This window comes from Holzapfeliella sp. JNUCC 80 (genome assembly GCF_053667655.1).
In genome coordinates this window covers 519,043-576,713 of the sequence record NZ_CM132205.1, presented here as the reverse complement: position 1 = coordinate 576,713, position 57,671 = coordinate 519,043, and the positions used below count along the sequence as shown (strand labels likewise).

Here is a 57,671-nt window from a genome sequence, read left to right as displayed (position 1 = left end):
AGATAGTAATTACGTTTTACTAACGCCTCACCGTTTTCTCTGATAGTAAAGGTAATTGGTGCTTTGTTATCAATTAGCTCCAGTATCACTGTTTCAAATTGAGAGTCAGAATGAGTGATACTTGATTTCAAAACACCTTTGTTATTTTGGTTTAAGTACAAAGCTCGTTTTGAATTCTTATCATTATAATCAGTCTTATATGAAATTTTGTAAATGTTTTTTCCTTGATCATCTTGACTAACACCATGTGTCAGAATAGTTATTTTTGCTTTTTGAGGAATTGTAATCTCATCTTTTGTAAGGTAATCCTGATTATCCAGTATCCTATCTGCTGTTTCAGCATCAGATTGCTGACTATTATTATTTGTGGAAAACCCCATTAAAAGTAACAAACTAGCTATAGCTATTACGGCACTTATTTTTTTCATTTATACTCTCCAAATAGTAATCTTATAGTTAACGTTATCACAGTTAACCTAATAAACGCAAAAAAAATAACCTTTCACATTTAAGTGAAAGGTTATTTTTAACTTTATTTAGCTAATTGTTCAGTTAACTGAGGAACAACTTGTTTTTTACGAGAAACAACACCTGGTAAGTCAGCATGGTTGTTTTCAAGTGAAACATTGAAAGCAGTTTCAAATTTAGCAGCTGCATCATCATCACCTAAAACAATGGCAATTGAATTACTGTTCAAAATATCTGTCACAATTGTAACAAATAATTGATAGTTGTTATCTGCAATTTCTTTTTGCATACTTTCTTCCAAAGCAGCGCTTCTTTGCATAACATTATCTAAATCTACAGCATTAATTTGCGCAATACGCACACTATTTGAACCCATTTCAAAACTTTTGGCATCAATGTCAATTAATTCTGCTTCTGATTTATCAGATAAATCAGCACCAGCCTTCAACATATCTAATCCATATGATTCGATATCTACACCAGCGATACCTGCTAAATCTTTAGCAGCTTCTTCATCAGTTGGTGTTGTTGTTGGAGATTTAAATAATAATGTATCTGAAATAATAGCTGAAAGCATCATACCAGCAATTCCTTTTGGAATTTCAATGTTGCTTTCTTGATACATCTTCCAAAGAACTGTACTTGCTGCACCTAATGGTTCAGCACGGTAAAACAACGGATCAGCAGTGTGAAAATCACTGATACGGTGGTGATCCACAACGTGTGAAATTTTGACATCTTCAATATCAGAAACACTTTGACCAAATTCATTGTGGTCAACTAACATAACTGAATCAACTTCAGAACCTGCAGTTTCGATTACTCGAGGTGCTGTTAAACCGAATTGGTTTAAAGCAAATGCAGTTTCTTTACTTACTTCTCCTAAGGCAACTGCTTCTGTATCAAAACCTTTTTGGTTAGCAAGGTATGATAAAGACATTGCAGCTCCAATAGCATCTGTATCTGGGTTTTGGTGTCCAAAAACAAGTTCTTTACTCATAATACAATCTCTCCTATTTGTTACTTTTTATACTTCTCTTCTAATCTACTAAAATATGACTGATTTGCCAAGAATTTCTCAAAAGAATCAATAAAGTTTTTAATTCGGGGAATTTGGTACTTTTCATTACGAAAAACGATTGAAGTTTCCACTTTTAAATCATTTCCCAATGAATAATGATTCATTTCATTATTAGGATGTGTCATACAGACTGATTTAGGAACAAATGTATCATAGTTAGTTTTTTCAGCAAACTGCATCAACTGTGAAGGACTTGAAAAGTAAATATCACTTTCAGGCTTAACAAGATTATTCATACGATACTGAACAGCTAATTTTTTAGCAAAGTAAGCATCGTTAGGATATTGAACTAATGGGTGACCTAAAGTGTCTGCCATTGTAATATTACCATTTGAATCTTGCGCATCTGATAAATTGTGATGTGATAAGTAAATCAATTCATCTTCATAAAGTGTTTTGACATTGTAAGACTGCCAATGACTAACGTTTTCACTAATCAATGGCAAAATCACGATATCTACTTCGTTCTTATCAAGACGATTCCATAGTTCACGTCGACTTGAATTCCAAATGTTCAACTTCAAATCGGGGTATTGTTTACTAAATTTAATAATGAAATCTTCAAAAATACTAGATTCTAAAGATTCTAATATGCCAACTGAAATTGTTCCGATTTTTGAATCACTATTCTGTTGAATTTCATCGACAGCAGTATTAACGGTATTAAACAAATCATTAGCAACCGTTTGCATACGTGTCCCTGCATCGGTTAGATAAAGTTTTTTACCAATTTGACCAAATAGTGGCGCACCAACTGCACGTTCGATTTTCTTTATTTGTTGTGTCAATGCAGGTTGTGTAATTCCAAGAATTTGTGAAGCTTGTGTATAACTCATGGAATCAATCAACTGCAAGAAGTATTTTAATGACTTTGCTGAAAGAACAGCATCTGTTTTTGTTTTCAATGGGTGATCCCCCTTCTTATATCTCTCACCCATATCATAACTATAATGTCATGATTCAACAAATATAAAGTCTTGGATTAATACTTTTTTAATAAAACCATTTAATTAATTTAATTTATTAAAACAAAGTTGGTTCATCAATTCGGCTATTGTTATCGTTTAATTCCGCTAATAAGCTTAAACTTTCAGGAGTCCCTTGCTCTTTCGTATCTAGAATGAATGACCCATTTGAATAACGATCACTAATCGGATAATTCTCTGTCAATAGTTCAATCGTTTCTTGTTGATCGGTTAAAACATTGAGTTTAGCTTCTCCATTAAATAAAACAGTTGAAACAACACGATGTGGTTTAGACTTCAATTCTCTTAAAATCAAAATACCGCGTTTAGCACGAGAGAACTTTTGAATTTCATCTAATCGTAATTGCTTGTAAGCCCCACGTTGAGTCACCACACCCATTTTTGTATTTTGACTATCTGAATTAATTAACTTAACGTCACTAACGAAGTCTTTATCTTTCAAGTTAATTGATTTAACACCTACTGCTTTAGGTCCTACAGTTGGGACTTCATTCAAATCATATCTAAGCGCATAAGCGTGACTAGTGATAATCAAGACATCTTTGTTATCTGCATTATCAACATAATCTACAGAAACAAGCGTTGCATCCCCTTGCTTCAACTTCATCACAGTCGCTGCATGACTACGGTAAGTACGACCCGGTTTAATGTCTTCTAACTTAACTTGCTTAATATAACCGTTATCCGTGGCTAATACAAATTGACCATCTTGATTTAAATCATTAAATGAGAAGACTTGGCTAAAGTACTCATCTTCTTCTAGTCTAAGGTCTTGAGAGATATGATGACCTGTGTCTTTCCACCTCATATCTTCAATTTCATGAACTGGACGATAAACAACATGTCCCTTATTTGTAAAGATAAATACATGATCCAACGTTGATAGCGTCTCATTAAAAATCTGACTATCTTCTTCTTTTAAACCATTTTCTGCTTCTGAAGAAGATTGGTAAGAACGAAGTGAAGAACGTTTCATGTATCCATTACGTGAGATTAACACACGTGTATTTTCTTCAGCAATCAAAGCTGTTTGATCAATTTCAATCTTTTCAACTTTTGCTTCAATTTTAGACAGTCTCTTAGATGGGAATTCTTTTTGTACAGCCAATAATTGATCTTTAATCACTTGGTATAAACTTGATTGATTGTTAATAATATCATTAAAACGGTCAATTTGAGCTGAAAGTGATTGGTTCTCATCTTCTAAGGCATTAACGTCTGTATTAGATAAACGATAAAGAGGTAAAGAAACAATCGCTTCTGCTTGATTATCTGTAAATTGGAACTGTTTAACCAAGTTAGCCTTAGCTTCTTTTTTATCATTACTTGCTCTAATGGTCTTAATCACATCATTTAGAATAGATAACCCTTTAATTAATCCGACAACGATATGCTGACGCTTCTTCGCTTTTTCTAAATCAAACTTAGTACGACGTAAGACGACTTCTTGTTCATGATCTAAGTAAGATGACAAGATAGTCTTCAATCCAACTTGCTCAGGGCGCATCTTATTAATTGCGACCATATTGAAGTTATAAGAGACTTGCAGGTCTGTGTTCTTGAACAAGTAATTCAAAATCACATGTGGATCAACTTGTTTCTTAAGTTCAACAACAATTCTTAATCCTGAGCGGTCAGACTCATCACGAACTTCGCTGATACCCTCTACCTTTTTGTTAATACGAACCTCGTCCATCTTCTTAACCAGATTAGCTTTGTTCACGTCATAAGGAATCTCTGAGATAACAATTTGCTGACGATGACCTTTTAGTTCTTGGATATCAGTTTTTGAACGCACCATGATTTTACCTTTACCGGTTTCATAGGCTTGCTTAATTCCGTCAACACCTTGAATGATACCACCAGTTGGAAAATCTGGTCCTTTAACGTATTTCATTAACTCATCTACTGTGGCATCTGGGTTATCTAGCAAGTAGATAGTCGCATTGACCACTTCGGTTAAATTGTGCGTTGGAATATCGGTTGCATAACCTGCTGAAATACCAGTAGCACCATTAACCAGCAAATTAGGAAAACGCGCAGGTAATACCGTAGGTTCATTTTCAGTATCATCAAAGTTCAAGACCATATCAACAGTATCTTTATCAATATCAGCTAATAAGGCATTGGCAATTTTACTCAAACGAGCTTCGGTATAACGCATTGCAGCTGGTGGATCACCGTCAAGTGACCCATTGTTTCCGTGCATTTGGATTAAGGGCTCACGTAGTTTCCAGTCTTGGGAAAGTCTAACCATTGCTTCGTAAATCGAACTATCGCCGTGAGGGTGAAAGTTCCCCATAACATTACCAACAGATTTAGCTGATTTTCTAAATCCTTTGTCATAAGTATTATGGTCTAAATTCATCGCATATAGAATACGACGCTGTACGGGTTTTAATCCGTCTCGAATATCGGGAAGTGCACGCTCTTGGATAATATATTTAGAGTATCTTCCAAAACGTTCTCCCATAATCTGTTCAAGAGACATCTCTTGAATTCGTTCCGTTTGTTTGGGCATGATTAAAAAATCGTCCTTTCAACTGAGTTTAGTCGCGGGTTATTTCTAAGATTGACCCTTCTTCTTCTAACGTAAACTTAACGTTTTGTTCAATCCAGGCTCTTCTAGCGCTAACTTTGTCACCCATTAAAGTTGTGACACGTTTTTCAGCAATTGCGGCATCATCCATTGTGACACGAATAAGTGTTCGACTACTTGGATCCATGGTTGTTTCCCATAACTGGTCAGCATTCATCTCACCAAGTCCTTTAAATCGTTGCAACTGGTAGTTCTTACCGTATTGAGCCACTAACTTATCAAGTTCTTCATCTGTCCAAGCATAATCGATTGCTGATTTCTTTTGTACTTTGTAAAGTGGTGGCAAAGCAATATAAACTTTCCCTGCTTCAATCAGCGGTCTCATATAGCGATAGAAGAAAGTCAACAGTAACACTTGAATATGGGCACCATCGGTATCGGCATCGGTCATGATAATAACTTTGTCGTAATGCGCGTCATCCAAATTAAAATCAGCACCGATTCCAGCACCAATCGTGTAAATCATGGTGTTAATTTCTTCATTTTTGAAGATATCTTGTAGCTTAGCTTTTTGAGTGTTCAGTACCTTACCTCTAAGTGGCAAAATAGCTTGAAATTTACGGTCACGTCCTTGTTTTGCAGAACCTCCGGCTGAATCCCCCTCAACTAAGTAAAGTTCATTCTTCTTAGCATTACGAGACTGTGCAGGTGTCAACTTACCAGATAACAGTCCATCATTTTTCTTACGTTTTTTGCCGTTTCTTGAATCATTACGGGCTTTTCTGGCAGCAATACGGGCATCCCTAGCTCGGATAGCTTTTTTTACAAGCTCTTGGGCAAAATCACCGTTTTCCATCAAGTAAAATGATAGTTGTTCAGACACTAGCGCATCAACAGCACCTCGTGCTTGCGAAGTTCCTAATTTACCCTTAGTCTGTCCTTCAAATTGTAGCAATTCTTCAGGGATGCGAACCGAAATAATCGCACTTAGTCCTTCACGATAATCTGACCCTTCTAAGTTCTTGTCTTTTTCTTTTAAAAGACCGACTTTTCGAGCGTAATCATTGAACGCCTTAGTAAATCCTGAACGTGCACCACCTTCATGAGTTCCACCATCAATTGTTCGCACATTATTAACGAATGATAATAGGTTTTCTGAATAACCATCGTTATACTGTCCGGCAAATTCAATCTCAATATCATTTTTAGTTCCTTCAAAATAAAAGATGTCTCCCATTGTGGTTTTTTCTTCATTCAAGTAAGACACAAATGATTTAATCCCATCTTCAAAGTGGAATGAGACATGTTCATTATCTCCTAAGTGGTCAGCTAAAGTGATTTTAAGTCCTTTTAGTAAAAATGCAGATTCACGTAAGCGCTCCTTTAAAGTATTAAAATTAAACTTAGTTGTTTGGAAGATGCTTTTGTCTGGTTTAAATGTAATCGTTGTTCCGGTTTTTCTTGAAATGTGTCCTTTGTTTTGCAAACCTTCTGCTGTTGGATGTCCACCATCTTCAAAACGTTCGGTATAAAGTGTATTGTCACGGACAACTTCAACTTCCATATAAGAGGACAAGGCATTCACAACAGATGACCCTACCCCATGAAGTCCACCAGATGTTTTGTAGTTATTTTGGGTAAATTTACCCCCTGCATGTAAAACAGTTAGAATAACTTCGATTGTGGGTTTGCCACTTGCATGCATCCCTGTTGGCATCCCACGACCAAAGTCTGCCACACTAAGACTGCCGTCTTCATTGATGGTCACGTTAATTTCATTTCCATATCCAGCTAGTGCTTCATCAATTGCGTTATCAATAATTTCATACGCTAAGTGATGTAATCCTTTAGAATCAGTCGATCCTATATACATACCAGGTCTTTTACGAACAGCTTCAAGACCCTGCAGTATCTGTATTGATGAATCGTCATATTGTTTACTCAAGTTATGATTCCTCCATTTTTGTCAATTTCTAATTTATGTCTTCTCTAAAATCGTGTAAAATGTTCTATATACCAATTTAGGGAGGTCCATTTGTTATTTTAAACATTTTAGTGTTAGGCGTTTTAGCCTATATCATCGGATCATTTCCGACGGGTGTTATCATTGGAAAAGTCTTTTTCCAAAAAGATATCCGTGATTATGGAAGTGGTAATACCGGGACAACTAATACATTTCGTGTTCTTGGCTTTGTTCCAGGAACAGTTGTATTAGTGATTGATATCTTAAAAGGGACTTTGGCTGGATTGCTTCCTGTCTTATTTTATCAAAATACACATTTTTTTGTATTATTATTTGGCGTAATCGCTGTAATCGGACATTGCTTCTCCGTCTTTCTAAAATTTAAAGGTGGGAAAGCCGTAGCTACTAGTGCCGGAATTGCGTTAGCTTATGATTGGCATTTCTTCTTGCTATCAGCTGTGATTTTTGCAGTTATCTTATGGTTAACAAGTACCGTTTCATTAACTAGTATCATTTCTTTTCCGCTGTTTACACTAGAAGCTATTTTATTCAATGATTGGCTTTTGGCTACAATTGCCGCATTGATTACAGCATTTGTCATCTATCGACATAAAGCGAATATTCAACGACTGCTGAACGGTACTGAAGAACCACTTCATTTTGGTCTTCGCTATAAGCTCAGCATTAAAAAAAGTCACAAATAAAAAACTAGGATAATTATCCTAGTTTTTTTTATAAAATAAATTTAGTCAAATCTTTGTTAGTTAAAATATCTGCTAATTTATTTTCCACATATGCTTGTGTGATTTGAATCTCACCCATTTGCATATCTGGACCTTCAAATAATAATTCTTCTAGAAGTTTTTCAAGAATAGTTGCCAATCTTCTAGCTCCGATATTATCTGTTCCCTGATTAACATCATAGGCAATTTCTGCAATCTTTTCAATAGCTTCTTTTGTAAATGATAGTTTAATATCGTCAGCATTTAGCAAGGCAATATATTGTTTAATCAACGAGTTTGAAGGATCTGTTAGAATTTTGACGAAATCTTCTCGTGTTAACGCATTAAGTTCTACACGAATTGGGAAACGACCTTGTAATTCGGGAATCAAATCACTTGGTTTTGATTCAGCAAACGCACCAGCTGCAATGAATAAAATGTGGTTCGTGTCAACTGGACCGTATTTGGTGTTAACCGTGTTACCTTCAACAATTGGTAAGATATCACGTTGCACACCTTCACGAGAAACTTCTCCAGATTGTTTCTTTTGACCTGAAGTTACTTTATCAATCTCATCAATAAAGATAATACCGTTTTCTTGTGTACGTTCGATAGCACGTTGATAAATTGAATCATAGTCTACTAATTTCTTAGCTTGTTCTTGAATTAATAATTCACGCGCTTCTTTAACTTGAAGAGTACGTTTGATTTTTTTCTTTGGACGAAGTGAGCTCATCATATCACTCATATCCATGCCCATTTGTCCCATCATGTCATTCATTGGATTAACTTTCTTTTGTTCGTCCAATTTGATTGTCACGTAATCGTGTTCAAGCAATCCTTTGTCTAACTTTTCTTTTAAAGATAAACGTTTGTTACGTGTTGCATCGTCCACTTCTTCTTGGTCTTCATCTTCTTGATCAAAACTTGGCATGTCGCCACCGCCACCATTGAACATTCCGAATAAATCTTGCATGTTCATTTGGTTATTTTTTTCTTTTTTCTTACCTGGTGCAAGTGCTTTAACTAAAATTTTGTCTACTTCTTTAAGTGCATCAGCACGAACAGACTCAAGTTGTTTCTTTTCTTCCATCTGAACAGCATTTTCAACTAAGTCACGTACCATTGATTCAACGTCACGACCAACGTAACCAACTTCAGTAAATTTTGTTGCTTCAACTTTAATGAAGGGGGCTTCTACTATCTTAGCTAAACGACGTGCAATTTCAGTTTTACCAACCCCTGTTGGTCCTGCCATTAGTAGGTTTTTAGGGGTGATTTCTTGTTGCAGTTCACCGTCAAGTTGCATACGGCGATAACGGTTGTATAGTGCAATACTAATCGCACGTTTTGCTGAGTCTTGTCCAATTACATAATTATCTAAAATAGAAACTATTTTCTTTGGTGTTTGAACTGTCATTTAGCAATCTCTCCTATAAACTATCTGTTAAAATATTGTGGTTTGTATAAACATCAATATCAGCTGCGATATTGATTGCTTCTTTTGCGATTTCTTCAGCTGTCATTTCACTACTGTGACGAGTCATTGCAACTGCAGCTGCTTGGGCAAAGTTACCACCTGAACCAATAGCAACAACGGCTTCATCTGGTTCAATCACTTCACCATTACCTGAAATCATTAATAAGTCATTTTTATCAAAAGCAATTAATAACGCTTCTAATTTTTGTAAGGTAGGGTCTTTACGCCAGTCTTGTGCAAGTTCAACGGCGGCACGTTTTAAATCGCCACCAAAACTTTCTAATTTTTTTTCCAACCAGTCTTGTAAAGTAATCGCATCGGCTACACCACCAGCAAATCCAACAACAACTTGATTGTTGTAGATACGTCTGATTTTGTGTGCTGATTTCTTGGTGATAAATTTTTCACCCATTGTAATTTGTCCATCACCTGCAATAGCAGTTTGGTTATTATGTTTTACGGCACTAATTGTTGTCATTAGATGCACCATCCTTTGCTTGATTTCTTTGGAAAAACTTCTGATAGTCCTTTTGTAAATGATCCATTGTGACATGCGTATAAATTTGCGTCGTCGACAGTGATGCATGTCCGAGTAACTCTTGAACTGTCCTCAAATCTGCACCATGGTTTAATAAATGCGTCGCAAAAGTATGTCTTAACATATGGGGATGCATATCAGAAGTTAGTGCTGTTTTATTAATTAGCTCTGATAGGATATATCTTATACCTCGAGATGTCAATTTCTTCCCGTATTGATTAATAAAAACATAAGAATGTGTTTGATGGTATTTAGTCATCAAGTCCCGTCTAGCTTCGTGAAAATAATCTTCCAAAGCGTTTTTGGCATGAAAGCCAAATGGGACATACCGATCTTTATTTCCTTTACCATGAACTAATATAACACGCATATCAAAGTCTATTTGTGACGTGGTCAACTCACTCACTTCACTCACACGCATCCCTGTAGCATAGAACAATTCTATCAAAGCTGCATTACGCTGTCCAAGTGGTGTGGTTTTATCTAGTGAATCAAATAAAACTGCCATTTCATTTTCGTAGAAAAATCGTGGCAGTTTTTTTTCGTTTGAACGTAGTGTAATCGTTTCGAACGGATTTGCCTCAACAACTTTGTAGCGAATTAAATAATAATAAAACGAGCGTAATGATGAAATGCGACGAGCTATTGTTTTTCGCTGGTAACCTGCATCAGACATATCAGCTAGAAAAATCTCAGCATCGCGCAATCGAACAGCCTCATACCCTTCAAAACCGCCATTGTTCTCCAAAAAAGTCGTAAAGTTCTTTAAATCTTCTTCGTAAGCATCAATGGTATGTTCAGAGTAGTGGCGCTCATTTCTTAAATAATTAAAGTATCGTGTTGACCAATCCATTTAAAAACCTCTTATTTTTGTGCTTCTTCTTCATAGTCCCCATTAGGACAAACAACTTGTGTCCCACCCTTAATTTTCTTTTCAACTAAGAAGTGTTGATCGACTGGACAAAGTCTTGTTAATGGTTTATCCCATGACACAAACTCACATTCAGGGTAACGTGAACAACCATAAAAAATACGGTTACGTTTTGACTTGCGTTCAATGACTTGTCCTTTGCCACAAGTTGGGCACGGAACACCAATTTCTTTAACAATCGCTTGAGTGTTACGGCAATCTGGGAAACGTAAGCAAGCATAAAACTTCCCATAACGTCCCATTTTAATTACCATTGGTGCTCCACAAATTTCACAATCAAATCCTGCAGGTTCATCTTTGATTTGGATTTTTTCAATCTTTTCATCGGCGTTAATTAGTTCTTTTTCAAATGGGCGATAGTAACGGTCAATAACATCGGTCCATTGTTCTTTTCGCTCTGCAATTTCATCTAAGTCAGACTCTAATTGCGCAGTAAAATCAATATTAACGATGTCTGGGAAGAATGTTTCAATTAAATCATCAACAATTTCACCCAATTCTGTTGGTTCAAACGCACGACCATTTAATTTAACGTAGTAACGTTTTTGAATAGTGTCGATAGTTGGTGCATAAGTGGACGGACGTCCTACACCATTTTCCTCAAGAACTTTAACCAATGTCGCTTCACTATAACGTGCAGGTGGTTGTGTAAAGTGCTGACTTGGGTTGATTGCGTTTAATTTAACTTGTTCACCTTCTTTTAAAACAGGTAACTTCGTATTTTTCTTGTCAGTATCTGTTTTATAGACTTTGGTAAACCCTTCAAATTTCATCTGAGAACCATTTGCTCTAAAAGCAACCCCGTTTTGTGTTAAATCTGCACGAACAGTATCAAAAACAGCTGGTGTCATTTGACTCGCCACAAAACGCGACCAAATCAATTGATACAATCTAAATTGATCACGAGAAAGCACTTCTTTCAGGCTTTCTGGTGTACGCATAACTGATGTTGGACGGATAGCTTCGTGGGCGTCTTGACTGTTTTCTTGTTGTTTTGCCTTCTTAGGATTGTGAGAAGCGTATTCTTCACCGAATTCATCGTGAATAAATGTTCCAGCTTCGTGTTTAGCTAAAGTTGAAATACGAGTTGAATCAGTTCTCATATAAGTGATTAACCCAACAGTACCTTCTTTTTTACCTAAGTGAATTCCTTCATATAATTGCTGCGCAATCATCATTGTCTTTCGTGTTTTAAAGTTTAAACGCTTGTTGGCTTCTTGTTGCAAAACACTAGTTGTAAAAGGTGCTTGTGCATTTCTTTTACGTTCTTTTTTAACAACTTCTTGAATATCGAACAGTTGTTCTTTATCCACTTTTTTCAAGATTTCTTGTACATCTTTTTCATTTGACAATTCTTTTTTCTTGCCATCTAAAGCTTGGAAAGACGCATCAAACTTAGATTTTCCTTTGGTAAATGTTGATTCAATTTTCCAATATTCTTGTGGATCAAATTGCTGAATTTGCTTTTCTCGATCAATGACAAGTTTCAAGGCAATTGATTGCACTCGTCCAGCACTCAATCCTTTTTTAACCTTACGCCATAAAATCGGACTGATTGAATAACCCACTAGTCTGTCTAAAATACGACGAGCTTGTTGTGAGTTCACAAGGTCCATATTAATTGCTCTAGGTTCTTTGAAGGCATTCTTAACAGCATCTTTTGTAATCTCGTTGAAAACAACACGGTTCTTTTCTGTTGGATCTAATTTCAAAATATGAGCTAAGTGAAAAGCGATGGCTTCCCCTTCACGGTCCGGGTCGGCTGCCAAATAAATATTTTTAGCCTTTGAAGCAGCTTGTTTCAATTTTTTGATTGTATCGCCTTTACCTCTGATGGAAATATACTTTGGTTCATAATTATTGTCGACATCAATCCCCATTTGTGATTTCGGTAAATCTCGAATATGTCCCAGACTGGCAATGACTTTATAATTGCGACCCAAATACTTCTCAATTGTCTTTGCTTTTGCTGGTGACTCAACAATTACTAAGTTTTTCTTAGGCATGATAAGCCCCTTCCTATGCGTTCAGTGAAAATCGTAACTAGCATATTCTACAAAAAACCGAATGTCAAATAATTTTTAATACTAGCATTAGCAAAGCTGGCCCATATTTGAAAATAATAACGGTGTCGCACCACTTTCAATCAACTCATTTGTCCCTTGTGAAAGCTTGCTAGTAATTGGTCCCGGAATGGCAAAAACATTGCGGTTTTCTTGCAAGGCTAAATTAGCTGTAATTAAAGAACCGCTTTTTTGTCTGGCTTCTGAAATAATGATATTTTGGCAAAGTCCCGCAATAATTCGATTGCGCTCTGGGAACCGATATCGAGTCGGTGGCGTATCAGGTAAATATTCAGAAACGAGTAAACCAGACTGCTTAATTTCATCAAATAATCCTTCATGGGATTTTGGATAGCAATGTCTTAACCCATGTCCAAGTACGGCAATCGTCTTGCCACTTTGCGTTAATGTTTGTCGATGGCAAAAGCCATCTACCCCTTTAGCTAAACCACTACAAGTTGTTTGGTTTTGTTTAACTAAGTGTGCGATAACCGGACTAAGGCAGTCTTCACTATACTGCGAAGAAAATCTCGCACCAACAATCGAAGTTATTGGTGTTTTCAAAAGACGTTTATCGCCCTTTAAAAACAATAATACCGGTGGATGGTACACTTCTGCTAACTGGTCAGGGTAATCTTCGTCAAGTAGACTGATAACGTCACAAAAGCGCAGTACCTGCGTCACTTGATAATCTAGGTGACTTGAGTACAAAAGCTTAAGTAATTTTTGCTTGATTAATTGAATCTCTAAGGTTTGGTCGAGTAGTTCGACAAACTCGGTTTTAGATGTACATTCGGTAAGTAGGGATGCCACTAGTAGATTCTGTTTGTAAGTAAATTGTTTTGAAAGTTGCATTTTTAATAAATATAGGGTTTTATTCATTTAACTAATCCTCCTATTTATTAAAATACGCAAATTATAGATATTCCATGACAGGTGAAAAAGTTTTTCGATGGATAGGTGTTGCTCCTAGTTGTTTTAGCCCAGTAAGATGTTTTTGTGTACCGTATCCAGCGTTGTGTGAGAAATCATATCCTGGATAAGCCTGGTCATAAGTTATCATGAGGCGATCACGAATCACTTTAGCTACAATGCTGGCAGCCGCAATTGAGTTACTCTTAGCATCACCTTTAATCAACTTAGTTTGTGGAATATCCACTGGAATAACCATCGCATCAACTAATAGATGATCCGGCGCTTGTTGCAAGTTTAAAACAGCGTCTTTCATAGCTAACCGTGTGGCTTGATAAATATTGACTTCATCAATCACTTTTTCGCTTTTAATACCAATACTGACATCAATTGCTTGATCTAAAATCTGATAAAACAATGATTCTCTTTTTTCAAGGCTAAGTTGCTTTGAGTCGTTGACTTCAATTACGTTAAAATCATGTGGCAAAATAACAGCTGCACAAACAACAGGTCCTGCAAGAGGCCCTCTTCCGACCTCATCAACACCTGCTACTTGTCTCGCATTACCTTGCCAAAGTTGTCTTTCATAGTTAAATCGTTCGTCAAAAGCTTGCTTGAGCTGTTGCTGTTTTAACAGGCGATTTTGGTAGGACTTTAGCGCTTGCTGAACACCTTTTCTAGTATCTTGTGCTAGCTCTTTTAGAACTGCTGGTTCCACTTCATCAGTTTTCAACAGTTGCTTAATTTCACTAATTGTCATGATCAACCTCTTTTAAGAAATCAAAGGTGATTTGACCTAGTTTTAGTTTACGAACTTGTTGAATAAAATGGTAACTATAGCGGTCATAGTCGTCTCTGAATCCAAATTTTTGAGTCATTGTCATCAATAATTCTGGTAAATTATCATCGAATTCAATCGTATTAAGGTATTTATCCAACTGTTTAGGATAAAACGCATGTAAGTAATCTAATAAAAATAGCGCAACATCATCAAATTGGAAAACAGTTTCCTTGATAGAACCAATTGCAGCCAGTTTCATTCCTACCTCTGGATCTTCAAATTTAGGCCACAAGATACCTGGTGTATCTAACAATTCAATTTGCTGGTTAACCTTTAACCAGTTTTGATTTTTAGTAACGCCGGGTTTATTTCCAACAACTGCCACGTTTTTACCCACTAAACGATTTAAAATGGTGGATTTACCGCAGTTTGGAATTCCGACACAGATAGCACGAATTACCGGGTTTACAACACCCTTTTGAGTTAATTTTTCGATTTTTGAAGCACTAGCTTGCTTGATTGCTTTTAACAATTCAGGTAATTTACTGTTGTGTTTTGAATCTAATGATACAACGACTGTTGTGTCATTTTCGTAATAATTTTTCCATCTTTTAGTTAATTTAGGGTCTGCTAAATCACTTTTATTTAAAACTATTACTTTAGGCTTGTTCTCTGTTAATTTTGCAACGACTGGGTTGCGAGATGATTCAGGAACACGTGCATCTAAGACCTCAATAACAACATCTACTAAGCTTAGACGCTCTTCAATTTGGTTCTTGGCTTTGTTCATATGTCCTGGATACCAGTTAATTTTTTGCATGAATAATACCTCCAAAAATAATTAAAGGTGATGCATTATGCATCACCTTTTTGTTTTATACATTTCCCATTTGGCTGAGATAGTTTTGAAAAGCCTCATCAAAGACACTCATTTCTAAAACGTAATCCCCGCTGAGTTCCAAGTAATCTGAAAGCTCATCATAATCTTCAGATAATTTAGGAAAATCATGATCTAAGAATGCGTTTTGTGCAAATTGTGCAATAGGATCATGAGAGCCTGGATGACGCTGTGTCATTAAATATTGATAAAAACTTTGTCGCATAAATTAGCCTTCTTAATCTTCAGTATAGTAGATAATAGCGAATGCACCAAGACCTGTGTGTGTTGCCACAACAGGTGTTGTTTCATATGACAGAACGGGAACATCGGGTTTGATTTCATGCATTTGATCTTTTAGCTCGTCCATTTGATCTTTGATGTCAACGTATGAAATACCGATACTTTTAACATTTTCGTTCTTAATTTTTTCTAAGCGGTCATTAATGAATTGTTTAACAACTTTCTGTCCACGTCCGCGACCAACGATGTCTAAATTACTGTCTTTCACTTCTAAAACAGCTTTAATATTTAGCATTGTGGCAATACGTCCTGTCACTTTACCTAGACGACCACCTTTGATAAGGTTATCCAAGTTAACAACCACTAGTTGTAATTGTGTATTTTGTCTAACCTTGTCAATAATAGCTAGTGTTTCATCAAGTGATTTACCGGCTTCAATTGCTTCAGCAGCTTCAAGAACCTGAAAGGCTAAAGCACGATCGATAAAAGTACTATCTACAACATGAATTTTGTCAGGGTTAACCATTTCAGCAGCTTGACGAGCAGAATCTACGGTTCCACTTAAACTTTTGGTCATCGTTAACACTAACAGTTCACTACCGTCTGCCATCAGTTCTTCAAAAACCTCTGCGAACTGCCCAATAGGGGGTTGACTTGTTTTTGGCAAATCTTCACTTTCTTTCATTTTTTGAACGAAAGTTTCACGGTCAATATCAACACCATCAACGTAACTTTGACCATCGATTGTAATGGTTAATGGGACAACTGTAATATTATGCTTTTTTATTTCTTCATCTGTTAATTGGACAGATGAGTCAGTAACTATTTTTATTTTTGACACAATCTATTCTCCTAAATATATAAATTATAGATAATGAATTACTAATGTGATACGATAATATTAGTATTTTACTGTGTTAAGTATAACAGAAAATAAAAATTCTTTTTAGTTTTAAGGTGAAAAAATATGGAATTAAAAAAACTATTTCAAAAACCAGAACACGTTTCAAAGAGTTATAACATTCTCAATGAAGTCTTTGGTGCTGTAACTCATGGAATTGGTGTTCTGCTGTCAATTGCCGGTTTGGTCCTTTTGATTATTAAAGCCGCACAAACAGGAGACCCACTGCGCATTGTCTCGTTCATTGTTTATGGTTGCTCTCTGTTAACTTTATATCTTTGCTCTACCCTTTATCATTCACTATCTTTCACAAGAGCAAGACATGTTTTTAGAATATTTGATCATAGTGCAATCTTCATTCTAATTGCTGGTTCTTACACGCCATATACATTAGTAGCTATTGGTGGCGCTAAAGGATGGTGGATGTTTGGAGCAGTTTGGTTCCTTGCTATTTTTGGAATCATCTACAAAATTTTTAATTTATCAAAACATAAAATCATTGATGTTTTACTATACATCGGATTAGGTTGGGTTGTTTTACTTAGTGGTAGCGACCTTTACTATCGATTAGGAACAACTGGTTTCTGGTTATTACTATTAGGTGGAATCACCTATACAGTAGGTGCTTTAATCTATAGTATGAGAGGCATTCCTTTCATCCATGTTATCTGGCATGTATTCGTCATGATTGCTTCAATTTTGATGTATTTTTCAATTTTATTTTATGTCTAAAACAAAAAGGCAAGTTACATTCGTAACTTGCCTTTTTTATTATCTTCGTGATCTAATGGTTGGTGCTTTATAACTTTTAGGATTACTTTTATAGCTTTTAGTTGGCTGTTTATAGCTCTTCGTATCTGTCTTATATGATTTAGATGAAGTGCTACTCTTCGATTTTTGAGCTGTTTCTTGTTTACTATTCTTAATAATTTTTTCACTAAAATTCTTGCTATTTGACTGTTTTGCGCGATTAGTATTAGTGGTCGTATTTTGATTGTATCTGGGATAGTTGACGGAATTATGATTCGTATTGAAGCGATTAGACATCAGTGAGCTGATAAGCATGTAATTTAGTATAGTTGAACCAAATGAAGACTGATGGGGCTGCTGAAAAGACATATTGTTTCCATATGAAGGCTGCGTCCCGCTTGTTGTATTACTAACAACATCTTGATGATCCAGCTCAGCGGAATCTAAATCGACGCCTGTAGTACTTTGAGGTGAACTAGCTTGCTGCTGACTATAATTGCCGCCGAACAGATTATATAGTGCTGCTCCAGCTAAAATAACAACAATAAAAATACCTACAGTTTTTAATTTTTTCATGATTAACTCCTCAATATAAAGTAGCTTCAATTTTACCACACAAAAAGAAGAAGTATAGTAATCTATACTTCTTCTTTTATATCTTCATCTGTATACACAAAGGTGATACTTGCCTTTGATTGCACCGTTTTTTCATCACTTATAACCGTGGTTTGAGAATCTTTTTGTACTTTATTTAATAATTCCTGTTTTTCTAAGCGTAATCTTTTCTTTTCTTGATTTCGTTTAGATTTATCCGGTATTTTATTAATTCTGGTTAACTCGTCTTCAAACTCCGGCTGCGGCTTTTTTTTCTTTTTCTTTTTTTGATTCATAGCATAGACATTTTGAACTTCCTGGTTATATTGGTTAATGCAAATAGCAAACAAGGCTAAGCATGCTCCTAAAACAACAATTAGACCTTTCACTTTCCTATCCCCTAAAATCCTCACTACTATACTCCCCTATATATTATTTATAAGAAGTATGATAACAGAAATAAGCAAGATAAACCATTATAATTTTAAATAAATTTAATAAATGGTTTTTGGTCTAGTTTATAAAATATATGTTCTTTAAACTAGACTTAATCGTAAAACAACAGTAGATACAACGCTAAACCTTAAACATTAACGCCGAAAGCTCCTACAAAAGATAAAATAATACAAACAATAAAGGCAGTATTATGTATTATCCTCTCTCTTTTTTATTCAATTAAAACAGGTACCTCTAATTATTACATCAAACTTAACTATACTACCCTACAAAAAAGGTTCTAAAATCAACTGATTTTAGAACCTTTTTATTATTTTCTTTTATAAATTAAATAATTATGTGGATATTCATTCTTATCATCCACAGGACCTTCTTCTTTTGAGATTAACTCATAATCTGAATAATCAATTTCAGGCATATGGGCATCACCTTCAAAAGTATGATGAATCTGTGTTAAGTAAAGTAGATCAACATCATCAAGTAATTGACGATAAACTTGAGTTCCACCAATTATAAACACAATATCTTCAGACATGCCACGCAAACTGCGTAACAATTCATCTTTATCATTAAAAACTTCAACACCTTCGTGAGACCAATTTTTATCTCGAGTCAAGACGATATTTTTTCTGGCTGGTAAAGGTTGAATATTCAAGCTATCAAAAGTGCGGCGTCCCATTACAACAGGATGCCCTTTAGTTGTATCCTTAAAAAACTTTAAATCCGCTGGCAAGAACCAAGGGATATTCCCGTCTTTTCCAATCAGATGATTTTGATCTTCAGCCCAAATAAATGCTAGTTTTGACATAATATTATACCGCCACAGGTGCTTTAATCGCACCTTGTGGTTCATATCCTTTCAACTTAATATCTTCTACTTCAACATCAAAAATACTTTTGCCATTCAAATCAAGTTCCAATTGAGGACCTTCATTTGGCGTGCGACTCAATTGTGTTTCAATTTGGTTGAAATGGTTTTGATAAATATGTGCATCCCCAAACGTATGCACGAATTCACCAACTTCAAGACCTGTTTCGTGTGCAATTAAATGCGTTAAAAGTGCGTAACTCGCAATATTGAACGGCACACCTAAAAAGATATCACCACTACGTTGGTAAAGCTGACAAGACAACTTTCCTTCACGTACATAAAATTGGAACAAGGTATGACAAGGTGGTAATGCCATACTTGGCACGTCCTCAGGATTCCAGGCACTAACAATCAAACGTCTAGAGTTAGGATTTGATTTGATTTGTGCAATTACATCTTTAATCTGGTCAATAAAACCACCTTCTCTAGTTTGCCATTTACGCCATTGTTTACCGTAAACGTCACCTAGATTACCGTATTTTGCAGCAAAATCGTCATCTTCTAAAATACGATCTGTGAATTTTTTCTTTTCTGCTTGATAAACTTCGGCAAATTCTGCATCTTCTTGTGAACGAAGACCGAAATCAGTCATATCTGGTCCTGTATAGTCATCACTTTTGACATAACTTTCAAAAGCCCACTCATCCCAAATATGATTATTATATTTCAATAGATATTGAATGTTAGTGTCCCCTTTTAAAAACCATAGCAATTCACTTTTGATTAGTTTAAAAGGGACACGCTTTGTTGTTAGAATTGGGAAATTTTCAGTCAAGTCAAAACGCATTTGATAGCCAAAAATACTCTTTGTTCCTGTTTTGGTACGGTCATCTTTAAAATGACCCGTTTCCATTACATGTTTTGCAAAATCTAGATATTGTTGTTCGTTTTTATTCATGGAAATCTCCCAATTCAATATAATTTTTGATAGCTTTTAAATCATTTTCTAATTCATGATTCAAAATAGCCTCTTCAACCTCATACAAAATTTGACCAATAGCAGGACCTGGTCTTAATCCTAAGTCTTTAATCAAAATTTTGCCATCAATGGCTAATTCATCACGTGATTTAATCAATAATTGCTCATAACGGTCAACTAATAAAGTGGCATTGACTTCTTCACCAAACATTCGCATTAAATCAATTGTCTGTAATAAAGTTGTTAGTCCATAGTGATAAAGTTGACGGTTAGTTGGTTCTTTCACCATCATGATGTCAAACAGCTCAACAACAGCCAATACTTCTTCTTTCACCTTATTAGAGTTCTTCCACTGTACTAAGAACTTTCTGATTTTTGCCAAAGGTAATTGACAAGAAACCGCAATCATAGACCAAAAAACAACTTCATTAGCTGGTAAGAAGTTAATGCCTAATAAGCGTCTTAGTTCAGCTTCATAGACATTAAGCACAGGAACTTGTTCAAATAATTTGAAGTCGATAAAACTTGCAAATCCTTTTTTGAATCCCTGTCCTAGTCCAAGTTTTAAGAATTCATCACGAACACGTTCGACTGCAATTTTAGATAACAGTTCATGATGTTCAATAATGGCTTCTTTAGTCTTTTGTTCAATACCAAAATCCAACTGGCTTTGGAAACGAACCGCACGCATCATTCTTAAAGCATCTTCATGAAAACGTTCACTTGGATTACCAACAGCTTTAATCACTTGATTATCTAAGTCGTTTAACCCACCAAATAAATCAACAATTTCACCAGTTTCATCCATTGCTAGTGCATTAATTGTAAAATCTCTTCGTTTTAAGTCTTCAGTCAAGCTTTTAACAAACGTCACTTTATCAGGACGTCTAAAATCTTGATATTCAGATTCTGTTCTGAATGTTGTCACTTCATAAGTTTGCTTATTTTCAATAACAGTCACGGTACCATGTTCTATCCCAGTATCAACTGTCTTTTTGAAAGTTTGCTTAATCTCTTCAGGATAAGCACTTGTTGCAATGTCAATATCATTAATTGGGCGGTTGATTAGCAAGTCACGAACTGACCCACCAACAAAATACGCCTCAAACCCATTATCTCTTAAAGCTTTTAAAATCGGGGCAGCTTCTTCAAATAATTCAGGTAATTTTTCTACTCGCATAATCGTCGTCACCTCTTACGTTGATAGATTTATATTATCAAAACTGGTATGCTTTTCAAAGAGCCGATTCTTTATTAGGGGGGAATTTTATGAAAAGAATAAATCTCTATCGTACGTTGGTTGACCTGTTCATGATTACTTTGGGAACATTTACATATGCTTTTGGAATAGTTGCGATTAACATTCAAAACAACTTAGCTGAAGGTGGTTTAACTGGGATTACGTTGATTATTCGCTATTGGTTGCATGTTGACCCTGCCTATTCAACAATTATCTTGAATATTCCAATTTTGATATTGGGTTACTACTTCCTAGGTAAAAAAGCTATTTTTTATACCTTATGGGGAACAGCATCCCTTTCAGCAGGACTTTGGGTCTGGCAAAGAACTTCTCTTGCCACCGCCATTAACCTTGATCACGACTTATTTATCTCAGCTCTTTTAGCTGGACTTTTTGCAGGGGTTGGGCTTGGTATCACCTTCAAGTTCGGTGGAACTAGTGGTGGTGTCGACATCCTAGGTAAAATCCTTGAAATCAAAAAAGGGATTTCCATGGGTAAATCACTACTACTATTTGACTTATTTGTACTTTTAGCTTCACTCAGTTACCTAGATGTCAAACACATGATGTACACACTTCTTGTTTCGTTTGTCTTCTCAAAAGTTGTGAACTTCGTACAAGATAGTTCCTATAATGCCAAGGGAACTTTTATTGTCTCCGAGCATTATACAGAAGTAGCTGAAGCTATTAAATATAATTTGGATCGTGGTGTGACATTTATGGATGCTGAAGGTGGCTATAAAAATCACAAAAAGAAAGTCATCTACTGTATTGTTCGACCAAATGAACTACACAATTTGAAAACGGTTGTTCATGAAGTCGATGAAGCAGCTTTTGTTTCAATATTTGATGTTAATGAAACCATCGGAAATGGCTTTTCTTATCAGCCACTAAAGAAAAAACGCTTTTTTAAAAAAGCAAATTAAGAAGTCTTAGAGGCTTCTTTTTTTAGTTAAGTATTAAATTAATTATCAAAACATGCTAGCATTAGATTAGATGTAGTGAAGGAGTACTTACATATGAAAGATAGCCCTAAAATTATTAAAATTTCTACACTTAGCACCCTAATTTTGCTAGTAACTTATTTGATACTGAGCTTTTTTGATTGGCACAACCCAACAGCTGACACTGTAATTGGTCTACTCTTTGGTTTTCTCTTTCTTTTTAATCTAGTTCTTTTTATTAGACAAATTAGAAACAATCAAGAATAGACTCTTTATATAGCAAAAGCACATAGTACTTTAAAGTACTATGTGCTTTTTGATTGCTATTAACTTCTCATTTCACCCCACCATTTTGGTAATAATTCCGCTAATTTAATAGTTTCTCTCGTATCATAATCAACCATAATTCCTGTTTCAGCGTTTTCCTTATTTAACTGCATCAAAAATTCACGACATGCTCCACATGGCATCCCACCTACACCTGAAGGTGCCTCATCTCGAAAAGCAATAATTCGCTTAATCTTTGTCTGTTTACTAAATTGGTACATATTAAAAGCTGCTGCACGTTCAGCACAAAGATGAAAGACACCCGCTGCTGCCTCAAAACAGTAACCAGTATAAATTTCGCCATCCTCAGCTTCTAAAGCACAAACAACATGTTCAGCGTAGACAAACGGTGAAACATCATGTGGATTGTACAATCCTTTCGCACTATCAAATAGTCTTTCCCAAATATCCATACAAAAATACCCCCTTATATTTCCTAATAGTATAACAAATAGACAAGTGCTTGATACCTTTTAATCGACCCTTTATTACAGAAGCTTACATGCTATTTTGCAGGAAGTTTTAGAATATAGTATAATATTTGATTAAAGTAATATTATATTTTTTATTTTAATATAATTTGAAAGGATCACTGTAATTAATGACAGAATATTTAATCAAACCATTTAGCGGACAAAGCTTTAAAATTAAAACTGGAGAAACTTTAACTATAATTGACGTAGAAGGTGGACAAGTTGCCGACTTCTTTGCTGAAAAATCGTCAGATAAAAATGAGTTTTTATCTTCTGCCGTAACCATCGATTGTAATGAATCAGTTAAATTAAATGTTAAAGATACGATATACTCGAATGTTTATAATCCGATGTTCACAATTTTAGAAGATGAAGTAGGCGAACATGACTTATTGTTCCCTTGCTGTAGACCAGAAATGTATGATTTTCTTTATGAAAACGGCGATAATCACCCTAATTGTTTTGATAATATCAATCACAGTCTTAGAGAATACAGACCTATTATTAATCCAATCAATATATTTATGAACACAAAAATTGATTCCAACGGAAAAATTACAATTAACACTCCTCTTTCTAAAGCTGGTAGTAAGATTGTTTTAGAAGCAAAAATGGATATGACAGTTGCCGTTGCATCTTGTAGTGTATCTGAAGCAGATACTAATGGCACAAAAAATACTCCTATCAAAGTAATTATTGACTAGTAAAAAAGACTGCTAATAAAAATGGCAGTCTTTTTGTCTATGATTTAAGATTGTTTTCAAAAAATGTTTGAAATTTTTCAAATGGGATAAAATCAATCTGATCATACAAATCAGTGTGAGTAGCGTTAGGTATAATTACTAGTTTTTTTGGTTCATTCAATTTATTAAAAGCTTCTTCTGCCATATAGCGTGAATGCGCGTTTTCCCCAGTTACAATTAAAACAGGACGAGGAGAAATCGTATCAATTTTTTGTTGTAGTTGAAAGTTATAATAACCCCATGGACTTATGGCGTTCCATGCACCATTTGAATTGACAGAACGGTCATGAAATGCACGTTTTTTGTAGTAATTAACGAATTCTACTGCGACAGAGTCCATATCACTTGAAACTTCATCGGGTAAAATGTTATCTAATTCAACTGGATTGTTTTTTTCATCAAACGGTAATTCATGTAACCCCGCTATTTCTTTATGACTTTCTGCTATTTCCCATCTTTTTTCACCAAGATAATCTCTTTCAAGGTCTCTTTGAGTGCTTGTTTTGGAATTGTTAAGTCCCTTCCACATCGAGTCTGACATGTCGTACATAACACTAGTTGCAACAGCTTTAATTCTTTTATCAATAGCTGCTGCAGTCAATACGTGACTTCCTAAACCACAAATACCGATTGCACCGATACCTTGACGGTTCACAAATTTTTGGATGCCGAGAAAATCAACAGCAGCTGAAAAGTCCTCCACAAATATATCCGGAGATGCCATGTTTCGAATAATTCCTGAACTTTCTCCAGTTGTTGATTGATCAAACGCTAGTGTAATAAATCCACGCTCAGCCAGACTTTGCGCGTATAAGCCACTCGCCTGTTCTTTCACGGCACCAAACGGTCCAGATATGATAATAGCACTATACTTTTGAGAATCGTCAAATCCCGCAGGCATATAGAGATGCCCAGCTATTGTGAAACCATATTTATTCATGAAAGTCACATTTTGAACATCAATCTCAGGATTGATAGGAAAAATTCTGCTATCGTTTGCCAGTTTTGTCATAGTTAAACCCCTCTTTATTTAAATCTTCTTTGACAGTTAAAAACGTTTACAATATGATGTTAATACCTAAACATGACTTCAGGTCAAGATTAAGATGGAGGTTTTTTATGTACACTATAGGAGAGGTTTCAAAGCTATTTGGTATCCCTATTTCAACTTTACGTTTTTATGATAAAGAAGGACTTTTTCCTTATATTCAAAGGGTTTCGGGCATTCGTCGATTTTCTGAAACTGAGTTAGAAACGTTGCGTGTTATTAATTGTTTAAAGAGATCTGGATTAGAAATAAAAGATATTAATCAATTTATGAAGTGGTGTGAACAGGGAAATGATACGCTTTTGAATCGCAAACAACTTTTTGAGAAGCAAAAAAAAGCTGTTGAAGAAGAGCTAGCAAAGTTAACCGAAGTTTATAACATGATTCAATTTAAGTGCTGGTATTATGGTGAAGCGTTGAAATACAATAACGAAGATCTTGTTTCTGCCAAAATCCCCCATGATTTACCCGAAAATGTTAAAACTTTTTATGATATATCCCATATTAAAAGGACACAAAAAAAGGAGCTCAATGAGCTCCTTTTGCGTTTGTTACTATTTTTGGATGTTAACTGCTTGAGGACCGCGGTCACTTTGTTCGATATCGAAAGTAACTTTTTGTCCTTCGTCTAAAGTTTTGAATCCATCTGATTGAATAGCTGAGAAGTGAGCAAACACATCTTCACCATTTTCTTGAGTGATAAAACCAAAACCTTTGTCTGCGTTAAACCATTTAACTGTTCCGTTAACCATATATAATTTCCTCCTGTTGCATAATTTAATATGCGTTTTGTTGCAATGAATATTTGATAGGCAAAAGCAAGAATTATACATGTATATAATGTTACAGTTTACGTTTCAAAATCAATTACTTAATTAGTATAACACGGGAATTATACTAATGCTACCCTTTTTTATTAATTTAGTATTTATAAATCCAAAAATCTCCTATTAGTTGCACTATTTTGGCTCAAGGACTACGATAATATTAATTAATAATAGGAGGTATTGATATGAAAGCACTGGGTTATATTTTATCATTAATTTTTTTAGGGGTTTCGCTTTTTCTATGGTTTAGAGGCGCTGATGGCAGTGGCTTAGCTAATACTATGCAAGTCAAACTAGTTTCTTTAACGATATGGATTGCTTTTTCTTTAATTGTTCTAGCAATTTACCTCGTAACTTATCATTTTGTCCGTCGTCGTTCTTAATTAGTCCATCAAAGAAGCTCTTTTCTCTAAAAAATAGAAAAGGACTTTTTATTTTGTGTCCTATCTGGCACCTGATTAACACTGATAATATATTTAATTGCAATAAATTGTTCTAACTGTTTTGTTTTTAAAGTCAAAATTCCAGATTCAACCGCTTTTATTTCACCAACAAAGTAAGATTTTAATGTGGTAATACTACATTGTTTGCCTATCATGTCTTCTAATACTTTATCCACTAGTCACGCCTCCTTTTTATCTTTCCTCCACTCAAACTCCCCTAAATCTTATCAAAATAAAAAAGCCTTAACAACAATCGTTAAGGCTTTTAGTCATTTAATGTAAAACCATTTCTTGGGCAACTTCAAGACCTGATAAGTTGCTCTTATAGTAAGTTGGCCAATTATCCATTTCTTCAAGTAGTTTTTGTTGGCTTTCACCACCAAAGAAAATGTGGAAGTGTTCGGTCTGCTGTGGCGCAATACCATGATCACTAAACTGAACATACTTAAAGCGTCCAGCATTTGGATCATCTGTTGTAAACGTAAAGCGAACGCCACGATTTCCCTTTTTGTAATTCAAAATTTGGTATCCATCGTAATGATAACGATATTTATAATGATTATTACCGACTATAAACTCGATGGTATCAGCATCTATCACTAATTGGTCAACATCTGTTTTGTAGCCAATGTCATAATAATTCTTGTAATCTTCAGCCGTCATCGTTTGACTTGCTTTTGCTTTATAATCAAATACTGGATTAAGCGTGCCATCTTTTAAGTATGGATAAACGGATTGAAAATCACCCGCATAATCACTTAAATTTCGATTTTTAACAGCTTCATCTTTAAAGTATCCTTGTGCAACAGTCTGTTTGGATTCTATTGGATTTTCAGATGGAATAGCTTGACCATCAGTTGCTGTCGTTTTTTGAAGAGCTGCTAAATTTTCTTTCATCAGTGTTAAGTAATCTTTTGAACTTGCTTGTTCTAATGGGTTGAGGAATTCAACTTGAACACCCGCTTCACGATTCACTGTATTTTTGAAATCTTCCGTTGTGTCTTGGTCAAAATAGATATAAGGAATATGATTTGCAGAAACATAGTTTTTCAACTCAGCTAATCGACTAGTTGATGGCTTAACATCCGGATAGATATCTGTAAGCTTAACTTGAGTTAACCCATAATCAAGCGCTAAGTAAGTAAAGCTGTCATTTTGTGTAACAAAACTTTTCTGCCCAGCTTCTTTGAATGCCTTAGTATAATCAGCATCTAATTGGGTCAATTGTGTAATATATTTAGAAGCATTTTCTTCAAAGATTTGTGCTTTTTCTGGATAATACACAATCAACTGATTTTTGATTGTGTTAACTTCTGTAATCGCTCTTTGTGGTGATAAATATGTTCTGGCATCAAGTGCGTGCGCATGGTTATGTTCATCTTCTCCATGACTGTGACTATGATCATGCGTTTCACTTGTGCTGGCTAATAAAATAGCATCTTTTGTTCCTGAAACTAACCTAGGTGCTTGATTTCCCCAGTCTTTTTGAGCTTGAGTAAGCCATTCTTCTGATCCTTCACTTTGATAAACCAAAACATCGGACTGTTTTGCTTTCTCTTTATCTTGTTCAGTTAGCTCTGTTGACAATAGACTTACTTCTGCTTCATCGCCTACGATATTCTTCGTAAACTCAGATACTGGATACATCGTCGTTGCAATTTGTATTTTATCTTGATGATACTTTTCTCTTTCTGTAAGGTAGGCCCCAAATATTAGTAAAGCTACTAAACTAATAATTAATATATGTATTTTTTTCATTAATACTCTCTTTCCCATCTTTTTTTGTAGTAGTTTTCAAAGGTCAATTCACCCTGTCTAAATGATAATTATTATCATTTAGACATTAATCATAGCACATTCTTACTTTTTGTCAATATAAACAAAAAAATCCCTTTAATATAAAGGGATTTTTCTTATCTATCTTGTAAATCGTCCAACTCATTTTGCATTTGCAAATCATCAGGATTAACTTTTAAATATTGTTGCATTAATAATACTTGTAGTTCTTGATCTGCCATTTCTCTAGCAAAATTAATCATTTGTTTCAAGAAATCATTGTCTGTTGAAAAAGCACGATAAGCTAATAAGTATTGCGCTTTTGCTTGTTCAAACTGGTCGGTTTCTTGATAAGCTCTAGCAAGATCCCAATTCATTTGAGGTGTTAATTGATCTTCATCAAGCTGTGTCAAAAACTCGATTTCAGCTTGATAGCGATGTTGTCTCAAGTAAGTTTGACTCAATCCTGCTTTTAAAACTTGGCTCTCTTCGTTAATGGTAAGCCCTTTTTCAAAGATTTTCTGTGCTGTTTCATACTGTTTGAGATAAAGTGCCGATTCTCCAGCAATTTGATATAGAGCCTCATCAAATTCAGTATATGAAAGCCCTGCTTGAGCAGTGTTGAGTGCTTCTTCATTTTTACCAAGATGTTGTTGTGCCATTGCTAAGGGTGCATAGGCGCTGATATAGTCGGGCATTTCATCAACAACGGCCATTAGATACGATTCAGCTTGTTTATCATCATTAACTTGTAGTGATAATAGCCCTAATTGGTAATTAACCTCGGTATCTTTTTCTAAATCATTTAAATCTTTCAATTCGTTTAGAGCTTCTTCATAATCACCCATTTTAGCTAGGGCTAACCCTAAGCGTTTTTGAATATTGGTGTTTGCAACATAGTCTTCTCCACCATCAAGCAGTAAGCTGTAGTACTCTGAAGCTGGTTGAAATTGGCCCATAGAGTAATACAGTTCAGCTAAACCAAAGATGATAACGGGCTCTTCTGGGTCAATTTGATGCGCTTCTTTCAATTTTTGCTCTGCTGCCTCAAACACACCCTCTGTTTGATAATAGTCCGCTAAGACAAGCAATGTTTGTAAGTAAGCATCTGATTCTTCTTTAATATCGTATAAGTAACTTAAGCCTTCTGTTTCCTTATTTTCATTGAGTAATAATTCTCCTAAGAAGACTTTGAAAATGTCTTCACTTGGATGTTGCTTAATCAAAAAGCGATAAACTTGCTGACTTTGATCAGTAAATCCCATTGCATATAATTCTTCTGCCAAACTACTTAAAGTTTCACTATCATCTTCTTTGAAAGCGTGCTTCAAGTTAGTTTGCGCTTCTTCTAGGTTATTCTCGCTTAGATTTTGTAAAACTTGTTCTGAATATGACATTTTGTGTCCTCCTTTTTAATGGAAAAACAAAAAGAGGGATACTTAAAAGTATTCCCTCTTTTTTTAGTTAAATAATGTCTTATTTAACAGCATCCTTTAAAGCTTTACCTGGTTTGAATGCAGGTACTTTGCTTTCTGGAATTGTAATTTCTTCACCTGTTTGAGGGTTGCGACCCTTACGTGCAGAGCGAGTACGAACTTCGAAAGTTCCAAAGCCAATCAATTGAACTTTTTCTTCTTTAGAAAGGTCTTCTACGATTGAGTTGAAAACTGCGTCAACAGCTGTTGTAGCTTCTTTTTTAGTAATGTTAGCTTTTTCTGCAACACTTGAAATTAATTCAGCCTTATTTGCCATCTTAGATTTCACCTCCTAAATAATTGGAATATGTATTATATACCCAATGATATAATTTTTAACAACACTTGTTAAAAATTGGAAACAATGAAGACTACCACTCACCATTCCTAACCTTAAAATTATCATAGAAAAGGCTTGGCGACAAGGTTTTTTTGAAATTTATTTCCTTGCACGAGCAATAATATGAATTGGTGAACCTTCAAAATCAAAAGTTTTTCTTAATTGATTGATTAAGAAACGTTTATATGAAAAATGCAGTAATTCAGGATCATTAACAAAGATCACAAAAGTTGGTGGGTTAGCTGAAACTTGTGTCATGTAGTAGACTCTTAAACGTTTTCCTTTAACTAAAGGTGTTGGTGTTAAGCGAGTTGCATCCAATAATACGTCGTTTAGGACAGCTGATTGAATACGTTGACTGTGGTTAACACTAACACGTTTAATTAAGTCTGGTAAATTAGATAGACGTTGTCTTGTTTTGGCTGAAACAAACACAATCGGTGCATAATCTAAATATTGGAATTGTTGACGGATTTTGTCTTCAAATTTCTTCATGGTATCTGTATCTTTTTCAACAGTATCCCATTTGTTTACAACAAAAATGACACCACGGCCGGCTTCGTGAGCATATCCAGCAACGTGCTTATCTTGTTCAATAATTCCACGACTAGCGTCAAGAACGACTAGAACAACTTGAGAACGGTCAATCGCACTCATCGCACGCATAACAGAATATTTCTCAGTTGATTCATAAACACGTCCACGTTTACGCATACCAGCTGTATCAACCATCGTAAACTCTTGACCAGATTCATCAACGAACTTGGTATCAATAGCGTCACGAGTGGTTCCTTCAACATCAGAAACAATCACACGATCTTCACCTAGCATTGCATTAACTAGAGAAGATTTACCAACATTAGGACGTCCAATCAAACTAAAACGAATACTTTTATCTTCTTCTTGGTCTTCATCTTTTGGTAATTTTTTGACAACTTCATCTAGTAAGTCACCTAAACCAGTTCCTTGCGAACCAGAGATAGGATAAGGATCACCTAATCCTAAACTATAAAAGTCGTAGATGTCTTGTCTTTGTTCTGGGTTATCTGCTTTATTAATTGCTAAGATTACAGGCTTATCTGCTCTGTATAAAATTTGGGCAATTGTTTCGTCATCATGAGTTAAATGAGTTTTGACATCAGCGATGAAGATGATAACATCTGCTTCTTCAATCGCAATCTCTGCTTGAGCTCTAATTTCTTGTTGAAACATACCTGGTCCTAGCTCAATCCCACCTGTATCAATTAAGTTAAAGTGGTGACCAAGCCATTGACCATGGGCATAAATTCTATCACGAGTCACACCTGGTGTGTCTTCTACGATAGAAATTCTTTCGTTAACGATTCGGTTAAAAATCGTTGACTTTCCAACATTAGGACGACCAACAATTGCAACAGTTGGTGTAGCCATATTTTTTCTCCTTTTTTCATAAAAAAAGCTGACTCACTGTCAGCCTTTTTTAGAATGATTAATTTTAGTTATTTTTTAGTTCGTCACCAATGATATCTCCGATTGAGAAGCTGTCATCGTTATCCATGTAATCTGCTTCATTTTGAGCTGATTCGTGGTTTTGAGATGCTTCGTTTGAATCGTCTGACTTCATTGATAGTGAAATACGTTGGCTATCTTTATCAATTGATAGTACGCGTACTGCAACTTGGTCGTTAACTGAAAGAACGTCACTTGGAACACGTACGTGATCGTTTGAAATTTCAGAAACGTGTACTAAACCTTGAACACCTGATGCGATTTCAACAAATGCACCGAAGTCAGTTAATGATTTAACTGTACCTTCTACAACATCACCTGCTACAAGATCTGAAGTTGCTTGTTCAAATGGTGAAGGTTGTGTTTGTTTAATTGATAACGCAATTCTTTGGTTTTCACTGTCTACTTCTAGAACTTTAACTTTAACATCTTGTTCTGGAGATAAAACATCAGAAGGTTTTTCAACACGTTTGTATGAAATTTCTGAAATGTGTACTAAACCAGTTACGCCACCTAAGTCAACAAATGCACCGAATTTAGTTAAGTGTGCAACTTTACCTTCTACAACATCACCAGGCATAATTTTTTCTGAGATGTTTTCAAATGCTGCTTCACGTTTTTCGGTTACAAAGTCTTTACGTGATAAGATAAGACGGTTTTGTGATGGGTCAATTTCAGTAATCTTGAATTCTAATGTTTGACCAACATATGGTTTCAAGTTTGATACGTAGTGATCACTAATTAGTGAAGCTGGTAAGAATCCGCGTGCACCAACATCAACAAGAAGTCCACCACGAACAGCTCCTGTAATTTTACCTTCAACACTTTTATCTGCTTCAAAGTCTTTTTGTAATTGTTCAAATGCTTTTCTAGCAGCTAAACGAGTTACGCTGAAGATGAATTCTCCGTTTTCTTTATCGCCACCAGCACGTCTTAGTACTAATGCTTCAAAGTGATCGCCAGCTTTTGCTAAGTCTTTTAAGTTAGCACTACGATCTGCAGTGAATTCGCGTTTTGGAATAACACCTTCAACACCAGCGTTATCAACACCTACTACAAGTTGTCCATCTTCTACAACAAGTACTTCAACGCCAACGACGTCTCCAATGTTAACACCTGTCAATTCATCTAAAATATCTTTCATCATGATTTCGTTATTATCAGCCATAAATAAAAATTCCTCCCACTTTCTCAACTCTATTTTAGAGTAAAACCTAGTAAATGACTAGCTTTTTTTACCTTTTTCTATAATTTTTTTTAATTCATCAACAACTTCGTCTATAGATAAACTTGTTGTATCTAATTCAATAGCATCCGCAGCTTTAACTAAGGGTGATATTGCACGATGCTGGTCTTTATAATCTCTACTTTTAATGTCTTCTTCGATCTGACTTAGCGAAATTTTTTCACCACTTTGTTGATAATCCAACAGTCTTCTTTGTGCACGTTCTTTTACGCTTGCTAATAAGAAAACTTTGACTTCGGCATCGGGTAAAACAGTTGTTCCAATGTCTCGGCCATCCATTACCACATCATGTTTCCCAGCGATTCGTCTTTGTTCAGCAACTAAGAATTCTCTAACCTGTTTGATTGAAGCAACATCGGAGACTGAATTAGTCACCTCAACGCTTCTAATTGCTTGACTTCTATCTACACCATTAATTAAAATGTGCTGTTGATCATTAATGCTCTCAAAAGTCAGGTTAATATTCTTTAGTTTTTGTGATAGTAACTCTTCGTTAGTTAAGTCAATATCATCTTTAAGAAATTCAAGTGTGACGCCTCGATACATAGCACCTGTGTCTAAATACATATAATTCAAATCGTGTGCTAATTTTTTTGCAACCGTACTTTTACCAGCAGATGCTGGTCCATCAATTGCGATTTGCATTTAAACTCACCTACTATTTAATTTTTAAGTTCATACCAGGTTGCAATACAGCCTCTGTTGTCAAGTTGTTTAACTTAACCAGTTGATCAACAGTAATACCTTGTTTTTTAGCAATCAAGTATAAGCTATCACCATTTTTAACAGTGTAAGTCTGTGCCTGCACTGTTTCTTGTGTTGATTGGCCTTGAGCTTGATTAGTTGTGGTAGACTGTTGTGCCTGTTGTTGAGTCGTGTTTTGATCTGTAGTAGTTTGTGATGAACTTGTCGCCTGACTTGTCACCGCTTCACTAGACTGTTTTTCTTCGACGCTACTACTTGAAGAAGCAACTGAAGACTCAGAACTAGAACTACTACTTGATTCACTACTTTGACTCTGAGAACTTGAAGACATAACCTCAGATGAACTGTCAGAGCTCGAACTAATACTAGGCTCACTACTTCCACCGTTGAATCGTGTCCATATAAAAATTATTATAACGATCATTACAATAATTCCTAAAAGCCATAGAAACCAACGTGGCTTTTTACTTTGTGGATGTCTTGATTTCATCCTAGAAAGAGATTGCCTTGAATCGGTACGTTTATCTTCCATAAAAAAACCCCCATGCTGTCTATAATTTTATCATAAACATGGGGGTATTTGATATATTATTTATTAGAAACTTCTAACATTCTTTTTAATTTTGTAATGACTAAGCGATAAACGACTACAGAGGTTATTGTTAGAATGATTCCTTTTACTAAATTAAACGGCACAATCACTGTTACTACATAGTTAATCAATGATGTTCCTAAGTTGAAGTTAAGCAAGTTAATGTAAAGTGGTGTAAATATAAACAGGTTCCCTAAAGCTAGTAAAACAGTTAAGGAAACAACTGAAAGTGTTCCGCTCTTAACCCAATTCCATACCGTATCTTTCTTCAAAGTCCCAATTAGTGGCAATGTAAAGGCAAGTGATGCTACAAGTGACGAACTCATTCCAATCAATGATACGACATTTCCACCGAATAAAACAAAATTCAAGAATACTTTTATTAGTGCCGTCAAAATAGCACCCATTGGTCCAAATAAGCCACCACCAATAACTACCATAATATCACTGAAATCAAACTTTAAATAAGGAAACATGGGAATTATCGGGAATTCAAACTGCATCAAAACTAATGACACAGCACCAAATAACGCTAAAATAATGACCTTTTGTAACGACTTTTCTTTAAACATAAAACAATTCTCCTAAAAAAATATATTTTAGAAAAATAAAAAAATCTATTGCTTCAATATTCAACAACAGATTTTTTAGACGCACAAAAAAATCTGCCTTCTTCCATCTAGACTATAACTATCGGTTTCGTAATTTCAACGAATCAGCCAACTTAAAAAAGTTAGGTCGCGGACTTTGACCGCCGGTCGGGAATTACACCCTGCCCTGAAGACAACAATTTAATTATTTAACTAGTGTCACTATTTTACTATAAGTTTCTTAAGTTGTGCAACCTCTTGACGAGATAGTTCACGATATTTACCTGAAACTAGACCTGTTAAGTCTAAAAACGCATACTGTTCACGGCTTAGCTTATCTACAGGATGCCCAACTGCTTTGAACATGTTCTTCACTTGATGGTTTCGACCTTCATGAATAGTTAGACGAACAATACTTGTTTTCTTCTTAGAATCAGAAGAAATCACCTTTACCTTAGCAGGAGAGGTTTTGCGTCCATCAATCACAATCCCTTTTTGAAGCTGTTTTATTTCGTCTTTCTTCAAAAAGCCAGCAACTTTAGCTACATAAACTTTATCAACCTTGTTTTTAGGATGCATTAATCCATTAGCTAAATCACCATCATCAGTCATCAAAATCAAACCTGAAGTATCATAGTCTAAACGTCCTACTGGATACAAACGATAGTCAAAATCTTCAAAGAAAGAGGTCACTGTCTTTCTGTCTTTTTCATCTTTAGCAGAAGAAATAACACCTCTTGGTTTATAGAACAAAAAGGTATGTGACTTAGTTTGTTTTTCAATGGGAACCCCATCTACTTCAACAATATCTTGAAAAGAAACCTTAGTTCCCAGTTCCTTTACGACTTGATGGTTCACACGAACACGACCATCAATAATCAATTGTTCTGCTTTTCTTCTGGATGTTACACCAGCATTTGCAATCACTTTTTGTAATCTTTCCATTATGATTCACTCACCTCTTCTTCATTGATACTTTGTGTATCAATTAAACTTTCTGTCTTAAATTCTTCTATTTTTGGCATTTCATCTATTGATTCGAATCCAAAATATTGTAAAAAATAGTCTGTTGTCACAAATAGTTTGGGACGTCCAGGAACATCTTTTTTACCATTTTCGGCAATTAGGCCGCGTGCATTAAGCGTTTGAATTGCTGCTTGACTTGCAACCCCTCTAATTTCATCAATTTCTACACGAGTAATAGGTTGTTGATAGCAAATAATAGCTAAAACCTCTAGTGCTGCCTGGCTTAGATGGACTTGCATATCTTTTTTATAGTACTTTTTCAGCACAGATTCTGCTATTGCTTTAGTGACAAGCTTATAGGTTTGATTCACTTTAATCAGCTGTAATCCACGTTTGCTATCTTGTTCAAGTAGTTCTTGATAATCCTTAATGACTGACTCTAGTTCTTCAGCTGTTAGATTAAGTAGTTCTTGTAGACTTTTATCATCAATGCCTTGATCACCGGCCACGAACAAAACAGCTTCTAACTCAGCATGGTGCATCTAGATACTCCTTTCTGAAATGACAAAATCATCATTTTGATTTGCCTGTAGTACCTTGATTTTTTGGTTTTTACTTAACTCTAAAATTGCTAAAAACAGTGCAACTAAATGAGAAACCGTCTTGATTTTTGCTTCATGAACAAAATAAAAAAAGGAAAATGAAGAAGACTTCTTAAATTGATTCATGACCAAGTTAACCTGATCTTTAACATCATACTTATCAGGCTTGATTTTAGTTAAAGTCAATTTTTCGCTTTTAACTTTTTTTAGAAGTACAGAAAAAATATCTGCTAACTTTTGCGGTTTAACTTCTCCATCTTCAAGTTCTTTGGGATATTCATCAGGAACAACCGAAACTTCTTTTGATAAAGCAATCGGTTGATTTTCAAGTGCATCCCCTAAGTAGTGTGCCGCCTTTTGATAAATTTCATATGTTAAAAGTTGATCAACTAATTCTTGCCGAGGGTCTGCAACTTCGATGGTACTTTGATCTTCAAAATCATTTTGAGGTAACAAAACATCGGACTTTATTTTGAGTAACGTAGACGCCATAATAAAGTATTCTCCAGCTACTTCAAGCTGTAGTTGTTGCATTTTTTCGAGATAATTCAAATATTGCTTAGTAATTTCAGCAATTGGAATGTCATAGATATCAAGCTCTTGTGATTTTATTAAGTGCAAAAGCAAGTCCAAAGGACCTTCAAAATTTGGCAAAGTTACTTGTAATTTATTCGTCATGTTTTGAACGACTCTCTTCAAAGTTTTGGATTAATTTAGCATTTTCAGGAGTCCCAATGATTAAATCTTTGGGATAGGTATACTGTAATTCACTTAGCATATCGTTGATGTAAGGTGTATAGCGATAATTAGGCGATAATGAAACATACCGCACCATCACAAATCCTGCGCCTTCTTGAACACCTAAAACACCAATAAAGTCATTCGTCTTTTCTTTGTATAGATAAAGCACAAACTCACTTTTACTTTGATATAGCTTCATTTCTTCTTTTAAATTTTCAACAGACTTCAAATCATCTAAATAAGACAAAAAGCCCATCGCTATTTTTTCATAATCATTTTTGTATTTAATTAACACGTTAAGGTTCACCTACATTTTATTAAGATCTTGGGAAAGATTTTTGATAAATCTTTGCAATTCTAGCCTTAGAGATATGTGTATAAATCTGTGTCGTTGAAATATCACTGTGTCCGAGTAATTCTTGGACAATTCTCAAGTCTGCGCCATTTTCTAACAAGTGTGTTGCAAAAGAGTGTCTCAAAGTATGTGGTGTGACATCTTTATCGATTCCTACCATTGCAACGTACTTTTTAATCATCTTCCAAACGGTCTGTCTAGAAATTTTGGTTCCGCGATGATTCAAAAACAGTGCCCTTGTTTTGACACTTGATTTTGCTAATAAAAATTGACGTGAATGATTAATATAGTCTTTAATCCAAGAAATTGCAACATCACTAATTGGAACTAAACGTTCTTTATTACCTTTTCCGACAATTCGAATTAATTTAAGCTCTAAGTGCAGATCATTCATCGTTAAGTTAACAATTTCGCTAACACGTAGACCTGTTGCATACATCACTTCAAAAATTGTTCGATCGCGTAAACCTAAGATTTGTTTTGTATCTGGTGATGCTAATAATGCATCAACTTCTTTCACCGAAAGCGAAACAGGTAGATGCTGATGTTTCTTAGGTGAAGAAACATTTTGCATTGGATCAGCTTGAACATAGCGATGTTTAAACAGCCACTGATAAAACTTTCTAAGTGCAGAGATATAGCGCATCATAGTAGTTGATGATTTTTTTTGGTGATGTTGCTCACTAAGAAAATCATCAATTTTGAACGTATCAATATTAAAATCAGCTATTTTTTGTTTGACAAGAAAATCAATGAACGTCTTAATATCACGTCGATATGCTTGAACAGTATTGAATGACAATCCCCGTTCGATTCTAACAAACCGGAGATAGTCATCGAGTAAATCAGTCATTTGTTGCTGGTTCATCTTCATTTAACCTTATTTCGCCTTTTTCTTTATCTTGCGTAATTAGATTTTGCTTCATTAAGTTACCCAGTGCACGCTTGAAACTAGCTTTACTAATTCCAAATTGACTTTTAATTTGCTCAGCATCACTTTTATCGTAAAAAGGCAATGTGTGCGTTTTATTACGTTTTAGCATCATAACTATCATTTGAGCATCATCATCAATTACTTCAAATGCTCGAGGCATTAAACTCAAGTTCAAACGACCATGCTGGCCATTACCAATCACTCGGGCTTTTACTTTTTCACCAAGTCGTAGTGCTTCACCATACATTTCGGTGTGGTGAATAAACCCTAAGTAATATTCTTCAGTCACAATGAATGCACCAATTTGTTTGGTTGCATAAACCGTTCCTTCTAGTTCTGTATTCTTCAAGTCTCTAGGATAGCGAACACTTAATTGATCCATGACTTCTTCATCAGCTAGTTTCCCCCAGATACGGTCTTTGTGATCAATCTCTAAACGAATCATGACGCGATCATCTACTTTAGGCCATTTAAATGAATCTAGTGGTAAGTCATCTAATGAAATTACGATATCTTTGTCCTTTAAGCCAATATCAACGAAAACACCTAGTTCTCTTCTAACTTCTTTGATAGTACCGTATCCATAAACATCTACCATTGCTTCTGGATAGAATTGTGTCATCTTTAATTGTTTATGTTGATTTTCATAAGCGAATCCAATAATTTGATCCCCTTTATCTTTGATATCAATGTCTTGAATATCGTTTTTGCCAAGGTAAAAAGTCTGACCATCTACCTGTGCAAAAAACGCATCCTTATTCATATCTGTTATTGTTGCTTCAATAACTTTTCCTAATTTATCTTGTAACATATTTTCATCCTTAATTTTGTATAAATTGGTTGATGACCATCAAAATAACATAGGTCATTCCTGATGCAATAACTGGACCTGCTGCAATACCTTTTAAGAAAACCACACCAAAAATGGTTCCAAAAACTAAAGCAACTGTTATTTCTGGACTCTGAGCAAGTAACCCAACACCTTTAGCAGACAAAATGGCAACTAATATTCCACAAGCAACCGCTATATATCCAGAAGGTGTTTTGAAGGCTTCAAGCAAATCTTTAAAAGTAATTCGCCCGGTCGCAATCGGTACTAGAATTGCCATTGAGATAATCGTGATACCGACATTCATTCCTTTAGCTTCAACATAACTGAGTACTTTTGTTGAATAAGGGACAAGTTTGAATAACATGACCGCTAAAGTTGCAACAATCAGCGAAGTATTTTTTCCAAAAATGGAAACTGCCAAAATTAGGGCAAGAAAAATCCAGCTTTCCAAAATCCCACTCCTTTATTTACTTACTAGTACTCTTTAGTATACGTGATAACAAGGCTTTAAACAAATGAAAAAGCCAATCCATATGGATTGGCTTTTTAACTTATCTTAAGCTAATAAAGAAGTATTAAACTTAAAGAATGAATTAAGCTTCAACAACGCTTACTGTGTTACCTGAGATAACAACAACTTTGTCTCCGCTTGCTACTACATCGTTATCTTTAGCAGCTTTAACTGCATCGTCGAATGCTTTGTCTTCTGTTGTAAGAACTGGAAGAACACCCCAAACAACTGTTAGAGAACGTTGTGTGTTTTCGCTAAATGTTGAAGCAACGATTTTAGCGTTTGGACGGAATTTAGATACTAAGTTAGCTGTGTGGCCTGATTTTGTTGAAACCACGATAGCTTTAGCACCTAATGATTCAGATGTACGAACAGCTGCTGCTGCAAGAGCTTCTGTTTCTGATTGAGCTGGGTAATCAGCTAATCTAGCTTTTGATAGAGTGTTGTTTGCGTACATTGATTCTTCACTACGTAGGTCGATAGCAGCCATAGCTGAAACAGCTTCAACAGGGTATTCACCGTTTGCTGATTCACCTGAAAGCATTGTACCATCTGTACCATCTAAAACAGCGTTAGCAACGTCAGAAACTTCAGCACGTGTAGGACGTGGGTTTTCTTGCATTGAGTCAACCATTTGTGTAGCTGTGATAACTGGTTTACCTAAAGCGTTACATTTTTGGATAAGTGATTTTTGAACGAATGGTACGTTTTGGAATGGAATTTCAACACCCATGTCACCACGAGCAATCATAAGACCATCTGAAACTTCAAGAATTTCATCGATGTTGTCGATACCTTCTTGTGATTCGATCTTAGGAATGATGTGAACGTGTTCGTTACCTGTTTCTTCAAGAATTGCACGAATATCTAAAACGTCTTGAGCTTTACGTACGAATGAAGCAGCGATGAAGTTAATGTTTTGTGTTAAACCAAAACGGATGTCGTCTGCATCTTTTTCTGTAATACCTGGAAGGCGAATTTCAACACCTGGTGCGTTAACACCTTTTTTAGAACCGATTTTACCAGTGTTTTGAACTTCAACAACAAGTTCTTTGTTAGCTTCGTCTTTTTCAGTGATTAATAGGTCAACTAAACCATCATCGATTAAAACGTGTCCGCCAACGTGTGTATCGTCGAATAAACCTGGGTATGTAACAGCGATTTTATCAGGGTTACCTACTAAAGTAGCATCCATTGAAACGCGCATTGTTTTACCTTTTTCAGCGATGAATTTTCCGCCTTCTTGGTCTGTTGTACGCATTTCAGCACCTTTAGTATCTAAAAGAATACCTACTAATTTACCAGTTTTCTTTTCTGCTTCGTGAACCATTTGAATACGTTCTTGGTGTTCTGCGTGGTCACCGTGTGAAAAGTTGAAACGGAAAACGTTAGCACCTGATTCGATTAATTTTGCGATTGTGTCAACATTATTACTTGCAGGTCCTAATGTACTTACAATTTTTGTTTGTTTCATAGTAATAGTCCTCTTCCTTGTTTGTTATTTTGCTAATGATTTGTTCAAATCATATAGTGATAAATCCGCATGATGTTTTTCATCGAATAAATCTAAGATTGAGTGATGTGTAATTTGATTATTTTCCATACCAACGGCTAATCCACCTTGGCCATCCAATAATAAATCAACAGCATAAGCTCCCATTTTACTTGCTAAAACACGATCTCTGGCTGTTGGAACACCACCACGTTGCATGTGTCCTAAAGTATTAGCACGGGCATCAAAATCACCATGTTTCTTAAGCTCAGCTAAGAAATCTTCTGATGACATCACACCTTCAGCTAGTACGATAATACCGTGCTTCTTGCCGTTTTCGAATCCTTTTTTAAGATCTTCAGCAATTTGCTTGATGTCGTAATCCTTTTCAGGAACAACAATAGCTTCAGCACCAGCAGCAACACCTGACCATAATGCAAGGTCTCCGGCGTCGCGACCCATCACTTCAACAACGAATACACGTTGATGACTTGACGCTGTGTCTCGAATTTTATCCAATGCATCAACAGCTGTTGTTAAAGCTGTATCGAAACCAATAGTGAAATCTGTGTAAGGGATATCATTATCAATTGTACCTGGTAAACCAACTGCATTATAACCATGTTCAGTTAGTCTTAAAGCACCGTGATAAGATCCGTCTCCACCGATAACAACTAATGCGTCGATACCGAATTTTTTAAGCTGTTCAATACCTTTAAGTTGCCCTTCTACCTGAGCAAACTCTGGATATCTTGCAGAGTATAAAAAGGTTCCGCCTGTATTAATACGATCTGCTACTGTTTCAGAAGTCATTTGGAAAATGTCTCCTGCAACAAGTCCTGCAAAACCGTAGTTAATTCCAAACACTTCAAGTCCAGCATCCATTGCTTTACGAGCAACGGAACGAACTGCTGCATTCATGCCTGGGGCATCGCCACCGCTTGTTAAAATCCCAATGCGTTTCATGAATTCACCTCAAACCTTCTTCATAAATTTGCTTATCAGAACCATTATTATAGTAACATTTTTTTATTATGATGTCTTTAACTTTGTCTGATTTTTACAGTTTAATTCTTATTTTTTGTCCTGTTGTGCCCTGTCATTAGGCTTATTTATCATAATTTTTTTAACATTTTCTAAGATTAATTGCATTTGTGAAATATCGTAACGATCTGGCTGGGTTTTTACTCTCAATAAGTAGACGCCAGATTCTGCCATCAGATCTTGATACTCTTGCCACTTCTGTGGAAACACTGTCACAGAAAATGGTTGATGTAATTCAACAAAGTGTAGAAACGCCATCTCAGCACCAGCTTTAGTTTTAATAACCTTAATGTCCGTTAATTGTCCAACAAGATTTACCGTTTCGTTCATTTGAATATCTTGAAAAGATTTAGCACCTCGTTGATTAAAATACTTAATCACTTCTTCAATAGGATTTTTACTAATCGTTGTACCAAGTACAGACTCTTCTTGAATCAATTTTTCTTGTTGAGTATAATCCGAAACATTTGGCAATTTAGGTAACAAAACATCTAACAACGACAAATTATTACCTGATAGCTTCAAACTTTCGAGCAATTCTGGTAATTTAGCTAATATTTTACGTCTATTTGGCTCTAATGAATCAAAAAATCCCGCGTATGCCAGATTTGTAATGAGCTCTGGTTTTAAAAACGGTTTAGGTAGTCGTCTTAAAAAGTCAATAACATCGTGATAGTTCTTGCTTTCACGTTCTTCTAAAATAGACTTGATAAAATCACGACGCATCCCTTTAATCGCACGTAATCCAAAGTAAATTTGGTTATTTTTAAATCTAAATTCACCCACACTTTGATTGATATCGGGGCCATTTATTTTAACGCCTGCTTGACGAGCTAAACGTAAATAAGTAACTAGTTTTTCTTTGTCATTTATATGGCTATTTAGCAAACTAGCATAAAAAGCTTGAGGATAGTGTGTCTTTAAATAAGCTAACCAATACGCCACTTTACTATAAGCTACCGCATGAGAACGGTTAAATCCGTAATTGGCAAAAGCTTCAATGTAAGAATAAACCTTATGTGCGATTTCACTAGAATGTCCCTTAGCCATGCTTCCTGTAATGAACGCTTTCTTCATTTCGGTTAATTTTTCAGTATTTTTCTTAGAAATAGCTCGACGTAACATATCAGCTTGTCCCAATGTAAAACCCGCAAGTGCTTGTGCGGCCTGCATAACTTGTTCTTGGTAAACCAAAATACCATAAGTCGGTTCCAAAATTTGTTTCAAACTGTCATCTGGGTAATCTATTGGCAATTCGTGATGCTTTCGTTTAATAAAAGTCTCGATATTTTGCATTGGACCAGGACGATACAAAGCATTGGTACTGACAATATCTTCAAAACTGTCAGGCTTAAGTTGTTTAAGTACACGGCGAATACCTGTTGACTCAAATTGAAAAATACCGTCTGTATCACCTCTTTGAAAAGTCTCAAAAGTCTTCTTATCAGTCAATGGAATACGATCTAAGTCAATAGAGATATTCTCAGACTGTAGATTAGCAATAATTTGACTTAAAATAGTTAAGTTTTGCAAGCCTAAAAAGTCCATCTTCAAAAGCCCTAACGATTCACAATAGCCCATGGTTTGCTGCGTAATCGGGATATTAGCAGACCCCTTTTGTAAGCCAACTTTTTCTGAAAGCGCTTCTTTTGAAATGATAACTCCAGCAGCATGCGTTGAAATATGACGTGGTAAACCTTCAAGTTGCGTTACAGTTGTTTCAATTAGTTGATTCAAGGGACTTTCACCTAATTTTTTTACGAGTTCGGGGTTTTCTTGCTTTGCTTCTGCAAAAGTTTGATGAGCTGTTTTTGAAATCAGTTTGGACCATTTATTTGCTTCTAACTGACTGAAGCCTAAAACTTTTAGCGTATCTTTCATCGCTTGTTTTACACCAAATGTCCCAAAAGTCATAATCTGAGCTACATGATCAAATCCATATTTTTGATAAACATAGTTAATCACTTCGTCACGTTTGATGTCAGGAATATCCAAATCAATATCGGGCATATTCTGACGTTCGGGATTTAAAAATCGTTCAAAAAGTAAATTATAAGCAATCGGATCAACATCTGTAATCTTCAAACTGTAGGCTACAAGTGACCCCGCTGCAGATCCTCGACCAGGACTAGTCAAAATATCATGTGTTAACGCGTAGCGAATAACATCCCAAACAATTAAAAAGTAATCGCTAAATCCCATTTGTTCAATTACATTTAACTCGTAAGCCAGACGTTCAGCGTAAGCCTTAGGTAGTTGCTCAGTGTTAAAACGCTGCTTTAAGCCATACAGCGTAAGATGTTTTAAATAATCGGTTGATGTTTCATATTTTGTTTGTTTGAATTTTGGTAACTTCACACTCGAAAAGTCGATTGTGACCTGACACGTTTCACTGATTAGCGCTGTATTCTCAAGTGCCTCTTCATAACCAAAATTACGATACCTCTCTGCGACTCGTTGACTTTCATCTAAAAACAAGTTCCCCGTCTTTTGTTCATCAATAACGTCCTTATCAATTAAGCTACCTGCATCAACTGCCTGCAACACGCTCTGCGTAAAAGCATCTTCAGATTTTAGATATTGAACATCTTCCAAAGCTACTGAACTTAAGCGATATTGTTTAGACCAATCTAAAACTTTTTGATTATAAACGGCTTCACTATCCACTGCCTGTATACCGAAGTAAAGAGCCGAAGTTTCAGGAATCAAATCTTGTAGTTGCCTAATTCCTTGATCAATTAAAGAGGGATTGTTTTGAACTAGATAAGCTAGCTCGCTGTATTTAGGCGGAATAATAATAACAAGTTCGTCTAAATGCTTGGATACATCAGCTAATGAAAACGCAGCTTCATTTAGTTGCTTTAAGGAAGATAATTTCAAAATGTTTTGATAGCCTTTATTATTTTTAGCAATTAAAACAACCCTGAAAATTTCTTGAGCTTGGATATTTCCTCGGACTTCTAATTGCATCCCCAAAAGCGGATGAATACCAGCCTGTTTTGCAGCTTGATAAAAGTCAATTAATCCATAAGTGACATTGATATCTGTCAAAGCAAGACTTTGATAGCCTTTGACTTTAGCAGCATTCACCAAATCTTGAACTTTGGTTGGACTTTGCAAAAGACTATAGCTACTAATGGTTTGTAAATTTGTAAACATTTGACCAAGCTCCTTTATTTTAAATTTAGTATAACAAATTTTAGACTTGTCTTATAAATGATTTATCTTTAAAATGATGTTGAATTACACGACTGAAAGAAGGGAAAACTATGAAATATATCGTTGTGATGTTTTGGTCAATCGTTTTTTCAATGGTGACTGGTTACCTTGCAGGTTCATTGACTCAAACTTCTTTTGAACCAATGCAATCCTTAATTATGGGAATTGTAATGGCTGTTTTACTTAGTGTAACAATTACTATTGCAGAGCGCCAAAATAAAAAAGCTTAACTTTGATGAGTTAAGCTTTTTTTATTTTGTATTCGAAATGCTTAGGTACCTCAATAGGTGCATTTTCTTTAATATATTGCGCGATTAACTCGGCCATGTCTGTTGATACTTCATAACTAATATTATCAGCACCATAGTGAGGATAGTTTCCTCCCCCAACAGCTCGATACTGACTTAATGCTACTTTGAATTTGTCAGTCGCAGCTACTGGTTGTTTTTGATAAGTCAGACTTGATACACGTTGCCCATATGGTTTAGTGATATCAAATGTATAATCTAAAGGATAAAACATATCGTAATTATATAATTGGGGTTTTGGCACACAGAAGGCAGGATTGATTTTGATTTCATTTTGATCATCTAAATCAAAAAATGTTGCCGCATGCTCTAAAACATCTTTTAATTGTTCCCCTGTCAATTCAATCACAGCTAATGTGTTAGGAAACGGATAGTTACTCAAGATATCCCTCATAGTTACTGATTCGGGTAGGCCTTTAGCCTGGTCGTTTAAGATTGCTGTAGCTGACAAATCAGCTTTTGTTGCACTCAATTGAATATGATTAATCAAGTCAATATAATGACTACCCTCAATACGTGAGACCAGTGGATCACTTATTGTGAAGTCTCCTGTGACTTGTCCTAATTTTTGGTCTAAAAAGTCCTCAGTTTCTTGATGTAACGGATCAATTAAAGTTGTCACTTCTTTTGATTCAGAAAATGGCTTTGTTGGAACCAACTCAGCTGTTTTATCGCTAATCTTAACTCCAGATTGATCTTTATCAAAAGTTAATTCAACTTTCCCATAAAATTGTCCGCGGTAACCTGGTTGGATGACAGCGACACCATTTACAATTTCGGCTATTTGACGGTGCTGGTGTCCGGTTAATAAGACATCAATGCCTGGAATCTCAGTCAAAATACGATAGCCTTCATTCTCGCCCGTTAACGCTTCTGTAGGTTCACCAGTCGTAAGGTCTCGCTCAAAACCACCGTGATAGCAAACAACTACAATATCAGCCTCTTGTTTTATAACAGGCACCCATTTTTTAGCCATTTTATAAGCCGATTCAAAATGTAATCCTGCTATTTTTTGAGGCTGTTCCCAATTTGGAATATAAGCTGTTGTAAGTCCTAATAGACCAATTTTCATACCTGATTGCTCGTAAATATGATAAGGCTTGCCAAACGCCGATTGATCGGTATTTTCAGCTAGAATATTAGCGTTTAGAACTTGACTATCTTGATTAATAAATTGTTTAAGGTAATCAAAGCCATAATTAAACTCGTGATTACCCACAATAGTAGCATCAAAGCCAATTGTATTAAAAACATTATTGAATCGCTGAATATTTGATTTAGCATGATTTTTATTAAGATAAGTAGCTAAAGCTGAACCTTGAATGAAATCACCATTATTGATTTTTAGTAAACAATTAAAGTCCCCTGTTGTTTCTTCTTTCTTAAAAGCCGTGGCAAGTTTTGAAACACCAAAATCCCCAGTAATATCGCGATTTTGATAAGTTGTGGGTCTAATGAATCCGTGAGAATCACTAGTTAGTAGTAATTTTAATTTCAAAATATACCTCCAAATATGAATACTATTTATTAACACTATTCATTTAACCATAAAAAAATAAAACCAGTTAGTAAATAACTGATTTTATTAAAAACTTAACGCATATAAAAAAGACACTAAATTAGTGTCTTATTTTTCTTCGTTAGATTTTACAACTTGTTGTCCCTTGTAATATCCTTTAGGGGATACACGGTGACTTAAACGGTATTCGCCGTTTACTGCATCGTAATGCATGTTAGGAACACTCAATTTGATGTGTCCACGACGTTGACGTTTCTTTTGTTTAGAAGTTCTACGTGCTGGTACAGCCATTCAAAACACTCCTTACTTAAAAATAATATTTAATTGATGGTTATTCATCACGCTAAAAAAGCTTTAAGCTTTAATAACTCACAGAATACATCATACTATCTATTCTAGATATTATCAAGTCATTTATGATTTGTAAATCTAAATTATTTAGTTTTTTTAGTTTCTTTTTTAGAATTTGCTTTTTTTGTTGATTTTAATTCACTAGCTTGTGTCTTAACTTCATCTTTTAAAGACTTAACTTCTTTAGAATTAGTTTTTTGTGTGTTTAATGTTACCAGCATACCCAACACTGCTCCAATAATTAAAATCACGACAATTAGCAAGATAAGTGGGACGCTAATAGAAGTAATCCCAAAATTAACATTTACTGAATGAACATTTGCTAAAGCAAATAAGACAACCACTAATAATAATACTAACCCAATAATAAATTGTTTTTGATTCTTCATTTTTTATCCCCCCATTTCATAATAATATAATCACCAATTGTTGGAAATAGCAAGTAAAATTTGAATGCTATATTTAATGAAAATGGTAAAGTTAAATCTTTTTTTGAATCTTCAAAGTGACTCACAACTTTTTGAGCTAGTTCATCGGGTTTTAGCATAAAACTACCCACATTTTCAACATAGTGGCCATCTTTATCGGCAACATTGAAAAAATTGGTTGAAACAGGCCCAGGATTAACCGTCATTACTTTAACATTAAATGGTGCTAGTTCTAAACGTAAAACATTTGAAAATTGAATAACGGCCGCTTTTGTAGCTGAATACGCAGCTGCTTTAGGTGTTGGGATTTTGCCAGCAACAGATCCTAAATTAATAATCTTACCAGATTCTGCTTCCATCATGTCACGACCGATTAAACGCGTAAAATACATTAACCCTAAAACATTAAGATCAAACATGTCATTTGCGGTTGTCATTGACATTTCAAAGAATGGATCAAAGTTACCAAATCCAGCAGCATTTACAAGATAATCAAAATGATCAATTTTTGACTTCATTTTGTTATAAACTTGTTCAATCATCTCTGGTTGGCTCATGTCAGCAGCAATCAAAATAACATCAACGTCAGACACCTGTTTAATTCGTGCTTGAACATGTTGTAACTTTTCGATATTGCGAGCAATTAATACAACCGTTGATTGCTTCTTTGCTGCTTCAATTGCAATTTCAGCACCAATACCACTTGATGCTCCTGTGATAACTGTTATTTTATTTTCTAGATTTACATTTTTCATCGTAACTACCTCTTCATTGGTACATCAATAATGTCGAAATCTTTCACTACTTTTGTATTCTTAAAGACTTTTTTAGCTTCTTTTTCTAGTTCATATGAATAGCTGCCATTATAACGAGCAGAAATATGAGTTAACAGTAATTTTTTAACATTTGCCTGTTTTGCAATATTAGCTGCTTGAACATTGGTTGAATGATAATAGTCATAGGCAAGCTTACCTTCAGACTTTCCAAAAGTACTTTCATGAACCATTACATCTGCATTTTGAGCAAGCGCTGTACTTTGAGGTGTTTTACGCGTATCGCCAAAGATAGAAACAATTCTACCTGGATGATCAGGCCCCAAGAAGTCTTTTCCTTGAAGGACTGTCCCGTCTTCAAGGGTGACCTCTTCTCCACGTTTAAGCTTACCATAAATCGGACCAGACTTAATACTGTAAGCCTTAAGCTTATCAACTAACAGCTCTCCTGCTCTTGGTTTTTCTTCTACACGATAACCAAAACTAGTAATACGGTGTTCTAGCTTTTCGCAAGTTACTTTAAAACCATGATCATCAAAAACTAAACCTGATTCAGTAATTGGAACATAATTAATTTTATATCCTAAATGAGTATCTGAAACGGATAGAGCTGTTTTGACAAATTTTTCAACTTTTGGAGGTCCATAGATAGTCAACGGACCATCTCCTCCTTGAAATGATCGAGAAGATAACAAACCTGGCAATCCAAATAAGTGATCTCCATGCAAGTGAGTTAAGAATATTTTTGTGATTTTACGCGGTTTAATGGTTGTTGATAATATTTGATGTTGCGTTGCTTCTCCCACATCAAAAAGCCAAACTTCATTAAGCTCGTCTAATAGTTTTAATGCAATACTTGTTACGTTTCTTGACTTAGCAGGTACACCCGCACCTGTTCCTAGAAATTCTAACTCCATTCATCGATCACTCACCTTTTAAATTAATACTTTCAAGAATAGTCTTTGCAATATATGTTGCATAATATTTTGCACCCTCTGGATTAGGGTGAATTTGGTCTTCATAAAACCAATCATCGTGACCTTTTGAGTAATTGTACCAATCAATTACTTTAAAGTTTTGATGCTCTGTTGCAGCTTGTTGTACAACTTGATTTACACTGTTTTGCCACTGACGGCTTGGAACATGTGTATTAATCCAAAAAATCGTGTGACCTGCGCCTATTTGGCTAATCAATTGGTTCAAATTATCACTTGAAAAAGGACCATTTGTTCCTAATCCAATTAAGACAATATTATTCAAGGCCTTTTCTTGTTGATATTGCGCGACAATGTCAAAACTTTGAATCATTTGTCTTGAAATTGTTGCATCAACAATCATTTGTGGAAACAATGTTTTCAAAATATTAGATGATCCTGCCATAACAGAATCTCCTATACCCGATATTGGTAAAAACTGCATCAATTGTAGTTGTGATTGTGTCAGACCATAATTTTGATAATCCGCATTTACGGGGCCGTTCTTTTCATTTTGCTTAGCTTGAGCAATCACAGCCTGGAAAGGTGAAACTTTTTTAGCCTCTGCTTCAGCAGCTTGTTGTTGTCTGCTTTGAGCTTGAGCAATCAATTCCTTATTTTCAGATTGATTCTTTTCACCGTTTGAAGCAATTGTTTTAGCAAGTTGACTGTCTTTTGCATCGGCAGCTTTGACAAATGGTGATGTTACAACTGCACCTATGAATAATCCAAGTATAACAGCAGATAATCCCCATTTAACTTGTAATTTAACGCCTAAAGATTTAAACGACTTCACTTGGCTAATTAAGCCCTTAATCGTTAGCTTATGAGCTTGTTTTTCAATTAATTGATAAGATATCTCTGAAACCGCTAAAATTAACATCACTTCTATTGCAGGATACAAAATAGGATGATCTGCAATATTTCTAAAGCGATTTTCAAAGAAAATCATAATTGGAAATTGATATAAGTAAATGCCATAGCTTCTAGTTCCTAAGTAACTAAAGACTGGATTTGTTAGCAATCGATTAAACATAGCTGCAGGATGAACAATCACAGCCACAAGCAGCGTTGTGAAAAGTGAAAATATAGCCATACCGCCTAAATACGTAAACCCTTGTTGAGGATTCATAATAGGCAAAAAACTCATCATAAGAATAATCAGCAAACTCACACCGCCGACAGAATTCAGCACAGTAGAAGTGAGTTTTTGAACATTTTGAGTGAGTTTTTCTCTAGGCCAAATCATACCTAAAAGTGATCCCATCATTAAGGCAAAAAGTCTGGTGTCCGTTCCATAATAAATTCGGCTAGTATCAATACCTGGACGATATAAGCCCGCCATCAGTCCAATCGAAACAATTGTTAAAACAATCGCTACAATAATTGGATAGCGCTTTTTCTTTGAAAAATAATAACAAGCAGCCAGTACTAACGGCCAAATAATATAATATTGCCATTCAATAGATAAAGTCCACAAATGAATAAATGGTGACTCATTTTGCGCAAAACGTTCAAAATAAGACTGGCCATTAAAAATCTGCCAGAAATTATAAACGCCGACTAAATTTGTGACAACTATTTGATAAAGCTGTGCTAATAAATTACGTTGAAAAAGCAAAATATATGTACTTGTTAGTGCCAAAACACTAACGAGTTGTGGATATATTCGTTTTACTCTTTTAATGTAAAAATCACGAAAACTAAATGTATTACTTTCCATGTTTTTAATCAGGTGACTTGTAATAAAGTATCCTGACAAAACAAAGAACACCAATACCCCCAAATAACCGCCAATAAATTGGTTAGGATTAATATGGTATAAAATCACTCCAATAACAGCAAGTGCTCTCAACCCATCAATCCCGGTTAAATAACGTTTCTTTTTTTTTCCCTTTTTCATTTAGTGCTACCCCTTTTGTCCTACTCAACAAATTCAAATGAGAAATCACCAATGAAGACATCGTCACCGTTCTTGGCACCGGCTTCACGTAATGCATCGTCAATACCAAACGAACGTAATTGTCTTGCAAAACGCATAATACCATCGTTGTGTGTCAAGTTAGACATTTGAAGCAGTCTTTCAACTTTTTCACCTTTAACAACGTACATACCAGCATTTTCTTTTTCAATGTAGAAGTCATCTTGTTTGTCTTCTGCCTTGAAGTCGTAATTTTGATGTTTAACATCTTCTGCTTCAGCATCTACAGACTTGATTTCTTTTGGTAATGTTTCTAGCACATCCGCTGTCTTTTGAAGTAATGCTTTAACACCTTGGTGTGTCACTGATGAGATCTCAAAAATTTCAGGTGCAGTTTCAAATTCAGCTTTAAATTCAGCTAGTCTATCTTCTGCACCCGGCACGTCCATCTTAGTTGCCACGATAATTTCCGGTGTTTGCATCAAATTGTCATCATATGTTTTTAGTTCTTTACGGATAGTTTGATAGTCTTCATAAGGTTCACGACCATTATTAGGATCCATATCAATTAAATGTAAAATAACTTTGGTACGTTCAATGTGTCGCAAGAACTGAATCCCTAATCCGACACCTAATGAAGCACCTTCAATAAGGCCAGGTAAATCAGCCATAGCAAAATCTTGACCACTATCTAGTTGAACCATTCCTAGGTTAGGAACTAGCGTTGTAAAATGATAAGCTGCAATTTTAGGCTTTGCAGATGTTGCAACTGAAAGTAGTGTTGATTTCCCTACAGATGGGAATCCTACTAATCCAACATCAGCAATCACTTTAAGTTCTAGCCTTAATTTACGAAATTGGCCTGGTTCACCATTTTCAGCTACTTCTGGTGCTGAATTTTTAGCTGACTTAAAGTGAATGTTTCCACGGCCTCCACGGCCTCCTTTTGCTACAACTAATTCTTCACCATCATGTGTTAAATCACCAATTACTTCATTGGTTTCATCATCATATACGGTTGTTCCAGCTGGAACCGCAATTATTGAGTCCTCAGCCTGACGACCGTACATTGATTTATTCATACCATTTTCGCCGCTTTTAGCTTTAAATTTACGACGGAATTTAAAATCCATTAATGTTCTAAGTCCTGGATCGACTTTAAAAATGATACTACCACCGCGGCCACCATCGCCTCCGGCTGGTCCCCCCATAGGGACATATTTTTCACGGCGGAAACTTATCGCTCCGTCTCCACCTTTTCCTGCTTGCACTTCCACTCGGGTATAATCAACAAACATTGTATTCCTCCTTACGAGTATTTCTGACTCTAACTATCATACCATGATTGTATTTGCTTATGATATTGATTTTAAAAATAAAATGTATAATAACCTTAATCTAAGACGTTTTTTGAACCGATAACGATAGGCTAAGTGTTTGAGCCTGTTTTTTGTTTAATCCCGCTTCTTGTAACTCTAAAACGGAAGCTTGCTTAATTTTGGTTAATGAGCCAAAATGTCGCATTAGCTTTTGTCTAGTTTTAGGCCCGATACCTGGAACAGTTTCAAGTTGAGAGGACAATGAATTTTTACTTCGTTTTTGACGATGAAAGTTAATGGCAAAACGGTGAACCTCATCTTGAATTCTTTGCAGTAAGTAAAAGCCTTGTGAATTGCGTTTTAAACTCACTACTTGTAAAGGATCGCCAAAAATCAACTCTGAAGTTTTATGTTTGTCGTTTTTAACCATACCAGCAACAGGAATCGCTAAACCGAGTTCATTTCTCAAAACATCTTTTGCAGCATTAACTTCAATATCGCCACCATCCATTAAAATCAGGTCGGGTAATGATTGTTTTTCTTTTAACAAGCGTTCATAACGTCTGCGAATAACTTCTCGTGTATTCGCTGCTTCGTCTGCCCCATTTTGATGTTCAAATCTACCAGATAGCTTATATTTTCGATAGTTGTGAGTATTCTTTTTTCCATCTTTAAATTGCACCATTGCTGAAACAGGATCTGTTCCCTGAATGTGTGAATGGTCAAATGACTCAATGATTGCGCCGTATGGCAAATTCAAAGCTGTAAAAATTTCACGTTGTGCACCAATTGTCTTTCTCTCATCTAATTCAATCAGCTTGAACTTCTCTTCTAAAACGATTTGACTATTTTTCTTAGCCAAGTCTAACAATTCTTTTTTAGTCCCTCGTTTTGGCGAAACCACTTTTGCACCAATCAAATCGCTTAGGAAGTCTGTATCTAGTTCTGACGGCACAACAATTTCTTGTGGTAACAGCTGATTTTCCTGCTTATAAAATTGCAAAATAAAAGTTGTCATTTCATCAACAACATCATCAGTTAGTGTAAACAACTTCTTTTCACGTTTTAAAAGACGAGATTGGCGAATGAAGAAAATTTGAACTGACACCCATCCTTTATCAACATAAAAATTGATAATATCTCGTGTTGTTTTATCAGTTGTAATAATTTTTTGTTTCTCAACTGTCGCTTCAATGTAGTGAATTTGATCACGCAATTCACCGGCACGTTCAAAGTTAAGTTCTGCAGCTGCATCCCTCATCTTTTGTGTCAATTCTTTCTTCACATCAGCAACATCACCATTTAAAAACCGTTTGATTTTTTTGATTTGGTCACGATAAACACTTTTTGGGACCTCTTTGAAACAAGCCCCCAAACATTGACCCATATGGTAATATAAACAAGGTCTTTTCAAGTTACCTTGGCAGCGTCTTAAAGGATACACTTTTTGAATAAAGTGCATCGTTTCTTCTGCCGCGTAAACATTAGGATAAGGACCAAAATAAAAACTGTGATCATTTTTGATTTCGCTAGTAATTTTGATGATTGGGTCACGTTCATTTGTAATTTGAATATACGGGTACCCCGTCCCCTGTTTTAATTTAATATTATAGTGTGGTTGATGCTTTTGAATAAGTGTGACTTCAAGCAAAAACGCCTCTTTATCGCTAGACGTCACGATTGTTTCAAAATCGACGATATCTGCGACAAGACGCGCTGTTTTACCTTCATGTTGGGTTTTAAAGTAAGAACGAACACGGTTCTTTAAGTTCTTCGCTTTTCCAACATATATAATATGATTATCTTTGTTCTTCATCAAGTAACATCCCGGAAGATCGGGAAGCAGCGCTAATTTGTGATCTAAGTATTCAGAAATAATAGTTAACACCCTTTTCTTTATCAGGATTATTTCATTTTACTCTATGATACCACAAATTAGTCTGTACTTAATTCTATAAATCTGTATCTAAAACTTGTGACAAGAATAATTGAGTCCGTTCATTTTTTGGATGGTCAAAAATTTGTTCAGGTGTGCCAACTTCAGCAAAACGACCGCCATCCATAAACCAAACTTTATTAGCAACGTGACGGGCAAAACCCATTTCGTGAGTCACGATAACCATTGTCATACCTTCTTTAGCTAAATCTTGCATCACTTTTAGCACTTCTCCAACCATCTCTGGATCTAAAGCACTAGTGGGTTCATCAAACAGCATCACGTCTGGTTTCATTGCTAACGCACGGGCAATCGCCACACGTTGTTTTTGACCGCCAGATAAAGAAGTTGGATAACTTTGTTCAAATTGATCCATGCCAACTTGTTTTAGTAAAGCTAGTGCTTTTTGGTTAGCTTCTGATTCATTCATTCCCTTTACTTTTTTAAGGGCTAGCGTGATATTTTTCTGAACAGTCATATTACTGAATAAGTTAAAGTCTTGAAAAACCATTCCCATTTTTTCACGCAATTGATTCAAGTTTTTATCTGATAACTTTGTAATATCCTGTCCTTCAAATTCAATTGAACCTTCAGTAACAGATTCTAGTGAGTTTAGCGTTCTTAAGAATGTACTCTTACCTCCACCAGAAGGGCCAATAATTGCGATGACATCTCCTTGGTTCACTTCTGTGCTAATATTTTCAAGAACTTTTTTGTCCCCATATGATTTGCCAAGTCCTTTGACTTTAATTAAATTATTCATGCTTCATCTTCCCTTCAAAATGGTTTAATAGTTTAGTTAAGCTGTACGTAATAACAAAGTAGATAATCATTGCAATGACGATTGGAATAACACCTTGATAAGTCACGGACTGAACAGCTTTAAGTTGGTAGATTAAATCTGCTACCCCGATAATGGATACGATTGACGTTTCCTTAATTAACGAAATAAATTCGTTACCTAGTGAAGGCCAAATGTTTTTGATAGCTTGAGGGAAAATAACGCTCATAAATGTATCTTTTGCTGATAATCCCAAGCTTCTTGCAGCTTCTTTTTGTCCTTTAGGAACTGAGTTAATTCCACCACGAATAATTTCTGAAACATAAGCTGCACTGTTAATTGATACAGCTATTACACCTGAAATTAAGGCTGGAATATTGATGAATGATCCAACACCAAAGTAGACAAACATAATTTGAATCATCAAAGGTGTTCCACGAATGAATTCCACAAAGGCTGCTGTTACCATGTTTAATAGTTTAAAGTGTGAAATTCTAAATAAGGCGAAAATAACACCTAAAATAATACCGAAGAAAATTGAAATAACTGTAATTAGTAATGTTGTACCTAATCCTGATGCAAAGTATGGCCAGTAGCTTAAAACCAATTGCCATGGTCCTTGATTTTGAGGAGAAGAGGATTCCAAATAGTTACCTGCATCTGCAAGATACTTGGGAATCAAGTTGTTATCTGTAATATTTTTAATAGCTGCGTTAGCTGTGGCTACTAAATCATCAGAATTTTTAGAAAAAGCAATAGCTGTTCCACTCATGTCTTCTTCGTTAACATCAGCGCTAATACTTGTAATATCTGAATTATGACTAACATATGCCTCCGCTACAGCTGACTCGGTTAGAAAAGCTGAAGTTTTCTTTGATTTCAATGAAAGTAATAAATCGTTTACATTAGTTAAAGCTGATGCCTTGGCTTCCGGAAAGCTTGTTTTCAAGATATCTTGTTGCATGCTTCCAACTTGTACACCCACTGCTTTGTCTTTAATATCACTTGCTGATTTTATTTGATCTGCATCGTCTTTACGAATAACGAACATTTGTTTTGACTTGTAATAAGGATCAGAGAAATCGACACTTTTCTTTCTTTCCTCAGTTGCGGACATTCCTGAGATAACCATATCAATTTTTTTGGTTTCTAGTGCCACAAGCAATGAATCAAAATCCATTGTTTTAACGACTAATTTCACACCGAGTTTATCAGCAATATCTTGTCCAATTTGGACATCCATTCCCACAACTTTTTGTGAGCCATCTACTGTTGCTAAAAATTCATAAGGTGGATAATCGGGCGAGGTCCCCATAACCAACTCACCTTTTGATTTAACTTCATCTACTGTAGATGCTTTAACTTGTGAATGATTAGTTGATAGTGTAACCGCTGTAACTAACAGCGTCAAAAATCCTAATATTTTAGTCACTACTTTTTGACTTTTCATAATTTGTTCCTCCTACGTGTTTTCTTTATAAGTCTGTTATACCCTATTTTGTATATTTATACAAATTATATTCAAATATACAAAGTTATACACTTTGACATCAATCACTTTTTTAGTATAATACGGGAAAAGGAGTTGTTTAATTATGGGATTAAGTTTTAAGAACCAAAATCAACTAAACGATTTATTCGATAAATTTGCTACAGTGCCTGATGAAAAAAAGAAGAAATCAGAAAAAAATGTAACAAAAGAAAAAGAAGACAAAAAAAAATAACGCATTAAGCGTTATTTTTTTTGTCTTCAACCCACTGCCACAAAGCATCAATGTTGTATTTCTTTTCAGAACTAAACAAAATCAAATCATCTGCTTCATCTAGTTCCAAAGTATCTTTAAAGTTTTTAACAACTTTATTCCACTGACTTTTTTTAACTTTATCTATTTTTGTTGCAACAATCAAAAGTGGCTGATTAAGATATTTTGCATATTGATACATTGCAATATCATCTTGAGTTGGTTTGTGACGTGAGTCCATCAATAGAATCATACCTTTTAACTCTTCACGACTTTCAAGGTAAGTTTCAATCATTTGACCAAACTTCTCACGCATTTTTTTAGAGACTTTAGCATATCCATACCCAGGAACATCTACTAAGTATAAATCATCGTTAACATTGAAAAAGTTAAGCGTTTGAGTTTTACCTGGAGAACTTGAGGTTCTAGCTAATTTTTTACGATTTAAAATCGCATTAATTAAACTTGATTTTCCAACATTTGAACGTCCAGATAAAGCAAATTCTGGGTATTTTGATGTTGGATATTGATCTGGATAAGCTACCGTCTTTTCAAGATCAACTTTATGAATTTTCATGATTTTTCCTTACA

General features: G+C 35.3%; 59 protein-coding genes, 2 pseudogenes and 1 riboswitch (2 of these 62 only partly in view). Of the genes and pseudogenes, 8 read left to right on the top strand and 53 right to left on the bottom strand.

Annotated features, from left to right (window positions below):
- The 5 genes from JNUCC80_RS02920 to parE all read right to left on the bottom strand — a co-directional run.
- On the bottom strand, positions 1 to 428 hold the 5' portion of the coding sequence (locus JNUCC80_RS02920; RefSeq protein WP_454153293.1) for a hypothetical protein. It extends 10 nt beyond the left edge of the window; only the first 428 of its 438 coding nucleotides appear in the window; the start codon lies at positions 426 to 428; the stop codon falls past the left edge of the window.
- Between the two features lie 104 nt (positions 429 to 532).
- Positions 533 to 1,468 (bottom strand): manganese-dependent inorganic pyrophosphatase, encoded by a 936-nt coding sequence (locus tag JNUCC80_RS02915; protein ID WP_454153291.1) that lies wholly within the window; start codon positions 1,466 to 1,468, stop codon positions 533 to 535.
- A 20-nt stretch (positions 1,469 to 1,488) separates the two neighbouring features.
- Positions 1,489 to 2,454 (bottom strand): LysR family transcriptional regulator, encoded by a 966-nt coding sequence (locus tag JNUCC80_RS02910; RefSeq protein ID WP_454153289.1) that lies wholly within the window; start codon positions 2,452 to 2,454, stop codon positions 1,489 to 1,491.
- Between the two features lie 118 nt (positions 2,455 to 2,572).
- Positions 2,573 to 5,056 (bottom strand): DNA topoisomerase IV subunit A, encoded by a 2,484-nt coding sequence (gene parC / locus JNUCC80_RS02905; RefSeq protein ID WP_454153287.1) that lies wholly within the window; start codon positions 5,054 to 5,056, stop codon positions 2,573 to 2,575.
- A 28-nt stretch (positions 5,057 to 5,084) separates the two neighbouring features.
- On the bottom strand, positions 5,085 to 7,019 hold the full coding sequence (gene parE / locus JNUCC80_RS02900) for a DNA topoisomerase IV subunit B (RefSeq protein ID WP_454153285.1): 1,935 nt from the start codon (positions 7,017 to 7,019) through the stop codon (positions 5,085 to 5,087).
- 110 nt (positions 7,020 to 7,129) lie between these two features.
- On the opposite strand from parE, the gene plsY reads away from it, so the two are divergent.
- Entirely contained in the window at positions 7,130 to 7,741 is a 612-nt protein-coding gene (gene plsY, locus JNUCC80_RS02895; protein ID WP_454153283.1) for a glycerol-3-phosphate 1-O-acyltransferase PlsY, read from the top strand.
- 28 nt (positions 7,742 to 7,769) lie between these two features.
- Here plsY and hslU read toward each other — a convergent pair whose 3' ends face one another.
- The 9 genes from hslU to JNUCC80_RS02850 all read right to left on the bottom strand — a co-directional run bounded on the left by hslU (position 7,770) and on the right by JNUCC80_RS02850 (position 16,425).
- On the bottom strand, positions 7,770 to 9,179 hold the full coding sequence (gene hslU, locus JNUCC80_RS02890) for an ATP-dependent protease ATPase subunit HslU (RefSeq protein WP_454153281.1): 1,410 nt from the start codon (positions 9,177 to 9,179) through the stop codon (positions 7,770 to 7,772).
- 13 nt (positions 9,180 to 9,192) lie between these two features.
- Positions 9,193 to 9,717, bottom strand: coding sequence for an ATP-dependent protease subunit HslV (gene hslV, locus JNUCC80_RS02885; protein WP_454142735.1), 525 nt, complete (start codon positions 9,715 to 9,717; stop codon positions 9,193 to 9,195).
- Complete coding sequence (xerC, locus tag JNUCC80_RS02880) at positions 9,704 to 10,630, bottom strand: tyrosine recombinase XerC (RefSeq protein ID WP_454153279.1); 927 nt, start codon at positions 10,628 to 10,630, stop codon at positions 9,704 to 9,706. Before xerC ends, hslV begins: the two co-directional genes overlap by 14 nt.
- Before the next feature lie 11 nt (positions 10,631 to 10,641).
- Positions 10,642 to 12,714 carry a type I DNA topoisomerase gene (gene topA, locus JNUCC80_RS02875; RefSeq protein WP_454153277.1) on the bottom strand — a complete coding sequence of 691 codons (2,073 nt, stop codon included), beginning with the start codon at positions 12,712 to 12,714 and terminating at the stop codon, positions 10,642 to 10,644.
- An 87-nt stretch (positions 12,715 to 12,801) separates the two neighbouring features.
- Positions 12,802 to 13,653 (bottom strand): DNA-processing protein DprA, encoded by an 852-nt coding sequence (gene dprA / locus JNUCC80_RS02870; RefSeq protein ID WP_454153275.1) that lies wholly within the window; start codon positions 13,651 to 13,653, stop codon positions 12,802 to 12,804.
- Positions 13,654 to 13,687: 34 nt separating this feature from the next.
- Positions 13,688 to 14,443, bottom strand: a complete 756-nt coding sequence (locus JNUCC80_RS02865; RefSeq protein ID WP_454153273.1) for a ribonuclease HII — start codon at positions 14,441 to 14,443, stop codon at positions 13,688 to 13,690.
- Positions 14,433 to 15,284: a ribosome biogenesis GTPase YlqF gene (gene ylqF / locus JNUCC80_RS02860; protein ID WP_454142745.1), complete on the bottom strand. Its 852-nt coding sequence runs from the start codon at positions 15,282 to 15,284 to the stop codon at positions 14,433 to 14,435. Before ylqF ends, JNUCC80_RS02865 begins: the two co-directional genes overlap by 11 nt.
- A 55-nt stretch (positions 15,285 to 15,339) precedes the next feature.
- The gene (locus tag JNUCC80_RS02855) at positions 15,340 to 15,567 is read right to left on the bottom strand and encodes a YozE family protein (RefSeq protein WP_454142747.1); all 228 of its coding nucleotides are present in this window, start codon (positions 15,565 to 15,567) and stop codon (positions 15,340 to 15,342) included.
- 12 nt (positions 15,568 to 15,579) lie between these two features.
- Positions 15,580 to 16,425, bottom strand: a complete 846-nt coding sequence (locus tag JNUCC80_RS02850; protein ID WP_454142749.1) for a DegV family protein — start codon at positions 16,423 to 16,425, stop codon at positions 15,580 to 15,582.
- Between the two features lie 126 nt (positions 16,426 to 16,551).
- On the opposite strand from JNUCC80_RS02850, the gene trhA reads away from it, so the two are divergent.
- Complete coding sequence (gene trhA / locus JNUCC80_RS02845) at positions 16,552 to 17,217, top strand: PAQR family membrane homeostasis protein TrhA (protein WP_454153271.1); 666 nt, start codon at positions 16,552 to 16,554, stop codon at positions 17,215 to 17,217.
- A gap of 39 nt (positions 17,218 to 17,256) precedes the next feature.
- Here the strand turns inward: trhA and JNUCC80_RS02840 are convergent, their stop codons facing one another.
- The 5 genes from JNUCC80_RS02840 to JNUCC80_RS02820 form a co-directional block, all read right to left on the bottom strand.
- Positions 17,257 to 17,811, bottom strand: a complete 555-nt coding sequence (locus JNUCC80_RS02840) for a hypothetical protein (RefSeq protein ID WP_454153269.1) — start codon at positions 17,809 to 17,811, stop codon at positions 17,257 to 17,259.
- Positions 17,812 to 17,873: 62 nt separating this feature from the next.
- Positions 17,874 to 18,218, bottom strand: a complete 345-nt coding sequence (locus JNUCC80_RS02835; protein WP_454153268.1) for a hypothetical protein — start codon at positions 18,216 to 18,218, stop codon at positions 17,874 to 17,876.
- Positions 18,219 to 18,595: 377 nt separating this feature from the next.
- Positions 18,596 to 19,093, bottom strand: a complete 498-nt coding sequence (locus JNUCC80_RS02830; RefSeq protein WP_454153267.1) for a dihydrofolate reductase — start codon at positions 19,091 to 19,093, stop codon at positions 18,596 to 18,598.
- A gap of 4 nt (positions 19,094 to 19,097) precedes the next feature.
- Entirely contained in the window at positions 19,098 to 20,054 is a 957-nt protein-coding gene (locus tag JNUCC80_RS02825) for a thymidylate synthase (protein WP_454142770.1), read from the bottom strand.
- A complete protein-coding gene (locus JNUCC80_RS02820) occupies positions 20,047 to 21,255 on the bottom strand; it encodes a CCA tRNA nucleotidyltransferase (protein ID WP_454153266.1) in 1,209 nt (402 codons plus the stop codon). The genes JNUCC80_RS02825 and JNUCC80_RS02820 overlap by 8 nt, the downstream gene beginning before the upstream one ends.
- A gap of 89 nt (positions 21,256 to 21,344) precedes the next feature.
- Between JNUCC80_RS02820 and JNUCC80_RS02815 the strand changes: the two genes are divergently transcribed.
- Positions 21,345 to 22,241: a YitT family protein gene (locus tag JNUCC80_RS02815; protein ID WP_454142774.1), complete on the top strand. Its 897-nt coding sequence runs from the start codon at positions 21,345 to 21,347 to the stop codon at positions 22,239 to 22,241.
- Between the two features lie 344 nt (positions 22,242 to 22,585).
- Here the strand turns inward: JNUCC80_RS02815 and JNUCC80_RS02810 are convergent, their stop codons facing one another.
- Positions 22,586 to 22,999, bottom strand: coding sequence for a cytidine deaminase family protein (locus JNUCC80_RS02810; RefSeq protein WP_454153264.1), 414 nt, complete (start codon positions 22,997 to 22,999; stop codon positions 22,586 to 22,588).
- A 188-nt stretch (positions 23,000 to 23,187) separates the two neighbouring features.
- Here JNUCC80_RS02810 and JNUCC80_RS02805 point away from each other — a divergent pair, with 188 nt between their 5' ends.
- Positions 23,188 to 23,763, top strand: coding sequence for a DUF1989 domain-containing protein (locus JNUCC80_RS02805; protein ID WP_454153262.1), 576 nt, complete (start codon positions 23,188 to 23,190; stop codon positions 23,761 to 23,763).
- Positions 23,764 to 23,800: 37 nt separating this feature from the next.
- On the opposite strand, the gene JNUCC80_RS02800 is transcribed toward JNUCC80_RS02805, so the two are convergent.
- Positions 23,801 to 24,814 carry an alpha/beta hydrolase gene (locus JNUCC80_RS02800; protein WP_454153260.1) on the bottom strand — a complete coding sequence of 338 codons (1,014 nt, stop codon included), beginning with the start codon at positions 24,812 to 24,814 and terminating at the stop codon, positions 23,801 to 23,803.
- 107 nt (positions 24,815 to 24,921) lie between these two features.
- Between JNUCC80_RS02800 and JNUCC80_RS02795 the strand changes: the two are divergent.
- Positions 24,922 to 25,353, top strand: a pseudogene (locus JNUCC80_RS02795) (MerR family transcriptional regulator); the annotation flags it as partial.
- Positions 25,354 to 25,404: 51 nt separating this feature from the next.
- Here the strand turns inward: JNUCC80_RS02795 and JNUCC80_RS02790 are convergent.
- A complete protein-coding gene (locus JNUCC80_RS02790) occupies positions 25,405 to 25,602 on the bottom strand; it encodes a cold-shock protein (RefSeq protein WP_056975039.1) in 198 nt (65 codons plus the stop codon).
- A gap of 260 nt (positions 25,603 to 25,862) precedes the next feature.
- Here JNUCC80_RS02790 and JNUCC80_RS02785 point away from each other — a divergent pair, with 260 nt between their 5' ends.
- Positions 25,863 to 26,060, top strand: coding sequence for a DUF3923 family protein (locus tag JNUCC80_RS02785; RefSeq protein ID WP_454153258.1), 198 nt, complete (start codon positions 25,863 to 25,865; stop codon positions 26,058 to 26,060).
- A gap of 26 nt (positions 26,061 to 26,086) precedes the next feature.
- Here the strand turns inward: JNUCC80_RS02785 and JNUCC80_RS02780 are convergent, their stop codons facing one another.
- From JNUCC80_RS02780 to JNUCC80_RS02690, 19 genes and pseudogenes are all read right to left on the bottom strand, one after another.
- Positions 26,087 to 26,296, bottom strand: coding sequence for a DUF6897 domain-containing protein (locus JNUCC80_RS02780; protein WP_454153257.1), 210 nt, complete (start codon positions 26,294 to 26,296; stop codon positions 26,087 to 26,089).
- A gap of 97 nt (positions 26,297 to 26,393) precedes the next feature.
- On the bottom strand, positions 26,394 to 27,878 hold the full coding sequence (locus JNUCC80_RS02775; RefSeq protein ID WP_454153256.1) for a metal ABC transporter solute-binding protein, Zn/Mn family: 1,485 nt from the start codon (positions 27,876 to 27,878) through the stop codon (positions 26,394 to 26,396).
- Between the two features lie 155 nt (positions 27,879 to 28,033).
- On the bottom strand, positions 28,034 to 29,293 hold the full coding sequence (locus JNUCC80_RS02770) for a tetratricopeptide repeat protein (protein ID WP_454153255.1): 1,260 nt from the start codon (positions 29,291 to 29,293) through the stop codon (positions 28,034 to 28,036).
- A 79-nt stretch (positions 29,294 to 29,372) separates the two neighbouring features.
- Positions 29,373 to 29,648, bottom strand: a complete 276-nt coding sequence (locus tag JNUCC80_RS02765) for an HU family DNA-binding protein (RefSeq protein WP_056974976.1) — start codon at positions 29,646 to 29,648, stop codon at positions 29,373 to 29,375.
- A 162-nt stretch (positions 29,649 to 29,810) separates the two neighbouring features.
- Positions 29,811 to 31,121: a ribosome biogenesis GTPase Der gene (gene der, locus JNUCC80_RS02760; RefSeq protein WP_454142792.1), complete on the bottom strand. Its 1,311-nt coding sequence runs from the start codon at positions 31,119 to 31,121 to the stop codon at positions 29,811 to 29,813.
- 64 nt (positions 31,122 to 31,185) lie between these two features.
- Positions 31,186 to 32,367 carry a 30S ribosomal protein S1 gene (rpsA, locus tag JNUCC80_RS02755; RefSeq protein ID WP_454153254.1) on the bottom strand — a complete coding sequence of 394 codons (1,182 nt, stop codon included), beginning with the start codon at positions 32,365 to 32,367 and terminating at the stop codon, positions 31,186 to 31,188.
- Positions 32,368 to 32,424: 57 nt separating this feature from the next.
- Positions 32,425 to 33,090, bottom strand: a complete 666-nt coding sequence (gene cmk, locus JNUCC80_RS02750; protein WP_454142796.1) for a (d)CMP kinase — start codon at positions 33,088 to 33,090, stop codon at positions 32,425 to 32,427.
- Between the two features lie 13 nt (positions 33,091 to 33,103).
- Positions 33,104 to 33,682: a LysM peptidoglycan-binding domain-containing protein gene (locus tag JNUCC80_RS02745; protein ID WP_454153253.1), complete on the bottom strand. Its 579-nt coding sequence runs from the start codon at positions 33,680 to 33,682 to the stop codon at positions 33,104 to 33,106.
- A 56-nt stretch (positions 33,683 to 33,738) separates the two neighbouring features.
- A complete protein-coding gene (locus JNUCC80_RS02740; RefSeq protein WP_454142800.1) occupies positions 33,739 to 34,314 on the bottom strand; it encodes an ECF transporter S component in 576 nt (191 codons plus the stop codon).
- A 91-nt stretch (positions 34,315 to 34,405) separates the two neighbouring features.
- Positions 34,406 to 34,531, bottom strand: a riboswitch (FMN riboswitch).
- 23 nt (positions 34,532 to 34,554) lie between these two features.
- Positions 34,555 to 35,277, bottom strand: a complete 723-nt coding sequence (locus JNUCC80_RS02735) for a pseudouridine synthase (protein WP_454142802.1) — start codon at positions 35,275 to 35,277, stop codon at positions 34,555 to 34,557.
- On the bottom strand, positions 35,277 to 35,840 hold the full coding sequence (scpB, locus tag JNUCC80_RS02730; RefSeq protein ID WP_454153252.1) for an SMC-Scp complex subunit ScpB: 564 nt from the start codon (positions 35,838 to 35,840) through the stop codon (positions 35,277 to 35,279). Before scpB ends, JNUCC80_RS02735 begins: the two co-directional genes overlap by 1 nt.
- On the bottom strand, positions 35,841 to 36,578 hold the full coding sequence (locus JNUCC80_RS02725; RefSeq protein WP_454153251.1) for a segregation and condensation protein A: 738 nt from the start codon (positions 36,576 to 36,578) through the stop codon (positions 35,841 to 35,843).
- On the bottom strand, positions 36,568 to 36,936 hold the full coding sequence (locus JNUCC80_RS02720) for a reductase (RefSeq protein WP_454142808.1): 369 nt from the start codon (positions 36,934 to 36,936) through the stop codon (positions 36,568 to 36,570). Before JNUCC80_RS02720 ends, JNUCC80_RS02725 begins: the two co-directional genes overlap by 11 nt.
- Before the next feature lie 22 nt (positions 36,937 to 36,958).
- The gene (gene xerD, locus JNUCC80_RS02715; RefSeq protein WP_454153335.1) at positions 36,959 to 37,864 is read right to left on the bottom strand and encodes a site-specific tyrosine recombinase XerD; all 906 of its coding nucleotides are present in this window, start codon (positions 37,862 to 37,864) and stop codon (positions 36,959 to 36,961) included.
- On the bottom strand, positions 37,842 to 38,741 hold the full coding sequence (locus JNUCC80_RS02710) for a CvfB family protein (protein ID WP_454153250.1): 900 nt from the start codon (positions 38,739 to 38,741) through the stop codon (positions 37,842 to 37,844). The genes xerD and JNUCC80_RS02710 overlap by 23 nt, the downstream gene beginning before the upstream one ends.
- Positions 38,742 to 38,751: 10 nt before the next feature.
- Positions 38,752 to 39,213 carry a DUF441 domain-containing protein gene (locus tag JNUCC80_RS02705; RefSeq protein ID WP_454142812.1) on the bottom strand — a complete coding sequence of 154 codons (462 nt, stop codon included), beginning with the start codon at positions 39,211 to 39,213 and terminating at the stop codon, positions 38,752 to 38,754.
- Positions 39,214 to 39,382: 169 nt separating this feature from the next.
- Positions 39,383 to 40,747: pseudogene (gene pyk, locus JNUCC80_RS02700) on the bottom strand (pyruvate kinase); the annotation flags it as partial.
- A gap of 24 nt (positions 40,748 to 40,771) precedes the next feature.
- Entirely contained in the window at positions 40,772 to 41,731 is a 960-nt protein-coding gene (gene pfkA, locus JNUCC80_RS02695) for a 6-phosphofructokinase (RefSeq protein WP_339969494.1), read from the bottom strand.
- 108 nt (positions 41,732 to 41,839) lie between these two features.
- Positions 41,840 to 44,968: a DNA polymerase III subunit alpha gene (locus JNUCC80_RS02690; protein WP_454153249.1), complete on the bottom strand. Its 3,129-nt coding sequence runs from the start codon at positions 44,966 to 44,968 to the stop codon at positions 41,840 to 41,842.
- A 110-nt stretch (positions 44,969 to 45,078) separates the two neighbouring features.
- Here JNUCC80_RS02690 and JNUCC80_RS02685 point away from each other — a divergent pair, with 110 nt between their 5' ends.
- Positions 45,079 to 45,258 (top strand): YjzD family protein, encoded by a 180-nt coding sequence (locus tag JNUCC80_RS02685; RefSeq protein WP_056974961.1) that lies wholly within the window; start codon positions 45,079 to 45,081, stop codon positions 45,256 to 45,258.
- Between the two features lie 10 nt (positions 45,259 to 45,268).
- Here the strand turns inward: JNUCC80_RS02685 and JNUCC80_RS02680 are convergent, their stop codons facing one another.
- The 10 genes from JNUCC80_RS02680 to JNUCC80_RS02635 form a co-directional block, all read right to left on the bottom strand.
- The gene (locus JNUCC80_RS02680) at positions 45,269 to 46,834 is read right to left on the bottom strand and encodes a bifunctional metallophosphatase/5'-nucleotidase (protein ID WP_454153248.1); all 1,566 of its coding nucleotides are present in this window, start codon (positions 46,832 to 46,834) and stop codon (positions 45,269 to 45,271) included.
- A gap of 129 nt (positions 46,835 to 46,963) precedes the next feature.
- Positions 46,964 to 47,146 (bottom strand): 50S ribosomal protein L32, encoded by a 183-nt coding sequence (gene rpmF / locus JNUCC80_RS02675; RefSeq protein WP_339969483.1) that lies wholly within the window; start codon positions 47,144 to 47,146, stop codon positions 46,964 to 46,966.
- 143 nt (positions 47,147 to 47,289) lie between these two features.
- Positions 47,290 to 47,595 carry a lipopolysaccharide assembly protein LapA domain-containing protein gene (locus tag JNUCC80_RS02670; RefSeq protein ID WP_454142819.1) on the bottom strand — a complete coding sequence of 102 codons (306 nt, stop codon included), beginning with the start codon at positions 47,593 to 47,595 and terminating at the stop codon, positions 47,290 to 47,292.
- The gene (locus JNUCC80_RS02665; RefSeq protein WP_454153247.1) at positions 47,592 to 48,389 is read right to left on the bottom strand and encodes an SDR family NAD(P)-dependent oxidoreductase; all 798 of its coding nucleotides are present in this window, start codon (positions 48,387 to 48,389) and stop codon (positions 47,592 to 47,594) included. Before JNUCC80_RS02665 ends, JNUCC80_RS02670 begins: the two co-directional genes overlap by 4 nt.
- 5 nt (positions 48,390 to 48,394) lie before the next feature.
- Positions 48,395 to 49,324, bottom strand: a complete 930-nt coding sequence (gene rnz / locus JNUCC80_RS02660; RefSeq protein WP_454142823.1) for a ribonuclease Z — start codon at positions 49,322 to 49,324, stop codon at positions 48,395 to 48,397.
- A gap of 7 nt (positions 49,325 to 49,331) precedes the next feature.
- A complete protein-coding gene (locus JNUCC80_RS02655; protein WP_454153246.1) occupies positions 49,332 to 51,284 on the bottom strand; it encodes an acyltransferase family protein in 1,953 nt (650 codons plus the stop codon).
- 20 nt (positions 51,285 to 51,304) lie between these two features.
- Positions 51,305 to 52,600 carry a GTPase ObgE gene (gene obgE, locus JNUCC80_RS02650; protein ID WP_454153245.1) on the bottom strand — a complete coding sequence of 432 codons (1,296 nt, stop codon included), beginning with the start codon at positions 52,598 to 52,600 and terminating at the stop codon, positions 51,305 to 51,307.
- Between the two features lie 100 nt (positions 52,601 to 52,700).
- Positions 52,701 to 54,500, bottom strand: coding sequence for an excinuclease ABC subunit UvrC (uvrC, locus tag JNUCC80_RS02645; protein ID WP_454153333.1), 1,800 nt, complete (start codon positions 54,498 to 54,500; stop codon positions 52,701 to 52,703).
- Between the two features lie 73 nt (positions 54,501 to 54,573).
- The gene (locus JNUCC80_RS02640) at positions 54,574 to 55,320 is read right to left on the bottom strand and encodes an amino acid ABC transporter ATP-binding protein (protein ID WP_454153244.1); all 747 of its coding nucleotides are present in this window, start codon (positions 55,318 to 55,320) and stop codon (positions 54,574 to 54,576) included.
- Positions 55,313 to 56,788 carry an ABC transporter substrate-binding protein/permease gene (locus JNUCC80_RS02635; protein WP_454153243.1) on the bottom strand — a complete coding sequence of 492 codons (1,476 nt, stop codon included), beginning with the start codon at positions 56,786 to 56,788 and terminating at the stop codon, positions 55,313 to 55,315. The genes JNUCC80_RS02640 and JNUCC80_RS02635 overlap by 8 nt, the downstream gene beginning before the upstream one ends.
- Before the next feature lie 145 nt (positions 56,789 to 56,933).
- On the opposite strand from JNUCC80_RS02635, the gene JNUCC80_RS02630 reads away from it, so the two are divergent.
- Entirely contained in the window at positions 56,934 to 57,062 is a 129-nt protein-coding gene (locus JNUCC80_RS02630; protein ID WP_454142833.1) for an SPJ_0845 family protein, read from the top strand.
- A gap of 4 nt (positions 57,063 to 57,066) precedes the next feature.
- Here JNUCC80_RS02630 and yihA read toward each other — a convergent pair whose 3' ends face one another.
- Together yihA and clpX are read right to left on the bottom strand one after the other, a co-directional pair.
- The gene (gene yihA, locus JNUCC80_RS02625) at positions 57,067 to 57,657 is read right to left on the bottom strand and encodes a ribosome biogenesis GTP-binding protein YihA/YsxC (protein WP_454153242.1); all 591 of its coding nucleotides are present in this window, start codon (positions 57,655 to 57,657) and stop codon (positions 57,067 to 57,069) included.
- On the bottom strand, positions 57,644 to 57,671 hold the end of the coding sequence (gene clpX, locus JNUCC80_RS02620) for an ATP-dependent Clp protease ATP-binding subunit ClpX (RefSeq protein WP_454153241.1). It continues 1,223 nt past the right edge of the window; 28 of the gene's 1,251 nt are visible here — the last part of the coding sequence; the start codon falls outside the window, past its right edge; the stop codon is at positions 57,644 to 57,646. The genes yihA and clpX overlap by 14 nt, the downstream gene beginning before the upstream one ends.

What these genes read in the sequence shown, in the direction of transcription:
- pfkA (WP_339969494.1), bottom strand. Translation starts at nt 41,731, where the DNA reads ATGAAACGCATTGGGATTTTAACAAGCGGTGGCGATGCCCCAGGCATG.
- yihA (WP_454153242.1), bottom strand. Translation starts at nt 57,657, where the DNA reads ATGAAAATTCATAAAGTTGATCTTGAAAAGACGGTAGCTTATCCAGAT.
- JNUCC80_RS02810 (WP_454153264.1), bottom strand. Translation starts at nt 22,999, where the DNA reads ATGGATATTTGGGAAAGACTATTTGATAGTGCGAAAGGATTGTACAAT.
- JNUCC80_RS02685 (WP_056974961.1), top strand. Translation starts at nt 45,079, where the DNA reads ATGAAATATATCGTTGTGATGTTTTGGTCAATCGTTTTTTCAATGGTG.
- JNUCC80_RS02825 (WP_454142770.1), bottom strand. Translation starts at nt 20,054, where the DNA reads ATGAATAAAAACGAACAACAATATCTAGATTTTGCAAAACATGTAATG.
- cmk (WP_454142796.1), bottom strand. Translation starts at nt 33,090, where the DNA reads ATGCAAATCGCAATTGATGGACCAGCATCTGCTGGTAAAAGTACGGTT.
- JNUCC80_RS02710 (WP_454153250.1), bottom strand. Translation starts at nt 38,741, where the DNA reads ATGTTACAAGATAAATTAGGAAAAGTTATTGAAGCAACAATAACAGAT.
- JNUCC80_RS02635 (WP_454153243.1), bottom strand. Translation starts at nt 56,788, where the DNA reads ATGAAAAGTCAAAAAGTAGTGACTAAAATATTAGGATTTTTGACGCTG.
- JNUCC80_RS02805 (WP_454153262.1), top strand. Translation starts at nt 23,188, where the DNA reads ATGACAGAATATTTAATCAAACCATTTAGCGGACAAAGCTTTAAAATT.
- parC (WP_454153287.1), bottom strand. Translation starts at nt 5,056, where the DNA reads ATGCCCAAACAAACGGAACGAATTCAAGAGATGTCTCTTGAACAGATT.
- JNUCC80_RS02820 (WP_454153266.1), bottom strand. Translation starts at nt 21,255, where the DNA reads ATGCGAGTAGAAAAATTACCTGAATTATTTGAAGAAGCTGCCCCGATT.
- JNUCC80_RS02770 (WP_454153255.1), bottom strand. Translation starts at nt 29,293, where the DNA reads ATGTCATATTCAGAACAAGTTTTACAAAATCTAAGCGAGAATAACCTA.
- scpB (WP_454153252.1), bottom strand. Translation starts at nt 35,840, where the DNA reads ATGCACCATGCTGAGTTAGAAGCTGTTTTGTTCGTGGCCGGTGATCAA.
- topA (WP_454153277.1), bottom strand. Translation starts at nt 12,714, where the DNA reads ATGCCTAAGAAAAACTTAGTAATTGTTGAGTCACCAGCAAAAGCAAAG.
- JNUCC80_RS02785 (WP_454153258.1), top strand. Translation starts at nt 25,863, where the DNA reads ATGAAAGCACTGGGTTATATTTTATCATTAATTTTTTTAGGGGTTTCG.
- JNUCC80_RS02640 (WP_454153244.1), bottom strand. Translation starts at nt 55,320, where the DNA reads ATGAATAATTTAATTAAAGTCAAAGGACTTGGCAAATCATATGGGGAC.
- JNUCC80_RS02655 (WP_454153246.1), bottom strand. Translation starts at nt 51,284, where the DNA reads ATGAAAAAGGGAAAAAAAAAGAAACGTTATTTAACCGGGATTGATGGG.
- JNUCC80_RS02745 (WP_454153253.1), bottom strand. Translation starts at nt 33,682, where the DNA reads ATGGAAGATAAACGTACCGATTCAAGGCAATCTCTTTCTAGGATGAAA.
- dprA (WP_454153275.1), bottom strand. Translation starts at nt 13,653, where the DNA reads ATGAATAAAACCCTATATTTATTAAAAATGCAACTTTCAAAACAATTT.
- JNUCC80_RS02865 (WP_454153273.1), bottom strand. Translation starts at nt 14,443, where the DNA reads ATGACAATTAGTGAAATTAAGCAACTGTTGAAAACTGATGAAGTGGAA.
- hslU (WP_454153281.1), bottom strand. Translation starts at nt 9,179, where the DNA reads ATGACAGTTCAAACACCAAAGAAAATAGTTTCTATTTTAGATAATTAT.
- JNUCC80_RS02735 (WP_454142802.1), bottom strand. Translation starts at nt 35,277, where the DNA reads ATGGAAAGATTACAAAAAGTGATTGCAAATGCTGGTGTAACATCCAGA.
- JNUCC80_RS02840 (WP_454153269.1), bottom strand. Translation starts at nt 17,811, where the DNA reads ATGAAAAAATTAAAAACTGTAGGTATTTTTATTGTTGTTATTTTAGCT.
- JNUCC80_RS02725 (WP_454153251.1), bottom strand. Translation starts at nt 36,578, where the DNA reads ATGACGAATAAATTACAAGTAACTTTGCCAAATTTTGAAGGTCCTTTG.
- JNUCC80_RS02775 (WP_454153256.1), bottom strand. Translation starts at nt 27,878, where the DNA reads ATGAAAAAAATACATATATTAATTATTAGTTTAGTAGCTTTACTAATA.
- JNUCC80_RS02815 (WP_454142774.1), top strand. Translation starts at nt 21,345, where the DNA reads ATGAAAAGAATAAATCTCTATCGTACGTTGGTTGACCTGTTCATGATT.
- xerD (WP_454153335.1), bottom strand. Translation starts at nt 37,864, where the DNA reads ATGAACCAGCAACAAATGACTGATTTACTCGATGACTATCTCCGGTTT.
- JNUCC80_RS02855 (WP_454142747.1), bottom strand. Translation starts at nt 15,567, where the DNA reads ATGCGACAAAGTTTTTATCAATATTTAATGACACAGCGTCATCCAGGC.
- obgE (WP_454153245.1), bottom strand. Translation starts at nt 52,600, where the DNA reads ATGTTTGTTGATTATACCCGAGTGGAAGTGCAAGCAGGAAAAGGTGGA.
- JNUCC80_RS02665 (WP_454153247.1), bottom strand. Translation starts at nt 48,389, where the DNA reads ATGAAAAATGTAAATCTAGAAAATAAAATAACAGTTATCACAGGAGCA.
- xerC (WP_454153279.1), bottom strand. Translation starts at nt 10,630, where the DNA reads ATGGATTGGTCAACACGATACTTTAATTATTTAAGAAATGAGCGCCAC.
- JNUCC80_RS02670 (WP_454142819.1), bottom strand. Translation starts at nt 47,595, where the DNA reads ATGAAGAATCAAAAACAATTTATTATTGGGTTAGTATTATTATTAGTG.
- rnz (WP_454142823.1), bottom strand. Translation starts at nt 49,324, where the DNA reads ATGGAGTTAGAATTTCTAGGAACAGGTGCGGGTGTACCTGCTAAGTCA.
- JNUCC80_RS02765 (WP_056974976.1), bottom strand. Translation starts at nt 29,648, where the DNA reads ATGGCAAATAAGGCTGAATTAATTTCAAGTGTTGCAGAAAAAGCTAAC.
- JNUCC80_RS02915 (WP_454153291.1), bottom strand. Translation starts at nt 1,468, where the DNA reads ATGAGTAAAGAACTTGTTTTTGGACACCAAAACCCAGATACAGATGCT.
- JNUCC80_RS02740 (WP_454142800.1), bottom strand. Translation starts at nt 34,314, where the DNA reads ATGTTTAAAGAAAAGTCGTTACAAAAGGTCATTATTTTAGCGTTATTT.
- rpmF (WP_339969483.1), bottom strand. Translation starts at nt 47,146, where the DNA reads ATGGCTGTACCAGCACGTAGAACTTCTAAACAAAAGAAACGTCAACGT.
- der (WP_454142792.1), bottom strand. Translation starts at nt 31,121, where the DNA reads ATGGCTACACCAACTGTTGCAATTGTTGGTCGTCCTAATGTTGGAAAG.
- JNUCC80_RS02800 (WP_454153260.1), bottom strand. Translation starts at nt 24,814, where the DNA reads ATGACAAAACTGGCAAACGATAGCAGAATTTTTCCTATCAATCCTGAG.
- JNUCC80_RS02630 (WP_454142833.1), top strand. Translation starts at nt 56,934, where the DNA reads ATGGGATTAAGTTTTAAGAACCAAAATCAACTAAACGATTTATTCGAT.
- JNUCC80_RS02830 (WP_454153267.1), bottom strand. Translation starts at nt 19,093, where the DNA reads ATGTCAAAACTAGCATTTATTTGGGCTGAAGATCAAAATCATCTGATT.
- JNUCC80_RS02790 (WP_056975039.1), bottom strand. Translation starts at nt 25,602, where the DNA reads ATGGTTAACGGAACAGTTAAATGGTTTAACGCAGACAAAGGTTTTGGT.
- ylqF (WP_454142745.1), bottom strand. Translation starts at nt 15,284, where the DNA reads ATGCAAAAAATTAACTGGTATCCAGGACATATGAACAAAGCCAAGAAC.
- rpsA (WP_454153254.1), bottom strand. Translation starts at nt 32,367, where the DNA reads ATGGCTGATAATAACGAAATCATGATGAAAGATATTTTAGATGAATTG.
- JNUCC80_RS02690 (WP_454153249.1), bottom strand. Translation starts at nt 44,968, where the DNA reads ATGTTTACAAATTTACAAACCATTAGTAGCTATAGTCTTTTGCAAAGT.
- hslV (WP_454142735.1), bottom strand. Translation starts at nt 9,717, where the DNA reads ATGACAACAATTAGTGCCGTAAAACATAATAACCAAACTGCTATTGCA.
- trhA (WP_454153271.1), top strand. Translation starts at nt 16,552, where the DNA reads ATGGAATTAAAAAAACTATTTCAAAAACCAGAACACGTTTCAAAGAGT.